This window comes from Leifsonia sp. 1010 (assembly GCF_031455295.1).
GTDB lineage: Bacteria > Actinomycetota > Actinomycetes > Actinomycetales > Microbacteriaceae > Leifsonia.
Map to the genome: position 1 here is coordinate 504,898 of NZ_JAVDSL010000001.1, position 57,671 is coordinate 562,568.

Here is a 57,671-nt window from a genome sequence, read left to right on the forward strand (position 1 = left end):
TGAGCGCTGAGACGTACCGAGCCCTCTTCCTGCACCCGGACGAGGATGAGGACGACTTCAGCGCTCAGCTCCCTGTGGTCAGTTCCGCTCCGCCCGCGCTGATCCGGGCCGCTACGACCTACGCGGGCGCCCAGGCGATCGCGGTCTACCGGCTGGCGGAGGCGAGCGCGTGGCCGGAGGCGGCGGCCTTCCTCTACGAGAAGACCGTGCCGGGCACGGTGCCGGACGGCGAGAAGCTCGAGCAGGTCCAGACCCCGGACGACTGAGTGTCGGATGGACGACTGAGTGTCGGAGAAACGGAAAGGTGAACGGAAATGACCGATCAACCGTATGTGGCGATCGCCGCCCAGTACGCGAGCGAGGACGAGGCGGTGGCGGACTTCGACCGCCTCCACGCCCACTACAAGGAGCGCGGACATCACGCCTCCTTCGACGCGGCGGTGGTGGTGCGCGACAAGGAGGGCAAGGTCTCCATCCCGAAGCGGGACGACGGCGGAAAGCACCACGGCGGCCGGAAGGGCCTGGCCATCGGGCTCGCCGGCGGCCTGGTCGTCGCGCTGTTCCCGGCCGTCGCGCTCGGGGGCGCGCTCCTCGTGGGCGGCGGTTCGGGGGCGGGCATCGGCGCGCTCGCCGGCCACATCTCCAAGAAGTCGTCCGCGCAAGACCTCAAGGCGATCAGCGAGACCCTGCACGCGGGGAGCTCCGGCATCGTGGTCGTCGTCGATCCCAGCGAGGCGGGTGAGATCGAACGACTGCTGACCAATGCGACCGGGATCACCAAGAGGGAGATCGCCGTCGACGAGGAGAAGCTGGAGAACGAGGTGCAGGACGCGGCGGACTGACGGTCCGCCTGCGCGCGGTCAGACGTTCCGGCGGCGGCGTCGCGCGACCCCGGCGAGAATACCCGACGCGATCAGACCGAGCGCGAGGGACAGCGGGCCCGTGACGCTGGCCGCGGTGAGGTCGCTGCCGGTGTCGGCCAGCGTGCTCTGCGCATCCATCACAGCGGAGCCGCTTGTCGATGTCGGCGGGGTGCTGGCGGCCGGGGTGCTGCCGACCGGCGTGGCGACGGCAGCGAACGTGACCTCGGCGACGTTGGACGGCGCGCTTGCTCCTGCGCTGTTGAGTGCGAACACGCGGTAGCGGTAGGTGTGGCCGGCGATGACCGCGGTGTCCGTGAAGGTGACGGCGGCCGACTGGGTGTCGCCGATGAGGGTGGTGAACGCGGCGCCGTCGGTGCTGCGCTCGATGCGGTAACCGCTGACAGCATCCCCGCCGTCGGACGTGGGTGCGGTCCAGCTGAGCTCGGCGGTGGCGCCGGCGGCCGTCGCGGTCAGGTCGAGGGGAGCGTCGGCCGGCAGCGCGGCGATGACGAGCGTGTACGACTGCGTGGCCGTCGCCGGTATGCCGCTGACGGTGCTGCTCGCGGCGAGGGTGAACGTGTACGAGCCCGCGGCGGTCGGCGTGCCGGTCACGGTGCCGCCGACCAGCGACAGTCCGGGCGGCAGCGCTCCCGCACTCACGGAGAGCGTCGGCGCCGGGGAGCCGGTCGTCGCGATCGCGGTGGAGTAGGCCGAACCGATCGTGCCGCCCGGGACGGTCGTCGTGGTGATCGCGGGGAACGTGTCGATTCCCATCACGGAGACGGTGTCCGATGTGGTGTTCGCGACGTAGGCGAAGGCGCCGTCCGGCGAGATGGTGAAACTGCGCGGCGTCACGCCGACCGGGATCGTGGAGACGACCGCGTTCGTCGCCGTGTCGATCACCGACACCGCGTTCGCGGTCGAGTCGGTCACGTAGAGCCGCGTTCCGTCGGGAGTGAGGGCGACGTCGTACGCGCCGGGACCGGCGGGGATGGCGGCCGTGACGGTCCCCGTGGCGGTGTCGACCACCCGGACGAGGCCCACGTTGGCGCTCGCCACGTAGAGGGTGCTGCCGTCGACCGAGATCGCGAAGCCGGTCGCGGCATCCGCGAACGCGCCGATCGCGACGGTTCCGGTCACCGTGTTCGTCGCCGCGCTGACGATGGAGATGTCGTGAGACGAGGGAGCGGTGTGCGAGACGTAGAGCCGGCTCCCGTCGGGCGACACGATCATCGACCGCGGCCCCGGCGCATCCACGATGCTGGTGACGAGCGTGTTGGTGGCGGTGTCGACGACCGACACCGCGGTCGACCCGTTTCCGCTGGAGTTGCTGACATACACGCGGGAGCCGTCCGGCGAGATCGCGATTCCCGCAGGCGACGACCCGACCGGGACGGACGCGACGGCCGCCCGCGTCGCCGTATCGACGACGACGAGGACGTTCGCGGGGTTCGTCGACACGACGTACAGGCGTGAGCCGTCGGGCGAGATCGCGAGCCCGATCGGACCAGCGACCGGAATCGTCCCGAGCACCGTCCGCGTGGCGGTGTCGACGACGGACACCGTCCCGGCGTTCGTGTCGGACACGTACAGCCGCGAGCCGTCGGGCGAGACGACCACGGTCGGTGTGGCCGACGACGTCGTCGAGGCGACCGGGATCGTGCTCACCACCGAGTCCGCCGCCGCTGCGATCGGCACGCCGACGCTCAACGTCACGGCGCCGACGACCACGGCGACAGTGGCGCCCCAGCGCGCAGACACGGCCCGACCATCCATCTTGCGAGAGCGCACGCTCTTCCCCTCCGCCACGGAGCCGCGACGTCGTTGCGGATGCGATTCGACGTGCCGGTCCCAGGCGAGTCTTTCGGATGCTGTCGTCAGAACGCAACGGCACGGCGGAGCTTTCACCCAACGGTCACCCTGCCCTCACCCCGGCTGTCGTCCGGGACCTGTCGATGGATCCGCCGTGGCATGATCCTCGTATGCCGGAACCGACCTTCGAGGAGCTCATCGCCCTCGGCGAGAGCGTCGACGTCACCGGATGGGACTTCTCGTGGCTCGACGGGCGTGCGACCGAGGAGCGGCCTCCCTGGGGTTACGCCCGCCGGCTCGCGGAACGGCTGGCCGACGCGCGGGCGTCCCTCGACATCCAGACCGGGGGCGGAGAAGTGCTGGCGCAGGCGGGTACGTTTCCGCCGACGGCCGTCGCCACGGAGTCGTGGCCGCCTAACGTCATCAAGGCGACGCGCCTGCTGCATCCCCTCGGCGTCGTCGTCGTGCACGACGCCGATGAGCCACCGCTTCCCTTCGCGGACGACGCGTTCGATCTGGTCACCAGCCGCCACCCCGCCACGATCTGGTGGGAGGAGATCGCCCGGGTGCTCGCGCCGGGCGGCACCTACTTCGCGCAACACGTCGGCCCGGCCAGCGCCTTCGAACTCATCGAGTTCTTCCTCGGCCCCCTGCCCGACGCGCGCCGCGGGCGTCACCCGGACGACGAGACGGCGGCCGCGCGGCGTGCCGGCCTCGAGATCATCGACCTGCAGACAGCGCGCACACGCATCGAAATCTTCGACATCGCCGCGGTCGTCTACCTGCTGCGGAAGGTCATCTGGTGGGTGCCCGGCTTCACCGTCGACGCCTATCGGGACCGATTGCGCGAGCTCGATGAGCTGATCCGGCGCGACGGCGTGTTCGTCACGTACTCGAGCCGGCACCTCATCGAGGCGCGCAAGGTGTGAGGCGACGCGGGAGGGGTTTGGCCGGGTTTGGCCAAAAACCGTCGACCGGGTAGTCTGGGCGGCAGCCTGACATCCCAGTGATTTACTGGGATTCGCGGGCCGCGCGAGTGTAGTTCAATGGTAGAACCTCAGCTTCTGCCACTCGAGATATCAGAGAGCCACACTCGGCCTCCTAAGCCCCGTTGATCGGGGCTTTTCCTACTATCGGCGTACCCGTGCGATCTCCGCGACACACCGTGGATCACGACCAAAGCGGTGAGTAAACGATGAGCTACGCGAGCGCGGGGCCGGAGTCGCCGCGAACGTTGAATCGTTCGAGAACCGCGGTCGAGTCGGGCACCTGCACTACCCGCGGGAGGTAGGACTGCTCCGTCGTCGCGTACGTCGAGTGGCCCAGCTGGTGCTGTGCGCGCTCGAGGCCGACGGCGTCACGAAGCGCGGTCGCCACGGTGGACCTGAACTCCTTCGGGACTCGCCCTTCAAATCGAGTTCCCTTCAAGGCGGTGTGCCACTGGAGACGGAAATTGTCCGGGATTCGTGGCGTGAGAGTTGAGGACGGGAAGACCAGTTCCGAATACGATTCGACCCTCCGGCGCAGGAGCATCTTGCCGACAAAGGGCGGGAGAAACAGCCGACGTCCGCCTCCGGTTTTGGTCTTGTTCTGAACGGTCCAGCGGCCTTCGCGGTTCTTCGCCATCGTCCGACGGATGTCGACCGTGAACGGCTGGATGGTGAAGTCGACGTCCTCCCACATCAGGGCGAATACCTCGCCTGGCCGGCAACCGGTGCCGAGGAAGAAGTCCACCGGATCCGCCAGGTCAGTGCCTCGGCGCCGGCCGGATGCATCAAGGCTTGAATCCCACCTGGCGAGGATCTCGCGCAGCTCGGCGACATCCTCGAGCGAGAAGGTAGCGACCTGGTGATCCGGCTCCTCGACGGGTGCGACCGATTTCATCGGGTTGGCTTCGATGGCATCGTGGCGAGCAGCCATCGCGAACATGCCCGTCAGCAGCACCACGGCAATACTGGCGTTTGAGTAGCCGTTAAGCCGGGTGGTCTGCTTGATAAACCGGTCGAGCTTAGAGACGGATGCCTCTCGGATCATCCAGCCGCCGAGATTCGGGATGACGTACTTGTCCAGCACGGTTTCGTATCGACGAAGCGTGCCGTTGGAGCGAGACGTGTGGCTGAACTCGTCCCACCACGCGATCGCGAGGTCTGCGAGCCGGGTGTCCGGTCCGAGTTCGCCGTCGCCGAGCGGCCTGATGCGATCGCGCATCGCCTCGCGGAGGAGCGCCTCCGCCTTCTGCTTGGTGCGGCCGATTCTTTCGATCTGCCGAGTGCGGCCGTCGACGTCACGGTAGCGGGCGCGGGCGGCCCAGCGGCCTTGCTCGAGCATGCGGGTGGAGACAGTTCCCCAGGTCTCGGAGACGAGCGGAGGGCGAGACATGATCATCGACCCCCGTTCTCGATGCGCGAGTCGGCGAGCGTCGCTCCGCTTGTGCGGGTCTCGGGCGCAAGTGTGGGAAATGGCGATCCGTCGGGGTCGGCGGAATCTCGCTCGGGACTGCGCGTGGCCCTCATGATACGCGTGGCGCGCTGTCCCAGGCGAGCGCCATCGAGTCGCATGAACGGCACGGCCGCCGCCTCGGCGGTCAGTGCGGCGAGCCGGCCGATGAGCGTGTGGGGGTCAGCAGCGATGGCCCACCCGTCCGCCGCGTACCGGGCCACGGTCTCTACGCATTCCTTCTTCTCCTCCGCCGTCGGGAACACGGACCCGACCACTCCCATCAATCCGCCCTGCAGTTCCGGACCCATGTTGCTCGCATCTATGACGAATACCCGCATCACAATCACTCCCCTGTCGATCGTTTTTGTTTGCCTTCCGGCGGAGAGATCGATTGCGAGTGGGAGGGGCGGGAGTGCCGGGACCGTGGAATACCGGAGGGAGCGCAGCGAGTGAGGATATGCCGCGAAAGCCCGGCACGGGAGCGCCGGGAACGAGCTACGATCGGCAGCCGGAAAGACAAACAAGACCGGCAAGGACTGCGCCGCCGCAGGCGGCTCCACCAACCAGCACGCGCCCACCTAAGCCCCCACGCCCACCGGATCAATTGATCGCACTGGTCTGGGCCTGTTGTGGTCCTGGTGCGCAGGGCAGTGCCTTCAACTGCGCTGTGGGCTGTCCGACCGTTCATCGTAGGTCGCTGACGCACCTTGCCGTTCCAACCGCGCTCTGACGCGCCCTCCGGGCTTATCTCGCCAGAGCGCGGTTGGCACTCACGGTGCTCCCGCTCCCACCGATTCCCTCTATCGAACAACCCACACCAAACAGGTTGACCACCAGGGAGCGAAGATCATGACCAAACCGGAGGGGCGCACCGCAGCACAGCGGAAAGCGCAGGCCGAAGACTTACACGCTTCGATCGTTGAGCAGGTTCAGCACCTCGCGGACAGCGGGCAATTGCGCCGATTCCTCGACATCGCGCGCTCCTTCCACACCCACAGCCTGAACAACCTCCTCCTGATCCTCGCGCAGAACCCGGAAGCGACCATGGTCGCCGGGTTCCGGCAATGGCAGGCCAAAGGGCGCCAAGTCCGCAAAGGCGAGCACGCGATCAAGATCTTCGGCTACAACTTCAAGGCGATCCGCAACACAGACCTCGAGAGTGACGCCGACCCGGAAGAGCACACCGTGCACTACTTCCCCGTGCTGTCGGTGTTCGACATCTCACAAACCGACACGGTGGAGGGCATGACGGTGCCAGAGAGCCCGGTCCAACAGCTCAACGGCAAGCATGACCACGGCGTTATCCCCCCACTCACCGTGCACCTCGAGGCGCTCGGATGGACTATCGCACGCGAGGCGCTTACCCACGCCAACGGGTTCACCGACCCCGAGCAGCAGACCGTTGCCCTGCGGTGCGATCTCGCGCCAGAGCAGGCAGCGAAGACCCTCATCCACGAGGCGGCACACATCGAACTCGGCCACATGGACGACCTCGAGGAGTACCGCCAGCACCGGGGCCGGATGGAAGTGGAAGCCGAATCCGTTGCGTACATCGTCGCCGGCCTGGCCGGCTTCGACACCAGCGCGTACAGCATCGGCTACATCACCGGATGGGCCGACGAAGACGTTCAGCTAATCCGCACCACCGCATCCCGCGTGCTTGAGGCCGCGCACGCCATCACAGAATTCATCTGCGCGTGAGGCTCGCCTGCGAGTGCGCCTAATACCCCTTCCCGTGTAGTTGAATGCACGACCCACGGCGCTGGACGCTCGATCGCCTGAGGTGTCGGTCCTTCGACGCCTGCTCGGGTGCGTGCGAGAGCCGGACCGAACTTCGCACATCATCAAGACGCAAGGGACCGCAAGGGATACCACGGTTGCGTACACGCAACTACCCGAGGGGATCAAGGCCGTTCACCAGAAGACCCCACAGACGTAGCGTGCGGACGTGGATTCGCGAGAGAGGACGCTCATGCACGACAAAGTGGGCGCTCGGTTCGATCGCGCGGTTGTCGCGGCGGTAGAGCGATGACCGGGTGGCCGATGTGGCTTCTGGTCCTGATTTTCGTGGTGGCGGCCGCGGTCGTTTGGGTGGCTGGCATCCAGCTTTCCCGGACCACCGACGTGCTGGACTCGCGCCTGCATATCGGCAGTGCACTCGGCGGCCTCATCATCCTAGCCGTCGCGACGAACCTGCCCGAGATCGCGATCACCGTCAGCGCCGCACTTTCCGGTGACCTCTCCGTAGCTCTCGGCAATATCCTCGGCGGGATCGCACTACAAACAGTGGTCCTCGTGATCCTCGACGCGTGGGGAAAGCGCGGCAAGAACGTCCCCCCACTCACGTATCGGGCGGCATCCCTAGTGCTGGTATTGGAAGCGGTAGTCGTCGTCGCTGTCCTCGCCATCGTGATGGCAGGCAGCCAACTGCCCGCCTTGGTGCTCCTGCGCCTGTCACCGGATGTTGTTCTGATCGCCGTCGTCTGGGTGATCGGACTTCTGCTGGTCAAGCATGCCGGGTCGTCCCTGCCCTGGGAAAGCAAGGGAAACGCGCCGGACGCGTCGCCACATGCGGCGGGGCATCGGCGCAGCAAACCGGAATCGCCCCACCAGCAGTGGAGCACAGGACGTGTGTGGCTAGTTTTCGGCATCTCCGCCCTCGCCACCCTTGCTGCCGGCGTCATTCTCGAAGTCAGCGGAGACGCCGCCTCCAAACAGATCGGCCTATCCGGGGTATTGTTCGGAGCCACCGTCCTGGCACTCGCAACCTCCCTTCCCGAAATCTCCACCGGCCTGCAAGCGGTCAAACAAGGTGACGATAACCTCGCCATGAGCGACATCTTTGGCGGCAACGCGTTCCTGCCGGTACTGTTCCTGGTCGCCACTCTCATCTCCGGGCGAGCGGTGCTCCCTCACGCGAACGCCAGCGACGTGTACCTGACTGCCCTCGCCGCACTGCTCACCCTGATCTACTGCGTCGGGTTGGTGTTCCAGCCGACTAAACGCGTGCTGGGCATGGGAATTGACTCGGCCACAGTTTTGCTGATCTACCTTCTCGGGGTCGCAGGACTCTTCGCGGTCACAGCAGCCTAGGCTCCCAAAAACGACGGACACGGCGACAAAAAACGTTGCGGAGACCCAGCCGCACAGACCGCTCACGTGCAACGGTGGACGCGCCCAGCCGCAGTCGGCGCCCTCCATCCCCACACCCCAGTAACGGAGCAATAGTCACCCGGCCCCAACGGTGGGACAATTGCGCTATCGCAAGTAAGGAGGCGGTGACCATGCTTCAGCATGAACGCGACGAACTCGAAGGCCACTACACACAGGCAGACCCTGAAGCACCGGAGCAGCGGCAGGTGCATGGGCAATACACGGAGCACGGCGGAATCGGACCAGACGCGGATGTAGCCGGAACATATGTCGGAGCTGACCACGACGGCGAGGAGCCCCTGGTCCGCAGCACCCACCAGCGCGGGGGCAACTACCCGAAAGCGGACCACAACAGACAAGGGAGAGCCCGCGGACGCGCAAACTCGGGATCACCCGATCCGCCTGAACAATGAGCTGGCGCCCGTAGCCGCCCGGCGCGGTCGCGACACCCCCCTCCGCAGTGCTAGTCGTGAGAGGCCGAAGGGTCGTTGTTGGGGGTTCGCCGTCGCTCCTCGAAGCTTGTTAAGGCCTGGGCAGGGATCCTCACCTCGCCCCGGTATACAACTGTCCGGAGTTCGCCATCTCTGATGGCGTGATGGATCTCCAGTTCAGGGATACCTAAGTGCAGCGCAGCAACGGCGGGCAAGAAGAAGTCCGGGTCTTCCACGGTTCGAAACCGTAGCAGCGCCGGACCTCCGGCAGGTGGCATGTGCTCCGCATCGCGCGTCGGTGTCGAGCGACTCCACCGGGCAACCGCAGCCATGAGGTCCCACCCGCGAGCTCACCGCCTGCCACGTCCACGCGCGGGCAAATGATTTTCGGGCTAGAACTGAGAGGGTGAATGCCCAGAATGTGGAAATGCAGGATGTGAATGCTGCGCTGATCGCGGCGGACGTGATGATGGGCGTCGCAGCGCGATCGGTGGCGGAGGTGGAGGATATCGTCACGTCGCCGCAATTGCGGGTGCTGGTGACGATCGCGACCCGGGGCTCACAGAATCTCGGCGAGATCGCCGCTGAGCTCGGCGTTCACGCTTCCAATGCCACGCGCACCAGCGAGAAGCTGGTTCACGCCGGACTGATCGCACGGGCCGAGGATCCGGCCGACCGGCGTTTCGTTCGCCTGACACTGACTCCTCAAGGCGCCGCACTTGTCGACCAGGTGATCGAGCACCGTCGCGCGGCGCTGGCGGAGGTCTTGGCAGCGATGGAACCCGAGGAGCGAGCGCGCGCGGCCGAGGGCTTTCGCGCCTTCGCCCGTGCCGCCGGGGGGCGACACGGCGACGACGGACGCTTTACTCTGATGCGTCCCGTCCTCAGCGGCGATGCGTAGCCCAGCCCGGCTGCCCCGCTCGTCTCCGGGCACCGCGTCTATGTGAACGGTTAGCTAGCCGCGCCACAGCGGCGACATCCGCCGGGCACCTCCCCCACCGCACCACAATCTGGGCAAATCAGGGCAAGCCAACATGCCGGGTCGCCGCCCTCCGACTCAACCGCGCCGACCATGTTGTTGCCCTCTTCTGCAGGATCCGGAACGACGGCGCCTCGTACGCCCACCGGTTCGCCGAGCTCGAAATAGGTCCGGAAGCTATAGACCATCGGCCGCCATGCCAGCGGGTCGATTCGGTCATCCTCACCGATAATGCTCCGGTCGGCGTGCACCCGGACAACCTCGGCCTCGGCGATCGCGTAGTCACCGCTCACCCCTGGCGTCACCCGCCGCACTTCCGCCTCAAGCTGCAGCAAACATTCACGCACCCGCGGCGGCTCGACAAGGTCAGAAGTTTGCGACGTCAGGCCAGCCGCCGCAAACTTGTCGGCACAGTATAAGTACCGCCCGAGCTTCCCCTCCGGCACCTCCGACCTCCCCGTCAGGTCAGCGATCCGCTCGACCGCAGACCATAGCGCCGGCGACGGGAAGTTCACCGTCAGCTGCGGACGATCGAGAATGTTGGCGAGAGTCTGACCGTCGGTCTCTAAACCCAGAGCTAGGATCCGTCCGAGCGCCCAGTACGAGGAAGCCGGGGCAAGGTTGGCGGTGCCGTCGCCGTTACTCGAAGCCAGAAGCAGCACGGGGGTGCCCGCGTAGAGATTCGCAGGCCTAACCACCTGATGCCCCCGACCCTGACCTCGGCCCCGTGGGCCGGTCGAATCAAGAACGTTCATCATCGGTCCATCCGCGTGCTCTTCATGTCCCACATCGCTTCCATTGCGCAATCGCAAACGTCGCGTAACAATCATCCTAGCGATAAGAACCACGCCGGTCCGCTCGGGGAGATGCCGAATGGCCGATGTCAGGATGCAGGCCCACTCGCCAGGGCAGCCCGGCACGCAGGAGTGGCTTGATTCCGGATAGGGCTAGTCGGCCGCCGCCGGCCGACGGGCTTCGTCTGCACAGAAACTCAGGCGCGTTCCCCCGGCTAAGCCACCGGCTGGGTGTACCCAACCGGTGCGGGCGGGGAGGGGAACCCCCCAACCCCCTCCCCGCACCGTCCGTCACGACGCGGTCGACGCAGCTGTCACGGCTAGGCGCGCCCGGAAGCGTCGACTGAGGGACACCGAGGGTTCAAACCGTCTCAGCCGTCGCTAATCGGCTCAATCTCCGTCGGGCCGGCGGGGACACTCTCCATCAGGTCACACCTCCTCATACCGGTTCCCCGTCGCCACTCGCCATCGGACCCGCGTCAGCGGCGGTCCGCTTTGTGCTGTCACAAAAACAGTTGCATTTGCGCAAACGAATGGTTCAATGGGCGGCGGACCAAGGAGGAACACTGTGGACTTGAGCGGCAAAAGCGTCGTCGTAACCGGCGGCAACAGCGGAATCGGCGCCGCAATCGTACGGTGCCTGGCCGCGGCGGGAGCCGCCGTGGTCATCGACTACGTGGCCCGCCCGGAGGACACCGCGGACCTGGTCACAGAAATCACCGCCGCGGGAGGACGCGCCGTCGGCGTCGAGGCCGACGTCAGCTCCCCGGCAGATATCGACAAGCTCATCCGGACCGCCGTCGACGAGTTCGGGAGCCTGGACGCATTCGTCAACAACGCCGGCATCGAAAAGCGGCACAGCCTTCTGGAGGTCACCGAGGATGCCTTCGAGGAGGTGATGGCCGTCGATCTCAAGAGCGCGGTCTTCGGCACCCAGCGGGCAGCGAAGCAGTTCATCGAGCAGGGCTCAGGCGGCATCGTCGTGAACGTGTCGTCGGTGCACGAGGACTGGCCGATGCCCGGCAACCTCAGCTACTGCGTGGCGAAAGGCGGGATGCGGATGCTGACCCGCACCGCTGGAGTGGAGCTCGGCCCGCACGGCGTGCGTGTGGTCAACGTGGCGCCCGGCGCGGTGAACACGCCGATCAACACCGCCACCATGAAGGACGACTCGCTCCGCCAGAAATTGGAGAACAGCATCCCGCTACGCACGGTGGCGGACCCCGCGCAGATCGGTGACGTCGTTGCCTTCGTGATCTCCGGCGGCGGCTCGTACCTCACGGCCACCACCGTTTTTGTGGATGGCGGCATCATGCACGGAAGTGTGGGCCTGTGAGCGCACCGCGCATCGAGGACTATGCGATGGTCGGCGACCTGCACACGGCGGCGATGGTGTCGGTTACCGGGTCGATCGATTGGCTGTGTCTGCCCCGTTTCGACTCCGCCGCCTGCTTCGCGGCCCTCCTTGACACCGAGGCTGCCGGACGGTGGCGAATCGCACCCGCCGGCAGCGGTCGTTGCACGCGTCGCCGCTACCGCGGCGACACCCTGGTCCTGGAGACCGAGTGGGAGACCGCCGACGGGGTCGCCCGCATCATCGATTTCATGCCGGTGCGTGACCGGGCGGCCGACCTCGTACGAATCGTCGAGGGCGTCTCCGGGACAGTGGCGATGCAGTTCGAGCTGATACTGCGGTTCGACTACGGGCATGTCGTTCCCTGGGTGACGAAAGCGGAACGCGGGGTCCGAGCGGTCGCCGGGCCGGACGCTGTGCTGATCTCCTCAGACGTGCCCCTGGGCGGCCGCGACTTCCGCACCGTCGCCGACTTCACCGTCAACCCGGGCGACCGCGTCGCATTCACGCTCACCTGGTACCCCAGCCACGAGGAGGAACCGGAGCCGACGGATGCCGAGACGGCGTTGGCCGCGACGGAGTTGTTCTGGACGCGCTGGAGCAGTGAGAGCAACGCGTACGGCGCGCATCGCGACGCCATCCAACGCTCGCTGATCACCCTCAAGGCGCTGACCTACCTCCCGACCGGCGGCATCGTGGCCGCGCCGACCACCTCCCTGCCGGAGCAGCCCGGCGGGCCACGCAACTGGGACTACCGTTTCTGCTGGCTGCGCGATGCGACCCTCGCCCTGCAGTCGCTTCTGACCGCCGGCTACACCGACGAGGCCAGTTCGTGGCGCAACTGGTTGGTCCGCGCCGTCGCCGGCGACCCGGCAGACCTGCGCATCATGTACGGACTCGACGGCCGGCGCCGTCTCCCAGAACAGACACTGGACTGGCTGGCCGGGTTCGATCATTCCGCGCCCGTCCGTGTCGGCAACGCCGCCGCGGAACAGCTGCAACTCGATGTCTGGGGCGAAGTTCTTGACGGCCTCTCCCTCACCCGCACCACCATCGGCGCAGGCGAGGACGCGTGGGACGTCCAGCGGGCCCTCGTCAGCCATCTGGCTGAGCACTGGCAAGAGCCGGACAACGGGCTGTGGGAGATGCGCGGCCCACGCCGCCATTTCACCCATTCCAAAGTCATGGCATGGGTCGCCGTCGACCGCATGATCGACGGCGCCCACCAATTCAACCTTCCCGGCCCGGTACGCCAGTGGGAGCGGCTGCGGGCGAAAATCCGCCGCGACATCCTGGAAAACGGCTTCGACCCGAAGCGGAACACGTTCGTACAGGCCTACGGGTCGAACGATCTGGATGCCTCCCTGCTGCTGATCCCCCGGGTCGGGTTCCTCCCACCCGACGACCCACGAGTCGTCGGCACAATCGAAGCCATCGAGAAAGACCTCACCGACGACGGGCTGGTGCTGCGCTACCGCCCCCAAGCCAGCGACGACGGTCTCCCGGGCGGGGAGGGTGTCTTCCTCGCCTGCTCATTCTGGCTGGTGGACGCGCTCATCGGAGCCGGCCGAAGAGACGACGCCGAAGCCTTGTTCCAGCGACTGCTGGATCTGCGCAACGACGTCGGTCTGCTCAGCGAGGAATGGGACCCGCACGCTGCCCGGCAACTGGGAAACATGCCCCAGGCGTACAGCCACTTCGCGCTCGTACGCAGCGCCTTCCACTTGCTCTCCGGAACCACGACCACCACCCAAGACCGCATCCCGATCGGCAAGGAGTGACCGATGACCCCACCCCACGTGCTCGTGCTCGGCGCCGGGTTCGCCGGCTTCACCCTGGCCAGGGCGCTGCAACGGGAGTCTGGCCGGAACCGGCTCCGCCTCACCGTGGTGGACCCGCAACCGTATCTGACCTACAAACCGCTGCTACCCGAGGTTGCCGGCGGCGAGACCCAGCCCCGCGACACCGTCGTCCCGCTCCGCCACCCGCTCAAACACACCGAGCTGGTGCCGGGGTCGGTCGCCTCCGTCGACACCAACAGGAAAGTCGCCGTCATCCGCACCCTCGACGGCACACAGCGACCGATCCACTACGACCATGTCGTGTTCGCGCTCGGCGCGGTGACGAAGACGCTGCCCATCCCCGGTCTGACCGAAAACGGAATCGGGTTCTCCAGCATCGAGGAGGCCGCCTTCCTCCGCGATCACGTCCTCGACCGCATCCAGTTCGCTGCCGCCACCAGCGACCCCGCAGAACGACGACGGGCGCTGACCTTCGTGTTCGTCGGCGGCGGCTACACCGGAGTCGAAGCGATCGCCGAACTCCAATCACTCGCGGTCACAGAATTCCGTCGCTACCCGGAACTGTACGGGGAGAGCATGGACTGGATGCTGGTCGAGGCAGCCGGACGCATCGCCTCCGAACTCACCGAAAAACTGTCCGCCTGGACGCTTGCCCTCCTCCGCCGCCGCGGCATCACAGTGCTGCTCCACACCGAAATGAAGAGCTGCCACAACGGCGAAGTCGTCCTCAGCGACGGCTCCACCCACGCATCGGACACCATCGTCTGGGTCGCCGGCGTCACCCCGAACCCGGTCCTCGATCACACCGACGTGCCACGCGGCCGAAAGGGCCACGTGCAATGCGATCGCTACCTGCGCGTCGTCCGCAACGACGGGACCCCCGTCGATGGAGCCTGGGGTCTCGGCGACGACGCGCAGGTGCCCGACCTCACCGTGCAGCAACAGCCCGCCTTCTACCCACCGAACGCGCAGAACGCCATCCGCCAAGCGCGGACACTCGCTCGCAGCCTCCGGAACGGCCTCGCTGGCGACCCGCCCGTCGCATACCGGCACCGATCCCTCGGGACCCTAGCCAGCTACGGCGGCATGCGCGGCGCCGCCGTCCTGCGCGGGCTGCCCCTGCACGGGCTGCCCGCCTGGGCCGTCGACAAGGTGTACCACGCCCTGGCACTCCCCAGCCCAGGACGCCGGCTTCGGCTCGTGCTCGGCTGGATCGGCAACGGACTCACCGCCAACCAGACCGCCCCGGTCAGCTCCTTCCCGGACCCGAAACACCGTTTCCGCCAGGCAGCAAACGAACAGGACAGCAAATGACCCCACGCATAACGACAACGAACGCGGTCCACGGCATCGACCGGATCGTACGCAATATCGAGACCGGGCGGTTCGAGCGGTCGCTGTCCGGGTTGACGGCGGCCGGATCGCTGGTGACCGCGGCGGAGATCTACTTCGAGCACGACAAGGCCAGCTTCGGGAACCCCTGGATGTGGGCACCCGTCCTCCTCGGGCCTGTCGGTGCGATCGCCGGTGTCGCGGGAGTGTTCAGCAAACGCGCCGCGAAGACCCTGCTGCCGATCGCCGCGGCGACCATCGTCGCGAACGGCCTCCAGGGCACGTGGTTGCACGCCCGCGGCATCGCCCAGAAGCCCGGAGGCTGGCGCAACGCCCTCTACAACCTGGAGATGGGTCCCCCGCTCCTCGCGCCCCTCCTCGTCACCGTCGTCGGCGGGATGGGGCTGCTCGCCGCGATCCTGAGGCGCGAGAAGTGAGCACCCCGCCGGTGCAGCGCGGGGACGACGTGCCCGAGCGCTTCCCCGGGTTCCGCGTGCTCGACCAGGCTCGGCACTGGGACGAGGAGACCCGGGCCGTCGTCCTCGCCCGGGTGGGCCGCCCCTCCGACATCCGCTTCTTCGACGTGGTGGAGCAGGCCGCCGCCACCGCCCTGTTCGACGAGATCCTCGGCCAGGAGGGCGACGACCGGGTGCCCGTGACGGCCATGGTGGATGCGCGTCTCGCCGAGAAGCAGACCGACGGCTGGCATTACGACACGATGCCGACCGACCAGGAGTCCTGGCACCGCACTCTCGCCGCCCTCGACGACGACGCGCGCGGCGCGCACGGGTGCACCTTCGCCGACTGCGACCACGAGCGCAGGCGCGCCCTGCTGGAGGCCGTCCACACCGGCGACGGCGACTGGCACGGGCTCCACCGCGGGCAGGCGTGGAGCCTGTGGACGCGCTACGCCTGCACCGCGTTCTACAGCCACCCCCGGGCCTGGGACGAGATCGGGTTCGACGGCCCCGCCTACCCGCGGGGGTACAAGAACCTCGGCATCGGCCGGCGGGAGCCCTTCGAGGTCGAGGACGCGCATCCCGCGCAGCTGCCCATCACGACGACCGGGGACGGATCGTGAGCGGGCTGCGCGGCGCCGCGGCGGCGGCACTCGCCGGGGTCCGCGACCGCAACGCCTCCGCCTGGTTGCTGACCCCCGACGGGTCGCGCACCCGCCCCGACCTGCGCGACGGGATGCGCCGCTACTCCGACACGGACGAGGTCGACATCGCCATCGTCGGCTGCGGCGCAGGAGGGTCGGTGCTGCTGCAGCGCCTCGCGCGCGCCGGATGGAGCGCGGTCGCCTTCGACGCCGGCCCGTTCTGGGACCCCGGCCGCGACTGGGTGAGCGACGAGGCCAGCTCCCACCACCTCTACTGGACGGAGCCGAGGCAGATCGGCGGCGGCGACCCCGTGCCCCTGGGGTCGAACAACTCCGGACGCGGCGTCGGCGGCTCCATGGTGCACTACGCGGGCTACGTGCCGCGCTTCCACCCCAGCGACTTCCGGACGCGCACCGACGACGGTGTTGGCGCGGACTGGCCGATCGCCTACGACGACCTGCGCCCCTTCTACGAGGCCATCGAGAGCGAGCTCCCCGTCGCCGGGGAGGACTGGCCGTGGGGCGACCCGCACACCTACCCGCACAGCGCGCATCCCGTCTCGGGCAACGGCGAAGCCTTCCTGCGGGGCGCCCGGGCAGCCGGGATCACGGCGAAGGTCGGGCCGGTCGCGATCGCCAACGGCCGCTTCGGCCACCGCCCGCACTGCATCTACCGCGGCTTCTGCCTCCAGGGCTGCAAGGTCAACGCGAAGGCGTCGCCGCTCATCACCCACATCCCGGACGCCCTCGACCACGGCGCCGAGGTCCGCGCCGACTGCATGGTCTCCTCCATCGCGGTGGATGAGCGCACCGGCCGCGCTGTCGGCGTCCACTACTTCCGGGACGGCGTCCCGCGGTTCCAGCGCGCACGGATGGTCGCGATCGCGGGGTACTCCATCGAGACGCCGCGACTCCTGCTCAACTCGGCGTCGAAGCGCTTCCCGGACGGCCTCTGCAACGACTTCGACCAGGTCGGCCGTTACCTGATGGTGCAGGGCGCCCCACAGACCGCCGGGCGGTTCCCGGAGGAGATCCGCATGTGGAAGGCGCCACCCCCCGAGGTCTCCACCGAGGAGTTCTACGAGACCGACCCGACCAAGCCCTACAAGCGCGGGTACTCCATCCAGACGGTCTCGCCCCTCCCGATCACCTGGGCGGAGCACGTGATGGCGCAGGGTCACTGGGGCGCGGACCTCAGACGGTACATGTCCGACTACGTGCACTGGGCCTGCCTCGGCGCGCTCTGCGAGTTCCTGCCCCAGCCGGACAACCGGGTGACCCTGGCCGACGAGACCGACCGGTACGGACTGCCCGTCGCCCACTTCTCGTACACGCAGTGCGACAACGATCGGGCATTGGCGAAGGCGGCGCAGGCGACCATGGAGCGCATCCTCGAGGCCGCCGGCGCACAGGAGACCATGACCGTGCAGCGCTACGCCCACCTCGTCGGCGGCGCGCGCATGGCCGCCGACGAAACGGAAGGGGTCGTCGACGCCGATTGCCGGACGTTCGCTGTCCCCAACCTGCTCATCACCGACGGGAGCGTGCTGCCCACCCAGGGCAGCGCCAACCCCGCCCTCACCATCATGGCGGTCGCCGCCCGCGCGGCCAACCGGCTCATCGAACGCCCGGAACCCTGAATCGGGCGACCTAAGGAGAGACACACATGGCACAGACGGTTAGCGAGTTCGTGATCGGGCGGCTCCGGGAGTGGGGTGTCCGGCGCGTGTTCGGGTTCCCGGGGGACGGGATCGGCGAGTTCGACGGGATGCTCGGCAAGGCGGAGCGGGCGGGGGAAGGGGTGGAGTACATCCGCCCAACGCACGAGGAGATCTGCGCCCTGATGGCAACCGCGCACGCGAAGTTCACGGGCGAGGTCGGCGTCTGCATCGCCACCTCCAGCCCCGGCGGCTTCCACATGATGAACGGCCTGTACGACGCCAAGATGGACAACCAGCCCGTCGTCGCGATTGTCGGCCAGCAGGGACTGAACTCGCTCGGAACGTTCAACCAGCAGGAGAGCAACCTCGAGCAGGCGTTCTCCGACGTCGCCGAGTACGTCCAGACGATAGTCTCGCCGGAGCAGGCGCAGGCGGTGATCGACATCGCCTTCCGCACCGCGATCACCCGCAAGCAACCGTGCGTCGTCATCCTGCCGCACGATGTGCAGGGCATGAAGATGGCCGAGCCGGGCGCGGAGATGTGGGTGTCGCGGTCGAGCGCCGTCGCGCCGTCCACCGCGATCGCACCGCCGGCTGCGCAGCTGCAGGCGGCGGCCGACATCGTCAACGCCGGCGAGCGCGTGACCTTCCTGGTCGGCGCCGGTGCGGACGGCGCCACCGAGGAGGTGCTGCAGGCGGCCCGCCTGGCCGGGGCGGGCGTCATCACGACGCTCCGCGGCAAGCAGGTCGTGTCCGGCGACATCCCGTTCCACACCCAGCAGGTCGGTCTGCTCGGGTCGCGGCCCAGCTACGACCAGATGCAGGACTGCGACACGCTCGTGCTGCTCGGCACCAACTACCCGTACGGCCAGTTCCTGCCGAAGACCGGGCAGGCCCGCGCGGTGCAGATCGACCTGCGGCCGGAGCAGCTGGGCCTCCGTTACCCGACGGAGGTGAGCATTTGGGCCGACGTGAAGACGGCGCTCACCGGCCTCCTCCCGCTCCTGCGTCAGAAGGAGGACCTGTCGTGGCAGGGGAAGGTGGCCGAGAAGATGCGCGACTGGGATGCCGAGCTCGCCGCGCAGGCCGAGAAGCACTACGACGACGGCGTCAACCCGCGCAAGGTGTACGCCGAGCTGAACAAGCGTCTCCCCGCGGGCGCGATCGTCACCTGCGACGCCGGGACCACCGCCGACTGGTACGGCCACTACATCCGGTTGCGCGACGGGATGCGCGGCGACCTCTCCGGCCGCCTCGCCACCATGCTCGCCGCGATGCCGTACGCGGAGGCCGCCAAGTTCGCCTACCCGGACCGGACCGTGGTCTGCACCATCGGCGACGGCGCCTTCCAGATGCTCGGGATGAACGAGCTGATCACGCTCAAGAAGTACATCTCGAAGTGGGACGACCCCACCTTCGTGGTGCTGGTGCTCCACAACGACGACCTCACCCAGGTCTCGTGGGAGATGCGCACCGAGGACGCCAACCCGGTCTGGTCGACGTCGCAGGACGTCGAGTCGGTCGACTACGCGGGGTGGGCGCGGCTGCTCGGCTTCCAGGGGATCACCGTCACCTCGGACGACCAGGTGGAGGCCGCCTGGGACACGGCGCTGGCGCACCGCGGGGTCACCGTCATCGACGCGCACACCGGCAAGAACATCCCCCCGCTCCCGCCGCACATCACCTACGAGTTCGCGAAGAACACCGGCCTCGCCCTACTGAAGGGCGACCCCGACGGGATCGGCGCCATCAAGGACTCGGCGACGTCGCTCATCACGGAGGGCGTGGAGCGGGTGAAGGACGCCCTCCACCTCGACCACGGCGACGACCATGGGAACTGAGGACGGGGCGCGGCTCCGCGCAATCACAATCGATGCGTTCAACATCCCCACCGCGACCTCCGGCAGAGAGCGGCCCGAAAGCGACGGCACCATCACCTGGAACTCAACCGGCCTGATCGTCGTACGCCTGACCGCCGGCGACACGACGGGGCTTGGTTTCAGCCACGCCCCCACCGCCGCCCTCGGAATCATCCGCGAGCTCCTCTGGCCAGTGATCGACGGGATGGACACCCGCGACACCGAGCGCCTCTTCTGGGCAATGGCACGCGCCGTCCGCAACACCGGGTGGGGAGGTCTCTGCGCCGCCGCGATCTCAGCCGTCGACATCGCCGTGCACGACCTCGCCGCGCGCCTCGCCGGAGTACCGCTCACCCAGTATCTGGGCGGGGCGCACGACACCATCCCCGCCTACGGCAGCGGCGGCTTCACCGACTACACAGACCACGAACTGACCGAACAGCTCAGCTCGTGGGCCGAGCACGGACTCCGCGCCGTGAAGATGAAGGTCGGATCCCAGCCGGACGACGACCCGCGCCGCGTCGCTCTCGCCCGCGAAGCCATCGGCCCTCACGTGGAACTCTTCGTCGACGCGAACGGCGCCTACGAGCGCAAACAAGCCCTCCACCTGGCTGATCGATTCGCCGACCTAGGCGTCACCTGGTTCGAAGAGCCGGTGTCTAGCGACGACCGCACCGGTCTGCGCCTGCTCCGCGACCGGATGCCCGCCCCGATCCGGGTCGCCGCGGGTGAATACGGGTACATGCCCGCCGACTTCCGCGACCTGGTCACGCCAGGTTGCGTCGACGTGCTGCAAGCCGACGCCACCCGCTGCGGCATCACCGGGTTCCGCATCGCCGCCTCGCTCGCGCGCGCACACGGCATCCCCCTCAGCGCCCACACTGCTCCCGCCTTGCACGCATCGGTGGCCGCCGCATTCGACGGCGCGATCAACGTCGAATACTTCCACGATCACGCCCGCATCGCCGGAGCTCTCTTCGACGGTGTCCCAGCGCTGCGCGGGGGCGAACTCGTACCGGACCGCTCAGCTCCCGGGCACGGGCTTGAGCTCAAGGAAGCGGACGCCCAACCGTACCGCGTCGCGTCCTTCACCCGGTCAACTAGTGACACGGCCGCCGGGAACGCGCCACACACCGAGTGAGAACGACCAGAGAGGAACACAATGACGTATCGGCTGGTTCGGCTTCCCAGCGGCCGAGAAGTAGGTATGACCGGGCTCGGAGATCCCACCGGCCAACGCCTTGCCGTACTCCTTCACCCGACCCCGGGCGCCTCCGGTTTCGACCCGGCACCCGATGTGACGGCGCGCTCCGGCCTTCACCTAATGACCTTCGAACGCCCAGGCTACGGGGCAACGGAACAAGAAATCATCAGCGTGGCCGGATGGGTCGACGACCTCGCCGGTTACCTGCGCGAAGCCGAAGCGAGCGCCCGAGAGCGCCCTGCGCACACCACCTACGGTGGAATCGGCGTCATTGGGTGGCGAGAAGGCGGAATCTACGCAGCCGCACTCGCAGCCCGCCACCCGCAACTCGTCGACAGGCTGGCCTTGGTGGCAGCGCCCGCGCCGTCACGAGCAGCCAACGGCCACCCAGTGGAAGGCACCCTCACCGCAACGGCGATGTCGGAGCAGCCCCTCGGCTACCCCGACCGAGTGCGGCGCATGCTGGACACGGCTTTCACGCAAGGGGACGCGGGAGCAATCGCTGACCAGCGGGCCTTCGAGGAACCCGGAGCGTCCGAGCTTCGGATCGAAGCCGACACGCTCATCCTCTATGGCACCAGTGACCCATACGCGACCGTACAGGACGCGCAGTGGTACGCCCACGCCGCGCCCCGAGCACAACTCCAGCGCGTGGACGGGGGTGCAGACATCATCGGGCGGCACTGGCAACGCATAATCGACTTCATCCACGCTGAGGCCACCCGCGCATGAGGGAGGACTCCGGCGAGCAGCTCTATCACCGGGCCCCGTGCGGTCTTCTGACGACCACCCGTGATGGTGTCATCGTGCACGCGAACCAGACCTTTGCGCAGTGGGTTCAAACGCCCGTAGATTCCCTGATCGGATCAGCACTGGCCGACCTGCTCAACGCCGACGGTCGGGCCTTCTACTCCGACCTGCTCCTTCCGCTGCTGGACGCCCACCGCGAACTCACCGATGTGCACGTCTCCTTCTGCTCCGGACAAGTCCGAAACGTGGCCACGACCATCAACGCGCGCCTCTACGAAACAAGCGAGATCCCGCTGATCGACCTGGCGGTGTTCCTCGCGCCCGAACGAGACCGCGACGACGGAAACCTGCTCGCGGCTCAACGCCGCGCCACAGAAGCCGAAAAGAGGACGCTCGTCCTCCAAAATGCGGCCGCCGCGTTCGGCACCAGCGACTCGATCGATGACGTGGCCAGCGCCCTGGCGCAGATCGCACGCGAAGACGTCGGCGCCGAAACAGCAGCAGTGTTCCTCAAGAATCGGCAGGTTCAGTTGCTCGCCGGTGCCATTCCGTTCGACCCTGAGTCGTTCCCGGTAGTGCCACCTGGTGGGTGGATCTCCGCCGAATCCCGAACCTGGTCGCGCAGCATTGCCACCACAGAGCCGGATGTGGTGGCGGCACTCGACAGCGCCGATCTCGAATCCCTGCTCATTGCGCCGCTTCTTCGCGGGCGCGAAGTCGTCGGTTCCTTGGCGTGCTTCTTCTCCCGCGAACAGGCAGCGGACCCCTACACCGTCGACCTGGTAAGCGCGCTATGTCGGCAGGCCGCGCAAGTCCTGGCGCGGCTCAAGCTGCAAGCCGAGCTCGCGGCACTGGCGTTGTACGACCCGCTCACCGGGCTCGCCAACCGGATCCTCCTGCGCACCCACATCAGCAGCAGCGTCCAAACGGTCGGCAGTGAGCTGGAGTCACTCGCGTTGATCTTCATCGACCTAGACGGGTTCAAATCGATCAATGACGAGTTCGGCCATAGTGCCGGCGACGCCGTCCTGGCCACCGTGGCATCCCGCATCACCGGCAGTGTCCGATCCGGAGACCTCGTGTGCCGTTTCGGAGGAGACGAATTCATCGTGGTCTGTCAGCACACCACCCAAGTGGAAGCACTCGCTGTCGCCGAGCGGATCCGCACCGAGATCAAACACCCAATCCATGGTGACGGGTGGACGACGTCCCTTACTGCGAGTGTCGGCGTCACCGTCCACCCCGCGGACACCAGCAACACCCTGACCGCAACGGACCTGCTTCGCACCGCGGACCAAGCCATGTACCGATCCAAGAACCGCGGCAAAGACCAGGTCAGCCTCATCACCCACCCATGAATTGGAGAACAGAAATCCGAATAGTGACGCCGGTCCCCACGGCGCGCGCTTGCCACGTGAGTATCTGCTAGATCCCCCACTCGTCGAATCCGTCCTCGTCGAACACCACGGTCTCCACCCCGACCGCACCGGCCGACTCCACCTCGTCCTGAGGATGGATCGTCTCAAAGCGCACTGGCACACCGCGCGTCACCAACACCCGAACTTCTCGCCCGTTCAATGGAAGCGCAACGAACTCGCCCCCGCGCGCAATGGCAGAACGGATCGCGACTTCTATCGCCTGCGGATCCGCCAACGGACCGTACCGAGTCCTGTGGACCCTCACATACGACCAACTCACGCCAACTCAGCTCACCCTCGGGATAGGCGAGACCGCCCACAAGGGCGACAACGCTTGCGCACACGCAACTTCGGTGAAGGTACCAACGCCGTGCTCTTTGCAAAAGCCGCGACACGAGGAACGCGCACACAGCTGCTACAAAGCAATATTTGCGTTTTCGCAATTACCATTACTAGGATGAAGTAGCCGCCGTCGGAGACCGCCGCGCTGCCCCTCGACGATCAGGGTCCACGCGCCCCGAATGCCTCGAAAGTAGACTCCCCGTGCTCCTTGCCGACTCCGGATTCTCCGGACCGTCCATCAACGAGTTCTTCCCACCCGCTCTCTTGTTCGAAGGAACTCCGTTCGAGGTCAACCGCGTTACACTCATCCGCCTGGTGGCCACCCTCGCGGTCATACTCGTGTTCGGTCTGGGCACCCGGCGGATGAAGCTCGTACCTGGCCGCTGGCAGAGCATCATCGAACTCGGCCTGGACTTCGTCCGCGTAAACATCGCTGAGGACCTCTTGGGGAAGAAAGACGGTAAACGGTTCCTCCCCCTTCTGACGACGATCTTCTTCATGGTGCTGTTCTTCAACCTCACGAGCATCATCCCCGGCCTCAACCTGGCCGGCTCGTCGGTGATCGGAGTGCCCCTGGTCCTCGCCATCGCCACCTATGTCGCGTTCATCTACGCGGGCATCCGGCACAGCCCGGCCGGCTTCTTCCGCAACGCACTCTTCCCACCCGGTGTGCCATGGCCCCTGTACATCATCGTCACACCCATCGAACTCATCTCGACGTTCCTGATCCGGCCCGTGACCTTGATCCTCCGGTTGATGATGAACATGGTCGTTGGTCACTTGCTGCTCGTGCTGTTCTTCTCCGGCACCGAATGGTTCCTGTTCGAGGCCCCAGGCCTGTTCAAACTGTTCGGCATCGGCACCATGGTCTTCGCGTTCGCGTTCACGCTGATGGAAATGCTCGTCGGCGTACTGCAGGCGTACATCTTCGCCTTGCTCACCGGTGTCTACATCCAGTTGGCGGTAGCCGACACGCACTGATTCCGCGGTCGTCCCTCTTCGAAGCGGCCCTGCTGATATGAGTGGCGCGACCCTCGGTAGGGTGGCCCCATGGCTCAGCTGAAACGGGACGGCTCGGATGCCGTGATCAACTTGTCGACGATCGAAAAGATCGAAGGGCTGCTTGGTTCCACACGCTTTCCGCTTGCTCAGGTCTCCTCGGTGGAGGTGCTCGAGGACGCCCACAAGCAGGTCGAAGGATGGGGTCGCGACTTCAAGCTCGCGGGGCGATATGTACCCCACACCACAGCGGTCGGAACGTTCAGAAATGGGGACGGCGGCGGCATCACCCTTGCGCTTGTTCATCCAGAGACCCCGCGTGGGCTACGACTAGAGTTGGTCGGCGAGCCATATCGCTGCGTGGTGATCGGCCTGCCGGACCCAGAGGCGACCAAGGCGGCGGTATTCGGCGAGTAAGCACTAGTCTTGCCCGGATAATGCGATCCACTTTCGGTTGCCACAGTTGCTCCAATCTTTCGCCGCGATAGTCAGTTGATGGCAGTAGCTCCTATCCGGCAAACGGGTCAGCTTCGCGCTCGACTGAACGCGACCAAACCCCATACACGGCACGGTATCGGCCTCGGCGACCAGGGCCGGTCGAGCTTCCCGTTTGCGCGCTTCTCGCGATCCTGCACTGGATGAGGTTCAACCGCCGGCGGCTTTCTGCGCTCCGCACGATTGACGTGCCAGCCTCGGAGGCGTGAAGTTGTCAGCACTGAGTGCTTGAGACACCGGTAGTCGCCCAATGCGGTTGCCTGCGCCGTAACTCCGCCAGCGACTCCCCCGCTCTGTCAGCAAGCGGTGCGAAATACGAAACGGTCGTCGGGTGCGAAGACGTACTCGTCGTCGCACCGGTATCCGCGCAGCCAGGGCTGATGGTCGATGACCCGCACGTAGAAGCCTTTCGGATACCTGACGTCGCCGCTTAACGGTCCCGCCGCGACCTTGACAGCGCCGGCGGGAGACCGCCCGGCGGACAACATCGAGTCTGGAGCGTTCGGCTGCGACATCCACGCCAAGCGAAGGTAGGGGCCAGTGTCTGGTGGGCACAGCGCAAGGGCGCGTTCGCGGGCGGCCTCGAACACCTCCGGCAGCGTACCGCCGCGTGCCAGTCCAATCTGGCCGACGGTCACCTCGACTAACCGAAGGTCTTCGGGGCCGCGCTGCTCGAAGACTTCATGCTCGAGCAGGGTGGAGGAGTGTGCGTTCAGCCGGACGCCGTGGTCGTTCAACAGTTGGATCAGCTCGCCGCGGGTGAACCCGCCGACTCGAATCACACTCGGTGGTGTATTGGGGACTAAACCGTCGAGGTGATGCACTCCACAACTATGCGCGGAGCCAGCCAGCGCCTCCGGGAGACAGGCCGTTGTCGGCCGCCGATGTCTCCCTTGCTTCGCCGTCAGCTGCCCCGTGAACGCGGTAGACACCGTCGCGCTTTGCCGGGGCTGTCAGAGCCCGCACCGCGGGACACCGCGCCAGCGCGAGACCCTGGGGTAATCGAGGCGGCGTCCGACGATAAGGTGAAGAATCGCTCCACCGGTCAGCGTTGCCAGTGTGAGCAGCCAGCCGAGTAGGAGAAGGAAGCCGATCCGGGCTGTTCGCTGCTCAAACGGGGTCAGCGACTGCCCGCAGCGATGAGCAGCTGTCCGTATCGTACAGTCGTGAGGGCGAACCGCAGCCCCGTGCGCGGCTCCCAGGTGAGGTGGTCGGAGCCGTTGACGACCGTGCTGCGCAACACGCCTTCGGGAATCCGAGCGCGCTTGCCGTCGAGGTACCCGTCGCCGGCGACGGCTCTGCCATCGCTTGTATAGACAAGGTAGAAAGTCATCCGGCTCTCACTCAGCTCGACTCGCGGAGCAGGCAGTGGCCCGGGAGTGTCTTTCCCTCCGGCGGAAACCAGCTCGGAGATGACGGCTCCCGGGGCGTCGTCGGCCGAGGCGCGGTTGTTCTGCTGGATCGCTCCGTAGATCGCGGCGAGCGCAATAGTCGCGACCAGAGTTCCCACGACCCAAGGGATCAACCGGTCGAGTGCCTTGCTGCCCATGCGCCTCAGCCTAGGAGTAGGGAATAGTGAGCGCGTCGCTCTCGCGACCGATGTTTCTCAACCTCAAAAGTATTGCGACGTCATGAGCGCTCAGCGAAGGCGGCGGCCGCGCGTGAACTCATATGCGCCACTCAAAATTCATCAACAGCCGCAGAAACGGTGTCGCGCTGCGCTGGCCCCGCCACGCCCCGCCCGTGCCGGCTCGCCTCAACCGCCGGAACGACGGTGGCGCGGATGGCCTCGGGTCACCAACACCTCGGTTGGCCCAGTGATCGTCCTAAACGCTACATACCGAGCCTGCCTTCGACGGCACGTCCTATTCCAAAACGAGCGATTTCGGCGTCCTCCGTCAGTTCCGCAACACGTCGACCAGCGATGGCGATGAAGTATCGGGTCACCGTCTCCCCCGAACACCACGTGCGAGACCACAAGCCGGCGCCCTTGCAGCTACGGGCGGCCTGATGTTCGACAACCGAATAGTGTCGGGCTCTGGCCCCCGGTTAGGGGATGGCTGGCGTGGGGAGACCGCCAATAGCGTGACCGACTGAACGCGGGCTGGATGACCCGATCCAGTCCAGCACCAGGGCAAACCGCTGTTTGCATCCGAGACCGCGAAAGAACCCACCCCCGGCAAAGCGGACGCTCCCCGACCATGTCTCCTACGTCACCTTCGACGCCCCTCGGCTACAACACATGGCGTGCCTCGTTTCGTCACCCGCAGCACCCGTGGCGCGACTTCGAGCACAGCTTCTACGACGACCGGGAGATCCCCCCAGCGAGTATCAGAAGACCGAGCTACCTTGCCGGGATGCCCGCTCACGACATCTACCTCCTGAGCGACTCAGCCCCCTGGCCCGACCACTGCGTGTACACCTACACCCAATCTGTGATCGGCGACCTCCGCTCACACGAGCCCCCAGAGTATTGCCTCGACCTCTACTTCTGATGCCATCCTGATGAGAGCCGTCGGAGAACCCGCAACCTCCGACGCCTGGATCCGAGAACACGCCGCCAAGGACCCAAGGACGGAATCGGCGACGCCTACTAGCAGGGCGACGCGCCCGAGTGCCGGGTCTCGGTCGCCCCGATGAAGGACCGCCGCTGCGACAGCTGCCAGTAACCGCCTCCGAGACCGCGCTGGGTCAAAGCGTTCTCTAAACAAAGACGAACGAGAAAGAGCGAGCCGAGGAAGACGAAGGAAGCGATCGAGAGAAGACCCACCGACAGGGACGGAACGACACAGAAGGAAGGCTTGACCAAGGCGACATACAAGGGGCAACAAGAGCGAATGCACGCAGGCACTTTCTGTGGAATGCGAGTAGCCTGAGCGGCATGCGCGGGGGCGTAGCGCGGTGGAAACGAGGGGTTGCCTCACAGGGGGTGAGGCAAGCGATCGCGTACGCCTTCGGCGGTGTCTGCGACTCCCACCTGACCGCGAAGAACGCGCAAGGGGTGCTCGCGGCGGCGGATTACGCGGGTGCGGTGATGACCCGGTACATCGTGGAGAACGGGTCCATTCGCGATGATCTGCTGACCCGGAAGCAGCTGCGCACCTGGGTCGATGGCGGCGACCCACTCACCGGTGAGCACCGCGGGTTCGAGATGTCCTCCCCGAACGCGGACCTGGTGTTGGATGCGACGATCAACGCGCCGAAGTCGTTCAGCATCGCGGCGATGCTGGACCCGGAGTTGAACGCGGCGTACGAGGACCTCCAGGACCGACTGAGGGACCGGATCATCCACCTCTGGCAGGAGGAACTCAACGCGCGGCGCGGGAAGGGCGGCTGCATCAGGGAAGACCTCGCTCGAGTCGAGGTGGTCGAACTCAAGCATGAACGCTCCCGCTCACTGGACCCGCACAAGCACCGGCACCTGTGGTTGAACGTGAAAGTCCAAGGCGTCGACGGGAAATGGTCGAACGTGGACACGAGGGTTGCGTTGCGGTTCCAGAACGTCATCAATGCCGAAGGCGACCTCGCCGCCCGCACCGACCCGGCCTGGATCACCGCTCTGGCCGCCAAAGGCTTCACTCTTAACGCGGACGGGGAGATCGCCGAGCTGCAGCATCTGGTGCGGCCGTTGTCGAAGCGGTCCGCGCAAATCGAAGGCAACAGGGTCGCCCGGACCGCCTGGTGGAAGGAGCAACACCCCGGCCAGGAGCCGTCCCACGATGTGTTGAACCAGATCGACCGATGGGCCTGGGCCGCCGGGCGACCGAACAAGCCCGGCGATCTGAACGAAGACGACTGGGCCGAGCTCGTCCGCGAAGAGCTCGCTGCCGCCGACCCCGCTGTCGCCCGGGAGCGATCGGCCATCGACACGTCTTCAGCATCGATCGCGGATCTCGACATCGAACTCCTCGCCGCCAAAGCCATCGTCGATGCTGACGCTCGATCGACCGGCACGGGTGGCCGGTTCAGCTTGATGGACGTCCGCGCCGGCGCGCTCCGCGCCCTCGCCGCCACCGGTATCATCGCCGAGCGCACAGAACTCGCGACCATCGCCGAGCAGGTCATCGCCGCAGCACGAGCACACACCGTCACGCTGCTCGACGAGCCCGACGTACCTGCACACATCAAGTCCAGAATGGCCACTTCCACAGCTGCGCTGAAGGCCACCATTGCCAACCGAATCGAAGCACTGTCCGCGCCCGGTGCCGCGGCCCCCGTGCGGGAGATCACCGCGATTGCTCACGCGCTCGACCCAGTGCGAGTCCTAGACACCGACCAAACCGACGGCGCATCCGCCATCGCCGGGACCGCCTCCGTCGTCGCCATCACCGGCGCAGCTGGCACCGGCAAAACGACCATGCTCAAAGTCGCCGGCGCCACCCTGCGCCGCCACGGGCGAAACATGATCATCATCGCTCCCACCAAGAAGGCCTCCACCGTCGCCGGACGCGAAACCGACAGCGCCGCCTCCAGCCTCCACCAACTCCTTCACGACTACGGCTGGCGATGGAGCATCGGCATTGCCGGAAACACGGAATGGACCCGGCTCCAACTCGGCGAGACCGACCCCGCGACTGGGCAGCAATATCAAGGTCCGCGAATCCGAATCCGACCCAGGGACCGGATCGTCGTCGACGAGGCCGGCATGCTCGACCTCGAAGCCGCCAACGCCCTCATCGACGTCATACACCGCACCGGTGCCACCGTCGCCGTCGTCGGCGACGACTACCAAGCCCTCCCCGTCGGACATTCTGGCGCAATGGCCCTCTTCCGCCGGTCCGCGTACGAGAAGATCGAACTCACCGAGATCCACCGGTTCCGCGACCCAGAATGGGCCGACCTCTCCGCGCGTGTTCGTTTTGCTAACGGTGCTGTTGAGACTCAGGACCTCGCCAGCGAGCTTGTCCGGACGGGACACGTTCGCACAGCCAACAGCGAACTAGACGCGCAACAGACGATGGTTGATGAATGGTTCGGGGCGTCTCGCCGAGGCGAGTCGATTGCGCTTGTGACCGCAACGCATTCGGAAGCGCAGGCAATTTGCGAAGTAATACAAGCTCGGAGAATCGAATCCGGTGTACTGGACGTCGGTCGCTCTGCGACCGGTCAAGCGGGGCAGCGAGTTTTTATTGGGGACGTGGTTCAGACGCGGCGCAACGACCGCGAATCCGGGGTCGAGAACCGACAGGGGTGGGTCATCCGCAGTATCTCTGAGACGCACCTGACCCTGGTCTCCACGTCAGACTCCTCGAACCTGCGAAAAGTCACGACAGACTATGCGAGCGCACATATACATCTTGGCTACGCGTCCACCGTCCACGGCGTCCAGGGAGAGACCACCGACCGATCCATAGTCGGGCCGGGCGTTGATGCCGCTGGCCTCTACGTCGGCCTCACGCGTGGGAGAACAAGGAACGAGGTCGTGGTGGTGGCTGGCACTGCCCAGGGCGCCGTCTCGGAACTCGCTGCGACCATGCAGCGACAGCCGACCGAAGAAACCATTCAAGAGTCTCGAGCGGCAGCGCGTCAGGAATGGTTGCGAGCAGCGCTGATTGACCCCACGCAGGCGGTCGTAGCTAGTCCGGATGTGGCGTCGCCGTTGACACGCTGAGCAGCCGTTTCGGTCAGCGTTGAGCAAGCCCTGACTGCAGTGCTTCGCGCCCTAGCCTGCTACGACCTGCGAGGGAGCCATCGCGTGCGTGATAGTTGAGCAGAGCCACGCCGAGATCATCCGCCCGCTGCTGTGCCGTTGGTCGGACGCCGCCTTGGATGAATATCAACGGGCGGCGTCCATCGGACGCGGCAAGTGTCGCTGCGGCTTCGATCGGGCCAACGTCGAGATTGCCCCGACCGTTATCTACCCAAGCCAAGTAGCGTGTGCTGAACAAGTCGCAGAGATCCTTCGCCTGCCCTGACGACGCGACGGTGTCCGTCGCCCCGAGGAAGACCATCCACTCGCGACACAATTCGATTGCTTCCTCCGCGGAAACTCCAAAGGGCCTCGGCGCGGGTTCTACAGCATCCACGACCACAGTCTCCACCAGGCGACCGACGACAGCGAGGTTGGTCGAGGGATAATGCGCTACGCGCCCGCGCTCCGCAGCTGGGCGGCATCCCGCTTGCAGACTATGCCGCGGACCTGCGCGACGCAGCTAGGGAAACCGAACGGACAATCCTTCATTCAGTTGACGCCGCTAGATGACCGCGAACCTTCTCGTGTCAGTCCAGCGCCTAACTCGCGGCCACGTCTTCAGTTCCTGGCGCTCTTGCCCCGACCATTAGTTGTTGGGCGGTGAGATGGTCGGGGATCCGCGCCGCGGCCCGCACTCGCATCACCACAGCCGAGGGCTGGCGGAATTCTCGGACTGCTACGAGCATCTCGTCCCACGGCCCACCCGCGTGGTATTCGCCGCGTGCGTTATCCCAGGACAAGGGCACCACAACCTCGAAGTTTCTATAGTCCTTTCCGCCCACGGCGGGTCTCACCTCCACTCCCGCGTCCTTAAGAAGCTTCTCCATGCGCCCGGAATTGAACACGGCCATGATCACTAAGCGATGACGAATTACGTCGCGAATTGCGTTGCGCGGGACCTTCCAGAGAAAGAAGGGCAGGGTCAGTGTCGCTGGATCGTTGTGGTCCAACGCCGGAATCTGATTGATCGTGAGACTGTTTCGAGACCCTAACTCTTCATGCATCACCGTTCGAGTGATGTCCTCAGAGAGGCGCACCGACTGAATATCCTCGTCGGTGATCCCATTGCGGTTGTAAAAGAGCGCGTAGCCCACGAACCCGTCGAGCGAGAAGTACGAGTATCCGTCGCGTCGCGCAGCACGAATGGCTGCGCGAACTTTCCCCCACTCCGGTTCTGGTTCTCGCTCAAGCTTCAGGGTGAAGATCCGTTCGGTTCCGATCTGCGCGAGCTCGTGGAAGGGGGCGTACTTTCGGTCGCGGGCAACGTCCATCCTCGCCATCTGGCGATCGATACGACGGTCGGGTCGCCGAGCGGCGGGTTCGGCCGGCGCGGATTCGTCAGGCATAGTTGCAACTTGGCCCGCAAGGTTCGGGAACGGTTCATTGCTCACTGCCATCACGTGCAGCTCGACGTCCTGCTTTCCACTTGCATCGACTTCGCCCGCCCCCGCGCGCGATACCTTGAGTTCAAATGTTCGGTACTCGGCCAGGGGCTCGCGTCCGCCCGTCGGGCGCATGAAAGTGACGTCTCCGACTCGGAGGATGTCGGTGATGTCGTGGACGATGGGCAGCCCCCATTCGGCTCTGGTGTTCGCACGCGCGAAGGCAAGCGTTCCGTGATGGCTGTCGGTCATCCCCGAGGAAATCGGAACCGGCGATTCCTGGTAAAGCGAGTGAATGACTTGCCGATCGAACAACAACGTCACCCAAGCGAGGGAATCGCCGAGAGTTCTGCTGAGGTGACGAACGTGACGAAGCTGCTCTAGAAATAGATGAGTGTCGGCGTCTCGTGGTCGACGTTGTTTAGCTGCAGCGATGTCCTTCTGAATCTCAATCTGCAGCCGGAGGATGGACTCTTGTAAGTCAAGTAGCGCAGGGATGCCGTTGTTCACGAACTCGTCCTGCCTCACGTTCGGAGCAAGAATCTCGAGCCGTCGGAGGTACCTGCGAACCCTTCGGTCGTCGCGCGCGGACAGACTCGGTTGCACCCCGGAATCCTGTCCCATGCCGACAGGCTAGTGCTGACATCCGACACCGAACTTCCACTGGATCGGCCAGACGATAGACCACCTGTTTCAGCGCGCGAGCCGTGAGACCAAACCGATTCGAAATCCCCGCGAGCAACAAGCCGTCACGGACTGGATCGGCAATGCGCGTCGCATGCGGCGGTTCGACGCCGTGCAGCTCAGCGCAAACCAAGACATCGCTTCGACTTGAGCAGCTATTTTCCGGCCGCTAGCGCGATCAAAATTCCAAAGCGGTGAGTAAACGGTGAGTTTGGCCAAAAACCATTGACCGGGTAGTCTGGGCGGCAGCCCTACTTCCCAGTGTTTTACTGGGATTCCGGGCCGCGCGAGTGTAGTTCAATGGTAGAACCTCAGCTTCCCAAGCTGATAGCGCGGGTTCGATTCCCGTCACTCGCTCCAGTTCCTCAGACCGCCGGTGCCAGCGTCCGACCGTAGAAGTCGGCCAGGCGTTCCACGGCGGTCGCGACGTACGGGTCGCGGTCGTACAGGTCGACGTGGCTCGCGCCGTCCACCCAGACGAGCTTCTTCGGGCCGACCGCGCGCTGGAAGGCGTCGATCCCCATCCAGGCGGTGACCGCCCGCGAGCCCATGACCATGAGGAGGGGGCGGTCGCCGATCAGCGGCACCTGGGTGAAGGCGTCGAAAGTGGCGAGCTTGTCGACGCTCGACCAGTCGAACGTCCGGGCGGCGCGGTCGTGTGCGGCCCGCGGAGTGCAGTAGTAGTCGAAGCTCTCGGCGCCGTGCTCGCCGCCGGCGGCGCGCGCCTGCTCGATCGTCTCCGGGAACAGCGGGATGCCGGCGACATCCTCGCCCGCGGCCTGCGCCGTGCGTGCGGCGGCCGCCGCATCCAGCATGCCCTGGAACACCGCCGGATCCTGGGCGCCGTCGGCGCCGTACCGGAACTGGCGCGCGACGTCGGCGGGGGAGACGGTGGCGAGCGCCCGGATGCGGTGGTCGCTGGCGGTCGCCGCGAGTGAGTATCCGCCCGAGGCGCAGATGCCGAGCAGACCGATGCGCCGGGGATCGACCAGGTCGAGGGTGGTCAGGTAGGACACCGCCGCCTTCATGTCCTCGATGCGCTGGCCGGGATCCTCCAGACCGCGCGGGGTTCCGCCGCTCGCACCCTGGTAGGCGGCATCGTAGGCGATCGTCGCGAAGCCGGCGTCCGCCAGCCGCGATGCGTACAGGCCCGCGGCCTGCTCCTTCACCCCGGAACCGGGATGCCCGACGACGAGAGCCGGCGAACCGGCGACGGCTCCGTCCGGAACATAGAGGTGAGCGGCGAGGGGGATGCCTGCGCTCTCGAAGGTGACGTCGGTTCGTGTCGTCATGGTGGGTCCGTTCTCGATGGGGTTCTGCGCGGCGGCTGCCGCGACGGATCCCATGCTGTTGCGCCGCCGAGTCAGGGGTAAGCAGCAGGAATCTGCCGGGGAAGAATCCTTCCCTCCCACACGATCGCTCCGGACGGGAGACTGAATCCATGAGTGATTCGGCGGAACTCCACGAGCTCGGGGCGTTCTTGAAGGCGTGCCGCGCGCGGCTGCGGCCCGAGGACGTCGGCCTTCCGGAGACGGGAAATAATCGACGCGTCGCGGGACTCCGGCGGGAGGAGGCGGCTGCGCTCGCGTCGATCAGCGTCGATTACTACACGCGACTGGAACAGGGACGCGTCCAAGCCTCCGCGGCGGTGCTCGGCGTGCTGGCACGCGCACTCCGAATGGATGACGATCAGCGCGCCTACCTCTACGAGGTCGCGCACAAGGCCGACGCAGCCCCTCGGCGGCGAAGGACCCGCCAGACAGTGCGACCGGCGATGCGGCGACTGCTCGAGCAACTGACCGACACCCCGGCACTCGTACTCGGACGCCGCCTCGACGTGCTGCAGTGGAACCGTGCGGCCGCAGCGCTGTTCACGGACTTCGGCGCCGTACCCGCGCCCCAGCGCAACTACCTGCGGCTGCTCTTCCTGCATCCCGGTGTCCGCGGCATGCACCTCGACTGGGACCACGACGCTCGGGATGCGGTCGCCGCCCTGCGGATGGAGGCGGCGACAGATCCCGACGACCCGGCGCTCGCCGCGCTGGTCGGGGAGCTGTCCCTCCGCGACGCCGACTTCCGCACCTGGTGGGCCGAACGGCACGTCAACTCGGCGACCTACGGTACGAAGCACTACCGGCATCCCACGGTCGGCGAGCTCACCCTCGACTGCGACACGTGGCAGAGTCCCGACGGCAGCGGCCAGCGCCTGATGGTGCTGACTGCAGAGAACGGCAGCCCGTCCAGCGACGGGCTGCGCATCCTGACGTCGTGGAGTGAGCCGGCCCGCGCCGAGCTGACCGCCGAGGAAGAGTCCCGGCGGTGACATCCGACTGCTCAAAATAACTGGTTTGACAGGTTATGCGACTGCATGAGAAGGTCATAACCGTTCTAAACAGTTATTTACCGAAAGGCACCGCTCATGGAACTCAAGCTCGAGATCGTGGTCATCCCCGTTTCGGATGTCGACCGCGCGAAGGACTTCTACGAGGGGATCGGCTTCCGCCTCGACGCGGACTTCTCCACCGACAAGGGGGTGCGCGTCGTCCAGGTCACTCCCCCCGGCTCCGCGGCATCCGTCATCTTCGGCGACCACCTGACCACGGCCGAGCCCGGTACGGCGCAGGGCCTGCACTTGATCACTCCGGACATCGTCGAGGCGCGCAACACGCTCGTCGAGCGCGGGGTCGCGGTCAGCGAGCTCTGGCACGACGCGGACGGGATCTTCCACTGGGCCGGCGAGGCGAACCGGGTGCCCGGCCCCCACCCCGCGACAGACAGCTACGGCACGTACGCGTCGTTCAGCGACCCCGACGGCAACAGCTGGACCATTCAGCAGATCGTCACGCGAGCCCCTGGCCGCTGAGGCACGGAGGCCAGAGGCCGGGCAGGCGGGCTTTGGTAGCATGCCATGGTGCTGATTGACGAGATCGACAGAGCGTAGCCACCGGTCACCGGTGGCTTCTGGAAACGCCACCGCGCGGCCGACTGCGTTCCGATCGTCCGCTTTCTCTCGTCAAGGTCTTCACATGTCTACTGGCACGTCTGCCATCGTTCTTTCCAACGTCTCCTTCTCCTGGCCGGACGGCCAGGCCGCGCTCTCGGGCGTCTCCGGCTCATTCACCACCGGTCGCACCGGGCTCGTCGGTGACAACGGCGCCGGGAAGTCCACCCTGCTGCGCCTCATCGCGGGCGAGCTCACCCCATCCACCGGCAGCATCACCACGGCGGGGGATGTCGGCTACCTTCGGCAGTCGCTGACCTGGCACGACACAGCTACGGTGGCCGACCTCCTCGGCATCGGGCCGGTGCTGGATGCGATCCGGGCCGTCGAGGGCGGCGACGCCTCTGTGGAGCATTTCGACACCATCGGCGACGACTGGGACATCGAGTCGCGCGCGGAGGTGCAGCTGCGGGCGATCGGCTTCTCGGCGGCCGACCTCGACCGCCCGGTGAGAACCCTCTCGGGCGGCGAGGTCATGCTGATCGCGATCTCCGGCCTGCGGGTGCGGGAGCTTCCGATCACCCTGTTGGATGAGCCGACGAACAACCTGGACCGTCCGACGAAGGCGCTTCTCGCCGGGATGCTCGACGACTGGCCGGGGGCCCTCGTGGTCGTCAGCCACGATCTGGACCTCCTCGAGCGGATGGATCAGACGGCCGAGCTGTGCGGCGGCCGTCTGACGACCTTCGGCGGCCCGTACAGCGAATGGAAGGCGGCACTCGACCAGCAGCAGGCGAACGCCGTGCAGGCGGCCGCGGCAGCACAGCACGCCGTCAAAGCGGAGCAGCGGCAGCGCGCCGAAGCGGAGAGCCGGCTGGCGAAGCGGGCCCGGAATGCGAAGACGGCCAATGAGAACAAGAAGGGCTCGAAGATCCTGATGAACGGGCTCGCCTCGCGCGCGGAGGCCTCCGCCGGCAAGCTGCGTTCGGGACTGGACGATCGAGTGGATGCGGCCAAAGCGGCCCGCGAACAGGCCGCAGCGCGCATCCGCCCGGATCAGCGGATCACCCTGCAGCTCCCGGACCCCGACGTACCCGCCGGTCGCCGCATCGCGGAGCTGCGCGGGAGCAACCGCACCTACCTTCTTCAGGGCCCGGAGCGCGTGGCCGTCGTCGGTGCGAACGGCGTGGGCAAGACCACCCTGCTCGAGTCGCTGATCCACCGCCGTGACGCGGAGCCCGGGCAGGCCGGTGGAGTGCTGCACACCGACCGAGTGGGCTATCTGACGCAGCGGCTCGACGGCGTCGACGAAAGCGTGGGCGCCTTGGAGAATGTGCGCCGGGTCGCACCGGATGTCCCCGACTCGCTCATCCGGAACCGGCTCGGCCGCCTGCTGATCAAGGGCGACGCGGTCGACCGACCGGTGGGGACGCTGAGCGGCGGCGAGCGCTTCCGCGTCCTGCTCGCGCGCCTGCTCCTCGCCGACCCGCCCGCGCAGCTCCTCCTCCTCGATGAGCCGACGAACAACCTCGATGTCAGCAGCGTGGATCAGCTCGTGGATGCGCTGGCCGACTACCGGGGCGCGCTCCTCGTCGTCAGCCACGACGACCGATTCCTCGCCCGACTCGGTCTCACGATGACCCTCGAGCTCGGCCCGGGCGGTGAGCTCACCGAAGCCTAGGCGTCACGCCGTCGCGGCGGGCTGCTTCTGCCGTGCGCGGAACGCGGTCGCCTTCATCCGGTTGCCGCAGGTCTTCATCGAGCACCACTCCCGGCGGTGACCGCGGGAGTGGTCGAGGTAGACCTGCGTGCACTCGGGGCGGCCGCACTCGCGGAGCACGTCCCCCTCGGTACCGCCGACGATCTCGACAGTCTGCCGCGCGATCTGCGACAGCCCCTCGGCGATCTCCGCCGCTCGATCGATCGTGCCGCTCTCGTCGAGCCGGAGCGTGATCGGGCGTCCGGCGGCGTGGGAGTTGAGCACGCGAAGGTCGCCCTCCGCAAAAGGCGCGCCCATCATGCGGGCGTGCACGACACGGTAGACGGCTTCGCGGAGCTCGACCGCCGCCTCGAGGTCGGCGGTGGTGGCGCGGGGGGACCGATCCATCAGGCCGGCCTCGAGGAACCATGCGTCGAGCGCCTCCGGCGATCCCAGCTTCTCCGTCGGTACGTCGTTGCGTCGAGCACGCAGCGTGCCGACGAAATCGAGGGCGGACGTGCCGCAGGGGAAAGCGTGCATGTAACCACCCTAACTGGTGACGGGGGGCGCTGCAACCGATTTGAGTGGTTACGAACCGGCCGGCGCACGCGGGGTGATCTGACTGTCCGATGGGCCCGACCGGCCGCGACAGACGCAGCCGTGTCAGGATGGGACGCGTGCCGCCGGGAGGGCCAGCGGCCGACGCGAACCGCCGGGGGCGGAGGACGGCGAGGGAGATGAGGGTCCGCGCTCGAAGCCGACGGCCGCTGGGATGGGCCGGGCGACTCATGGCGACGATGCTCGCCGCGGCAGTGAGCTCACTCATCCTCGCGGGGAGTCCCGTGAGCGCGAGCGCCGACTCCCGAACGGCCGTCGGCGCCATCGCCCCCACCGGGGTCGACGACTTCACCTTCGCGAGCTTCGACGGCGACTACCGGCTCGGCCGCGACGCGGAGGGGCACTCGACCCTCACCACGGCGGAGACGCTGGTGGCCCGGTTCCCCGACACCGACCAGAACCACGGCATCCGCCGCCAGCTGGTCGAGGACTACGACGGCCACCCGACCGACCTGGAGGTCGTGTCGGTCACCGACCAGAACGGCACGCCGCGTCCGTACACGAGCGATTCCGAAGACGGCATCCTGTCGCTGACGATCGCGGCGAAAGACTACGTGCACGGCGATCAGACCTACGTCATCACCTACCGGCAGACGAACGTCACGCGCTACTTCGGCGACACCGGCGACGACGAGCTGTACTGGGACACCAACGGCACGGCGTGGGCGCAGCCGTTCGACCGCGTGACGGCGACCGTGCACCTCGCGCCCGACCTGGTCGAGGCGCTGAAGGGCGACCCGTCCGCGTACCGCGGCGCCCAGGGGTCAACGGATGCCGCAACGGTCGAGCGCATCGACGACGGCTTCCGCTTCACCGCCGACACGCTCGGTCCGCGAGAGAACCTGACGTTCGCCATCGGGTTCGCGGCGGGCACGTTCACGGCGCGCGCCGACGGACTGTTCGACACCGGCTGGGGGTTCGCCGCCATGGCCGGCCTGGTGCTCGGCGTCCTCGCCCTCATCGGGGCGATCGTCGTGCGCGTGCGGCTGTTGCGCGACGCTCCCGGGCGCGGCACGATCATCCCGGAGTACGTTCCGCCGAAGGAAGGGCTCCTCCTCGCGGCGGACATCGCCGGAGGCGGCAAGAAGGTGGTCGCGGCCCAGACGCTCGACCTCGCTGTATCGGGTCGGGTGCGCGTGCTGCAGAGCACGGGATTCCTCGGCCGCTCCTCGTACACGCTGGAGTTCGTCTCGACCCAGGCGACCGGTCGCCAGGCATTGCGCCAACCGGACCCGACGACGGACGAGCTCCAGTTCCTCCAGGCCCTCTTCGGCACGTCGGCCGCGCCCGGGACGACGCTCGAACTCGGCTCGTCCAACTCGCGTGTCGCGCGCGCCACCGCCGCGCTGCTGAAGCGCGTGCACAAGGACGCCACCCGCTACGGCTACCGGAGGACGGGACCACGCGGAGCGGTCCTCGCAGTGCTCCTCACCGCCGTGGCCGCCACCGCCCTCGCCGTCGTGAGCTCGGTGCTGTGTCTCGCGGGCGTCTTCGGAGGCGCGCTGCCCGTCGGCATCATGATCGGCGCCATCCTGCTTCTCATCGTCAGCGCCATCCTGCTGTCGCACTCGCCCCTGAGCACCACGGGCAGCACCCTCCGCGAGTACGTGGAGGGCCTCAAGATGTACGTGCACCTCGCCGAGGCCGACCGCATCCGCTACCTGCAGTCACCGCTGGGGGCGGAGCGCGTGCCCGTCGCCGTGAACGACCCGCGGGAGATGCTGAGCCTCACCGAGCGCCTGCTCCCCTGGGCTGTGCTGTTCGGCGAGGAGAAGAAGTGGCTGGCCGAGCTCGGACGGTTCTACGAGGAGACCGGAGAGAGCCCGACCTGGTACTCCGGGCAGACGGCATTCAACGCCGCCGTGCTCTCCCACATGGTCAGCGGGATCTCGTCCAGCACGACCATGACGAGCAGCTCATCGTCCGGCGGAACCGGCGGCGGCGGGTTCTCCGGTGGCGGTGGGGGCGGCGGAGGCGGCGGGGGCGTGTAAAGCATTTCGCCTCGACCGGACGACATCGAGCGGTGTGCGACACTGCTTCAACGGCGACGCGTGACGGGATCGGCACACCGGCTGTTGCGTGCGACAGGAAGGCGACTCGATGGACGAGCAGCGCATCGGCATCATCGGCATCGGCCGGATGGGCACAGGCATCGTCGGTCGGCTCACGGCGCTGGGTCCCGTGGCAGCGTTCGACATCGATCCCAGCCGGCGCGAAGCCATAGAGCATGCGGGTGCCACCTGGATGGAGTCGGTGACGGCGATCGCCAGGTCGAGCGACGTGCTCGTCACCGTGCTCCCGGGACCCGGCGAGACGGACGCGGTGATGCGCGAGGCGCTCCCGGAACTCCGCGCCGGAGCGGTCTGGATCGATCTCACGTCGGGGGATCCGGGCAGGACGTCGGCTCTCGCAGAGACGGCGGCCGAGCGGGGCATCGAGGTCATCGCCGCCCCGATGGGCGGAGGCCCCGAAGATGCCGCCGCGGGGACTCTGACGTTCTACGTCGGCGGGGCGCCCGACGCGGTTGACCGTGCCACGCCCATCCTGAACCGGCTGTCGGCGGACGGCGGGATTCGCCGGTGCGGCCCGCGCCCCAGTGACGGGGTCGTCGTGAAGCTTCTCGCGAACGCCCTGTGGTTCGCCAACGCGGTGGCGGCCGCAGAAGCCTTGCTGATCGGCGCAGCGCAGGGCCTGGCGCCTCAGCACCTACACGCGCTCCTCGCCGACAGTGCGGGCAGCAGCACGGCGCTGTCGGAGCACCTGCCTGCTGTGTTCCGGGACGATTACCTGGCCACCTTCAGCGTCGACCGTGTCGTCGAAGAGCTGGACACGGTGGCGGCGCTCGCCGGGGCGGCCTCGGTCTCCTCGCCCGTGCTGGACGCGTCGGCGGATGTTCATCGCCGTGCGCTCGCCCGCTTCGGGCCGGTCCTCGGCGAGCTCCTCGGCGTGCGGCTCGCCGAAGAGACGGCCGGGCGCGACCTCCGCTGAGCAGCGACGCAATCCGCCCTCCACGAAGCGGACGCGCGGCGGTACCCTTCGACCGTGGACGACGACGCCGCGCGGTTCCAGGGGTCCCTTCCCGAGTTCTACGACTCGGGGCTCGGACCGGTGCTCTTCCGCCACTACGCCGATGTGCTCGGTGAAGCGGTGGCGTCGACGGCGCCCGGACGCATCCTCGAGGTGGCGGCCGGGACCGGGATCTCGTCGGCCGGGATCGTCGCGCACAATGCCGGGGCGGAGATCGTCCTCACGGACCTGAACGAGGCGATGCTGCAGCGGGCGGCTGACAAGGTGCCGGCCGGAACCCGCATGCAGGTAGCGGATGCTCAGGCGCTGCCGTTCAAGGACGCGAGCTTCGACGCGGTGGCGTGCCAGTTCGGCATCATGTTCCTGCCGGATGTCGGCGCCGGATTCCGCGAGGCGCGGCGCGTGCTCACCGACGGCGGCGTGTACGTGTTCAGCGTCTGGGACAGTCACGACCGCAACCGGTTCGCCGCGGTCGTCGACGGGCTGCTGACGGAGACGTTCCCCGACGATCCTCCGCCCTTCTATCGAGTGCCGTTCGGGATGAGCGACGTGGAGCGGCTGCGGAGGCTGGCGCAGGACAGCGGGTTCGGCACACTCCGCATCGACGTGCTGCCGCACGACGCACCGGTCGCCTCGTGGCCCGAGTTCGCGGACGGCCTGATCCGCGGCAACCCGGTCTCCGATCAGGTGCGGGCGCGCTCCGGCGATCTGGATGCGCTCGTCCGGACAGTGGGCGAGCGGCTCGCCGCGGAATACGGCCCGGCGCCGACGACCATCCCGGTGCAGACGATCCTGTTCCGCGCCTGGGCGGCCTGAGCACATCCCGGAATCGACCACCGCGCAGCACGAAGGCCGCCGAGCGACGTCCGGCGGCCTTCGTGGTGGTGCGTGCTAGGTGTTACTGATGCGGCGTCGGCGCAGGAAGAGCAGCGCTCCCCCGGCGGCGAGCAGGATGCCCGCCAGGCCGCCGACACCCCAGCCGATCGTCGAACCGGTGGAGGCGAGGCCCGCCGTCACCGCCGGGTCGTCGACGCGGTGGCTGGTGGCGCAGTCCGGGTTCTTGTCCGGCGCGGGGACGCAGAACGCGTCGCCGTCCGGGCTGGTGACGACGTTGGCGATCTGCTTGTCACCGTTCCCGGTGACCACCACCGAGTAGGTCACGGTGACGACCTGCCCGACGGCGAGGTCACCGGTCCAGGTGAGCGTCGAGCCCGCGCGGGTCACGGTGCCCGAGGTCGCCTTCTGGTCGCCGGCCCACGTCGCATCGTCGAGCACCTTGCTGAGGTCATCGACGACGTTGCCGCCGGTCACCGGCGCCGCGCCGAACTGGGCGATGGTGAGGGTGTAGGTGATGCGGTCACCGGTCTTCACGGCGTGGCCGGACGCGGGGTTCGACGTCTTGGCGAACGTGTAGCTGCCGAACCGGTGCACCGTCTCGCAGTCGGAGGCGGAAGCGCACCCGTCGGAGGTCACGACGTTGTCGAGCGTGCCGTCGCCCATCGAGCGCGCATCCTTCACGGTCACCGAGTAGGTGATCTTCGCCACCGCACCGACGCCCAGCGTTCCGGACCAGGCGAGCGAACTGCCGGTCACCGTCGCCGTCCCCGCATCCGCCGCGACGTCGCCGTTGTAGGTGGCGTCGTCGACGACCTTGCTGAGGTCATCGGCGAAGGACGCCGCCGACGGGACCGGCCCGCGCTGCGTGACGGTCACCGTGTAGTGGATGACGTCACCCGAGTGCACGACCGAACCGGGAGCCGGGTCGGCGGTCTTCACGACGGAGTAGCCCGCGATGTCGATGCCGGCCGGGTCGCAGGGGATGGTCGGAGCGATACCCGAGTCCGCCGGGGTGTCGGCGGTGGCGCAGGCCGTGTTGACGAACGCGCCGCCCGGGAGGGTCTCGTCGAGCACCAGGTCGTACTCGTGCGACTCGGAGGCGCCCGGCGCGAGCGAGGCGATGTGGAAGGCACCGGCCGTCGGGCTCTTGTCATCCGTCAGGTCGACGTTCGTGAGCGTGCCCTGACCCGTGTTCGTCACGGTGACGCGGTAGTGGACCGTGTCGCCGTAGTGGAACGCGGGGTAGTCGACTGAGCTGTTGGCGTCGTGCCAGGTGCCGTCGGCCGCCTGCACCTCCTTGAGGATGCTCGCGGAGTAGTAGTTCGCGACACTGATGGCGGCGGACGTGCGCATCACGAGTGCGGTGTGGCCCGCGATCGCCTGCGCCCGGTTCACGAGCGTGTCGCCGCCCTTCACGCCGTTCGTCGTGATGTGGACGCCGAACTGCTGGGTCGCGCCCGGCGCCAGGCTGCCGCCGATCACGCGGACCGCGGTCGGATTCGCCGGCATGGTCGTCGTCCAGCCCGCGGTGTTGCCGGTCGGGTCGCCCGGGGCCGCGCCGTTCTGCGCGTTCGACGGGTCGTCGGACAGGGTCGTCGGGTCGGCGGTCGTGTAGTACACGGTCGCTCCGAGCGGGGCGTTCACCGAGGTGAGCGAGTACGAGCCGGAGTACGCGGTGCCGCGTCCATCGCCGTTGTACGGGAGGATGTCGATCGTGTCCGTGAACGGCTGCGTGATCGGGTCGTAGGACTTCACGGTGACCGTCCACGAACCCGTGCCCATGCCGTCGCCGTTCACGTTCGGGATGAACGGAGCGTCGGCGGTCTTCACCACGGTGGTGTAGCCGTCCGTGGCGACCGTGACCTGGGCGGCGGCGGACTTCGTGATGCCGCCGTAGCTGGCGCTGACCGAGTTGACGAGGGCGGACCCCGGAGTCACGGTGCTGTCGGCGACCGCCTGGTAGGTGAGCGCGTGGTCGGCGTTCGTGGTGACGCCGTTCAGGGTCCACGTCAGCACCTGCTGGCCGGAGCCGTTCGTCGACACCGCCGGCTCGGGGGATGCGGTGCCGGGCACGTAGGTGACGCCCGCCGGCAGCGTGTCGACCAGCTGGTAGCCGTCGACCGTGGCCGGGATGGCGCCCGCGCCGTTCGCCGAGTAGGTCAGCGTGTAGACGGCCGGGTCGCCCGGGCTGACGACCGAGCGGTCGGCCGACTTGGAGATGGCGGGAGTGGCGGTCACGATGCGGACCACGTCACGGAAGCCGGTGGTGCAGGGGTAGCGGGAGCCCGCGGTCGGGGTGATGCAGCTCTGTCCGTTCCACCACGCGCTCGTGGCGCCGAAGTCGATGACCCCGGAGAAGAACGACCAGATGTCGGTGCCCGCGGGGACATTCGGGTTGATCTTCTGATACACGACGGCGGTGATGTTCGACTGCGCCGACAGCTGCTCGAACTGGCCCTGCGTACCGGTGATGCGCATCGCCTTGACCGTGGTGAGGTCGGCCGGTTGAACGGTTGTCCATCCGGTCGTCGAGCCACAGTCGAAGGCGTTCGGGTCGTAGCCGGCGCTCGCCGGGTCGACGGTGGGGTCATTGCCGACGTAGTACTCGGCCGTGGCGCCGATGGTGTTGTCGGTCACGGGCTGAGCCCATCCCCAGCCGGCGTAGGTGACATACCTCGTATCGAGGGCGGAGCACATTCCGACGATTCGATCGTCCGGACGGTCCGTGTGCAGCTGGTACGCGGTGTCCATGTACTGCCCGACAGTCGTCCCCGCGGAGACCCGGTAGGTGTCGTCCCATGTGGTGCCGCCGCTGTTCGTGTAGCCGCGGCCCCAGCCGGAGGAATAGACACCCGGCGTCGTCCACGCCTTCGACTCCGCGTTGTTGGACGGGTCGTCCTGGGCCGTCTGCCCGCTGACCGATGTGTAGGTCGGAGCGTCGGAGTTCAGGACGGCAGAGCCGGAGGATGTCGTGTTGACGCGGATCCAAATCGAGCCAGACGCGAGTGCGACCTGGTCGACAGGAAGGCGGTTCCCGGCCGAGTCCAGCGTCGGCGGGTTCGCCGGCGCGTAGTCGATACCCGAGATGGTCAATCGGAACGTGGTCGGGCCGGTCTGTGTGATCGTGCAGTTGCCTGCCGGGGCGGTCATCTGCGAAGCCGGATGCGTGCCGCCAGACCACGGGTGACCGTTGGCGATCGCCGGGCCGGCGAACGGGGTGCACCCCTGGGCGTCGACGGAGGTCGCTCCCTGGGCAGACGCGATGTCGAGGTTGTAGATGACGGTCGCCGGCCCGGCCTCGCTTCCCAGCGCCTTGCTCAGCGTCCACTCGTAATCGATCAGGAATCCACCGTTGCCCACTGAGTAGGTCGGCGTACCGACACCCCAGCGGATGTCCATCCCGAACGGATTCGTGATGGCGATCGGGCTCAGTGACGCGGTCGCGCCGCCGATGCTGCCGTCCGAGGTGATCTGGTCGCCGGTCGCGCCGTCGGCGACGATGGGCGCCTGGATCACCACGGCGGTGCCCTGGTCGCGCGTCCCGACGTTGCAGACGAGGGTGTGCCCGTCGGCGGAGATACTCGACGCCGGCGTGACGCCGGTGGTCAGACACAGGGAGGGGAGCGCCGTGAAGCGGCCGTTCTGCGCGGTGATCGTGACCGTCACATTGTCGACCGGCGCATTCGACGGGGCCGGTGCGTCGTCGTTGACGTTGATACGCCACACGCCGGTGACCACGTCGCCGCTCTTCACGGTCGTCGGGGTTCCTGGCGCCCAGGAGGCTTCGATCTGGTAGACCGGCGCCGCCATCGCCGGAGCTCCGACAAGGGCCGCGGCGAGCGCCAGCGTTCCGGCGACCAATGCGGCCAGCCAGCGCCACGGCGAAGCCAGCGCAATTCTTCCCTCGCGGCGGCGGCCGCGCCCATCCTGGTGTGCAGACACAGCAGCATCCCCTTCGTCCTGCGTCATGGAGCGGCGGAGCACCACCGAGACCGGTGCCCGCCGCGCCAAACGCTAGCGGCGGCCCAGCGGGCTGCGGCCGGATTTCACCCCGGCTTCACCCCCAGAAAGGACAGATGACCCCCGAACGAGTGACACCTCCACTCGCCCGCTGCGGCACGAGTCGTCAGCGGTGCAGCGGCGGGAGCGAGTGGAGCGGCGACCCGAGAAGGGAGGCGCCCCACAGCGCCGCTGCCACCGTGACGATGAAGCACACCCAGTAGACGGCGGGAACGGCTCGACCGCGCGATGCCCGCCGGGCGAGCGACAGGACGAGGAAGCCGCCAACGGCACCGGACGTGTTGAGGATGACGTCGGTGACGTCCGAGCTCCCCGAGGCGAGCACATACTGGGCCGCCTCGAGAGCGCAGCTCGTCAGCGCCGCGACGAGCGCGACCGGCCAGACGCGCCAGCGCGGCGCGAGTACTCCGAGATAGACGCCGAAGGGAACGAACAGGGCGACGTTCGCCAGCATCTCGGAAGGCCGGTTGACGCCGAAGCCCTCGCTCGCGACGAACGGCACGAGCTTGACGGCGCGCACGCCGTCTCCACTGAAGTCGGGCACGTGGAACTTCCACAGCACGGCCCACACCAGGAGGACGACATACACGACGAACAGCACGGCCGGGAGGGATCGCGGAGCGGTGCGCGTCGGACGCGCCGGGCGGAGGGAGAGGGATGCGGTCACCTTCTCGACGCTACGGACCGCTGCCTCGAGGCGAATCAGTCGCTGGTCGCGACGGTCTACGACCTCCGAGTGATGGTGAGCAGTGACCTCAGGGGGCGACCCGCACCCCGTGACCGGCGAAGGTCACCACATCCCCGACCTGCAGTTGGCGCCCACGCCGGAGCTCGACCTCGCCGTTGACGTCGACATCCCCGTCGGCGATGGCCTCCTTGACGCTCCCGCCGGAGTCGAGGAGTCCGGCGAACTTCACGAACTGCCCGAGCCGGATGGCGTCGCCGCCGATCGACACGTCCTCGATGGGAGCTGGCTTCTTCATCCCCGAATAGTAGGCACGGCGGCCCGGATGGGGGAAATGGGGAGGCAGAGGAACCGGTCGGGATGGATACGGTATGGCCAGGAGGTGGGTTCGATGGGGTACCTGGCGTACGACGGCTCAGCGCGGGTGTCTTTCGACGACGTCGTCCTCGCACACCTGGAGGTCGCCATCTTCGCCAAGCTCCAGCGCAAAGAGTCCTTCGCGCTCACCTGGCGGGAGTCGAGGGCCAATGGGAGCGGCCGGAGCACGATCTGGCTCGATTCCACGCTCCCCATCCGCTTCCGCTACGACAGCCCGCGGCCTCCGGCGATCAACCGCGAATGGCTGCGCCGCCTGACCGACGCGGCCAACTCGAACGGAGGCCTCATCGTGCTGGATGAGGACGGCGACCTCTGCGCCGGGACCTCGCACGACCGGGGCATCTAAGACCGGGCCGCCGCAGCGGCTTCACACGGGCAGGACGGCATTGCCGCGTCGCAGCACCGTGCCGCCGAGCCGCACCCAGACGACGCTGACCATCCCCGCGGTGACGTCGACGGCGATCGTCGCGGTCGGCTTGCCATCTCGTCGCAGCAGCAGGCCGGGGCGGCCGTTCACGGGCCGCTCGACCACCTCCCGTCCCCGTCGGTCGCCGAGGCCGTAGGCGAGCAGGAGCGCGGCGTCCTCCACTCCACGCACCACGCGGACCTTCGCCCGATCCCCCTCCCCGGCGTCGACCACGACGGCGACGTCCGGGTCGAGGAGTCGTCGCAGACGTCGGGCATCGCGGGCAGCGGTGGCGGCGCGCAACTCGCTGACGAGCTGCCGCCTCCGGGTGTGCACCGTGTGCAGCCACGGCAGCCGCGCTGTCATCGACATGGGAACGCCTTTCTCTCGCAACGGGTGTGATGGTCCGGCGGCGGGAGGGACCAGCCGTGGTCTGCTTGGCGCATACCCGGGGAGCGGGCCGCCTGAAACCCGGTGTTCCCGCTCTTACCTCACGGCTCGACCGGACCGGCGGCCATGTGCAGCCGTCACCCAGTACGACCGGACAGGGGGCGCGAATGTGACAGGTGGCACCTCCTCCCCTTCGTCACAGAACGGCGGGCCGACCGGTCAGAGCCGGTGCCGGGACCTTCCCGGGATCACGACGAATGGACGACGGACGATGACCGGATGGATGACGGCGCCACAGCGAACGGTATTGGCGGTGGCCGTCGTGGCGACGTTCATCGCGTTTCTCGACGGCAGCGTCGTGACGGTCGCCCTCCCCGCGATCGGGCGGGAGCTGGGAGGCGGCCTTGCCGTCCAGCAGTGGGTGGTGGATGCGTACCTCCTAACGCTCGGGTCGGTCATCCTGCTCGCCGGGTCGCTCTCCGACCTGTTCGGGCGCCGGCGGGTACTGCTCTGGGGCCTCCTCGGCTTCGCCATCGCCTCGGTCCTGTGCGCTCTCGCGCCCACCTCGGCGATCCTCGTGATCGCTCGGGGACTCCAAGGCGTCGCCGGCGCCCTGCTCGTGCCGAGTTCCCTCGCCCTGATCCTCGGCGCGTTCAGCAGCGCAGCGCAGAGTCGGGCGATCGGCGTCTGGACGGCGATCACCTCGCTCGCCAGCATCGCGGGGCCCGTGCTCGGCGGTGTGCTGGTCGACCTCCTCTCGTGGCGGTGGGTCTTCGCCATCAACCTCCTGCCGATCGCCGTGGCGCTGCTGCTGGTCCGCGCCCTTCCCGCGGTCGCTCCACACCGGCCCGGCGCCCGGGTGGACTGGGCGGGTGCGGGCCTCGGCGTGCTCGGGCTCGGTCTGCCGGTGTTCGCCCTGATCGAGCATCCGCGATACGGCTGGGGCTCGCCGCTGATCCTCGGTTCGCTCGCGGTCGGCGCGGCAGCCCTCGTCGCCTTCCTCCTGCGCGAACGGAGGGCGGCGCAGCCGATGCTGCCCCTCACCATCTTCCGGGCACGCGACTTCACCGTGGGGAATGTCGCGACGGCCTTCATCTACGGGGGTGTGGCTGTCGGCACCTTCGCGCTCGCGCTGTTCCTCCAGCAGGGAGCCGGATATTCGGCGACCCTCGCCGGATTCGCGATGGTCCCGTCCAGCATCGTGCTGATCGCCCTGTCGGCGTACTTCGGCCGCCTCAGCGGCCGGGTGGGGCCACGACTGATGATGACCGTCGGGCCGTTGGTCGCGGCCGGCGGGTTCGCTCTGATGCTGCGCATCTCGCGCGACGCCGACTACCTGACCGAGGTGCTGCCTGCCGTCGTCGTCTTCGGGCTGGGCATGGCGATCACGGTCGCTCCGTTGACGGCGACCATCCTGGGTGCCGTCGATCCGGCACGGTCCGGGATCGCGTCGGCCGTGAACAACGCGGTGTCTCGTGTCGCCGGCCTCGTCGCGGTGGCCCTCGCCGGTTCGGCGGGCGCGGCGATGTCGGCCGTCACCGGGTTCCACGAGCTTGCCGGGGCAGCGGCGGTCGCGCTCGCGGCGGGCGGGCTGATCTCGGCGGCCGGTATCCGGAATCCCCGCGGGGTGAGCAGCGAGCCGGTCGAGACGGAGGTGTCCGGTCACCACGCCCTGCTCCGGTGAGCCGACTTCGCGCGCGGCTGTCACATCCCGAGCACCTGTCCGGTCAGAGCTGGTGACGCGCGGAGCGTCCGCGCAGAAACGGAGCAGCACATGAAGATCGTCGCCATCGGCGGAACCGGCCTGATCGGCCGCGGAGTCGTCTCTCGTCTGCAGGAGGCGGGCCACGACGTCGTCGCCGCATCGCCCTCGACGGGCGTGGACACGGTCACCGGCGAAGGGCTCGCCGCGGTCCTCGAGGGTGCGGACGTCGTCGTCGACACGCCCAACGCGCCGTCGTTCGAGGACGGCCCGGTGCACGAGTTCTTCGAGCGGTCCGCCACCAACCTCGTCGCAGCCGAGAAGGCCGCGGGCGTCCGCCACCACGTCGTCCTGTCGATCGTGGGCGCCGACCGCATGCCCGACATCGGCTACATGCGCGCGAAGGTGATGCAGGAGCGCATCGTGCGCGAGAGCGGCGTGCCGTTCACGATCGTGCGCGCGACGCAGTTCTTCGAGTTCATCGGCGCCCTCGCCGACGGAGCGACGAAGGATGGCACGGCCGTGCTGTCGGACGTGCTGATGCAGCCGATCGCCGCGGCGGACGTGTCGGCCGCCCTGGCCGAGGTGGCCGTCGCCGCGCCCCTGAACGGGATCGTGGAGGTGGCCGGTCCGGAGCCGCTGCGGCTGGACGAACTGGCGCGTCGGCTGTTCTCCGCTACGGGCGATCCGCGGACCGTTTCGACGGATCCCGACGCCGGATACTACGGCGGCCGGGTCGACGACCGCTCGCTCACGCCGGGCAACGACCCCGCGATCACCGACCACCGGTTCGGCGGGACGACGTTCTCCCGCTGGCTGGAGGACCGCCACTAGCATTCGACCATGACGGGGCCAGTGGAGCAGGACGACCTCGACACCGCCGCGGCGACGTTCGCGGCGGTGCGGCCGCGCCTGTTCGGCATCGCCTACCGGATGCTCGGGACCGTCGCGGACGCGGAGGACATCGTCCAGGACACCTGGGAGCGCTGGCAGCGCACCGACCGCTCGGCGGTGCGCGAGCCGGCGGCGTTCCTCGCGACCGCGGCGACCCGGCTGGCCATCAACCAGGCCCAGTCGGCGCGGGTGAAGCGCGAGACGTACATCGGGCCGTGGCTGCCCGAACCCGTGGACACCAGTGCCGACCCCTCCCTCGGCGCCGAGCGCGGTGAAGCGCTCGAGTTCGCCGTGCTCGTGCTGCTCGAGAAGCTCACGCCGACCGAACGCGCCGCGTACGTGCTGCGGGAGGCCTTCGACTACCCGTACGCGCAGATCGCGGACATCATCCAGGGCTCCGAGGCCTCCGCGCGGCAGCTCGTCAGCCGGGCGCGGAAGCACCTCGCGGAGGAACGGCACGTGCGCGAGGTCGACCACGCCCAGCAGAAGCGGATGCTGGAGGCCTTCCTCGACGCCGCACAGTCCGGCGACATCGCCGAGCTGGAGCGCATCTTCACCGCCGACATCGTCAGCTACTCCGACGGCGGCGGTCTCGCCCGCGCGTCGCGCATCCCCGTCTTCACCCGCGAGACGGTGGCGAAGTACGTCCACGCCTTCGCCGACCGGTTCTGGGAGGGCACCGTGCGCCTTATCGAGGCCAACGGCGGCCCCGCGGCCGTGCTCGTCCGCGACGGCGCTGTGGTCGCCTTCATCGCGCTCGACGTCACGGCCGACGGCATCCGCCGCCTCCAGTGGGTGCTCAACCCGCAGAAGCTGGAACGCCTCCCCGTTCCGGCGTGAGATCCCGCCCCGATGTCACAAATCGGGATGCTGTCCGGTCATAGCGGGTGAAGGCACATTCATCGGCCGGACAGGAGGCACTCATGCGCCGGATCCTCGTGGTGGGCGGCGGTTACGCCGGTTTCTACACCGCATGGAAGCTAGAGAAGAAGCTGCGGAGGGACGAGGCCGAGATCGTCGTGATCGACCCCCGGCCGTACATGACGTACCAGCCGTTCCTCCCGGAGGTCGCAGCGGGGTCGATCGAAGCGCGGCATGCGGCCATCTCACTGCGCAGCCACCTGAAGCGCGCGCGCCTCATCCCCGCGTCGGTGACCCGGATCGATCACGCGTCGAAGACGGTCACCGTGCTCCCGAAGGACGGCGAGCCGTTCCCGCTGGGCTACGACATCATCGTGGTCACCGCCGGCGCCGTCACCCGTACCTTCCCCATCCCGGGCATCACCGAGCAGGCGATCGGCATGAAGCACGTCGAGGAGGCCGTCGCCATCCGCGACCGGCTGCTCGACGCCTTCGACCGCGCCTCGGTGCTGCCGCCCGGACCGGAGCGCAGCCGTCTGCTGACGGTCGCGTTCATCGGCGGCGGGTTCTCGGGCGTCGAAGGGTTCGGCGAGACGCTCTCGCTGGCCACGGCGCTTCTGAAGTCGTATCCCGAGCTGACCTTCTCGGACCTCTCGTTCCACCTGATCGAGGCGCGCAACCGCATCCTCCCCGAGGTGACCGACGAGCCGGGACGCTGGGTGGTGCGGGCTCTGGAACGCCGTGGGGCCCACATACACCTGGATGCGCAGCTCGTCTCGGCGGAGGGCGGCCACCTGGTGCTCTCCACCGGTGCGGAGTTCGACGCGCACACCATCGTGTGGACGGCCGGCAACGGCGCGAACCCGGTCGTCGCGAACCACACCGACCTGCCGGTCACGGCGCGCGGATCGGTGATGGTCCGCGCCGACCTGCGGGTGGGCACGGCCGAGAAGATCGTGCCGGACGCCTGGGCGGCCGGCGACGACGCGGCGGTGCCGGACCTGGCGTCGCCGATCGACGGCGCCGTCACGGTTCCCAACGCCCAGCACGCCGTGCGGCAGGCCAAACGGCTGGCGAAGAACATCGTCGCGACCCTGCGCGGCGAGCAGCCGAAGGACTACGTGCACCACAGCCTCGGCGTCGTCGCGACCCTGGGCCTCGGAACGGGCATCTTCCAGTGGCGCGGGATCGTCATCACCGGCTTCCTCGCCTGGGTGATGCACCGCGGGTATCACGTGCTCGCGATCCCGACCTGGGAGCGCAAGGTGCGGGTGCTGCTGATCTGGGCGAGCGCCGCCTTCTTCGGCCGCGACATCGTGTCGCTCCTCTCGGTGCAGCATCCCCGCCGGGCGTTCGTCGGGGGCGGCGTGCCGGAGGCGTCCGACGCGCGCGAGCTCGCCGGGAGGGCCGCCTGATGCCCGTCGACCGTCGACACCGGCCGTCCGCGACGGCACGGCTCGCCGGAGTCGTCTCGAACAGTGCTGCAGGACGCCATGTCGCCGCACTGCGCGACGAGCTTCGGACCCGGCGCGTGCCGCTGCACTGGACGAACATGTTCGGGGTCATCGCGTTCGCGTGCGTCGTGGTGCTGTTCGTGACCGGCTTCATCCTGATGTTCGTCTACACGCCGTCGGGCACGCGCGCGACCTATGACGGCCCCTACACGCCCCTCGCGGGCGCCGAGATGTCGAAGGCGCTGCAGTCGACGCTGGCGATCACGTTCGAGGTGCCCGGCGGCCTGCTCATGCGCCAGGCGCACCACTGGGCGGGCCTCCTGCTCCCGGCCGCGATCATGCTGCAGCTCGCGGTGTCGTTCTTCACCGGCGCGTTCCGCCGTCCGCGCCGGCTCTCCTGGGTGCTGCTGTTCGGCCTGCTGATCACCGCCCTGCTCGGCGGGTGGAGCGGCTATGCGCTCCCGGACGACATGCTGTCCGGCACGGGACTGCGGATCGTGGAGGGCATCGTCCTCGGCATCCCTGTCGTCGGCACCTGGCTGTCCGCGCTGCTGTTCGGGGGCGAGTTCCCGGGGCGGATCATCGAGAACCTCTACCCGATCCACGTCGCCGTGGTGCCCGCGCTGCTCGTGCTGCTGCTCGCGGCGCGGGCGCGGCGGGCGTACCTCGACAAGCCGGCGCAGTTCGCCGGCCCGGGCCGCACGGAGGAGCGGATCGTCGGGGTCCCGGTTCTGCCGAACCTGGCGGCGCGTGCGGGCGGCCTCCTCGCCATCGCGACCGGCGCGATCGTCCTCATCGCCGCGACGGTCACGATCAGCCCGATCTGGCTCTACGGACCCTCCTCGCCCGGCGACGCCTCGGCGGGCAGCCAGCCGGACTGGTACACGGGCTTCCTCGACGGAGCGCTCCGCCTCGTCCCGCCCGGCTGGGAGTTCGAGTGGCTCGGCCGCACCTGGACGCTCGCCATCCTCATCCCCCTCGCAGTGGTCGGGCTCTACCTGCTCGCGATCGCCGTGTACCCGTTCGTCGAGGAGTGGGTGACCGGCGACCACCGCGACCACCACCTCCTCGACCGCCCGCGCAACGAGCCGACGCGCACCGGCCTCGGCGTCTCCGGCATCGTCTTCTACGCCGCCCTCTGGGGCGCGGGGAGCGCCGACCTCGTGGCCACACATTTCCACCTCACCGTGGAGTCGGTGGTCGCCGGGTACCAGGCGCTCGTGGTGCTCGGCCCGACCGTGGCGTTCGTCGTCACCCGGCGGGTGTGCCTCGCGCTGCAGAAGCGCGACCGCGACATCCTGCTGCACGGCTACGAGACCGGGCGCATCGTCCGGCTGCCCGGCGGCGAGTACGTGGAGGTCCACGGCTCGGTGGATGCGGCCGAGCGGTACCGCCTGGCCGGCCCGGTCGCCGCGCACCCGGCCGACGCCAGGCCGGACGAGGACGGGCGGCTCCGGCCCACCGAACGGCTCCGGGCGGCTCTCGCCCGGGTGTTCTTCGAGGACCGCCTGGAGCCGGTGGGCCCGCTGACTCGCGACGAGGTCGTCGCCGGAGGACGAACGGATGAGGCGATCGCAGAGAGCGAGGAGACCCCGGTGGCTGCAACGCGGGCGGGTGCGGCGTGAGGCGGACGCGACCGCTGCGGCGGCCGCTCTGACGACGGCGCTGCGAGACGCCTATCTCGCCGGCGACGCCTCGGCCTTGGCCGGGGTACTCGGCCTGGAGGTCCACCTGGTGGTCGACCATGGCGGCACGGCGTCACCCCCGGTGGCGGTGGGCATCGCATCCTGCCTGCCGCTCCTGCACGGCCTGCTCGGCGACGCCGCATCCCTCCGGCTGGACGTCCGGCCGATGAACGGCCGATCAGGACTCGTCGCCTCGCGTGACGGACGCGTCTTCGCCGTCATGGTGCCGCACGGTGCCGTCGGGGCCGTCGACCATCTGTGGATCGTGGCCGATCCGGAGAAGCTCCGGCGCTGGGGGTGACGCCGTCGACGAACGTCAGTCGGGCAGCCGCACCAGGTGCCGGTCGAGCGCGACGGCGATCGCCTCGTCCCGGTTAGACACATCCAGCTTCCGGTAGATGCTGCGGATCTGGCTCTTGACCGTGTTCACGGAGACGCCGAGCTCCTCCGCCACCTGGGGCACGCGCGGGGTGCGCAGGTAGGCCTCGAGGACGGCGAGTTCGCGCTTGCTCAGCGGCTCGCCCTCCGGCAGCGGCAGCAGGAGGGAGCGGACGGGGATGTCGGCGAGCACCTCCCCGAATCCCGCACTCTCCAGGGCGCCGAGCAGGTGCGGGAAGTCCTCGACCGGCACCAGCGCGACGGCGAGCCGCTGGCCGGTCGCGCGGAGAAGCTCGCCCAGCTGGTCGACGACGGATGTGCGGCGAGGTCCGCTCGAGAAGCGCAGCAGCGCGGCGGCCTCGAGGGCCAGCGCCTCCGCGTGCGTGCGGGCATCGAGCGGTGCTCCGGCGACCCGGCGCACCTGCTGGAGCGCGGCGCCGGTGCGGCCGAGGGCCAGTTCGACGCGCGCGAGACCCACGTGGCGCTGGGCGCTGCCCGGCTCGAGCTGCCGCAGGACGGTCGACGCGGAGGTGAGGTCGCCCAGCGCGATGTGCAGCAGCGCCCGGTGCGGTGCGAGCTCACGGCGGGCGGCCGTCCCGCGACCCTCCGCACCTCGCAGGGCGGCGTAGGCGTCGATCCCCGCCAGACCAGCGGAGGGTCGGCCCGCGACCAGATCGACGAGCGCCTCGGTCGCGGCGATGGCGCGCCAGTGCTCGATCGTCCGGCGATCGTGGACCATCGCCGCCAGCTGCGTGCGAGCCCCCTCGGCGTCGAACCGCTCCAGCGCCACGACCGCCTCGGCGACGCGGTAGAACGTACCCGGATACCAGGAGCGCTGCTGGTCGGTCCACTGCTCGTCCTGAGCCAGTTCGATGTACGCCATCGCCTCGTGGATGTCGCCCCTCAACGCGTGGATGCCGGCCGACATCGCGATGTTGGCGAAGCCGGAGGAGTAGCCGGTGGGCGGCGATTCGGCCATGCCCTTCTCGAACGTCTCCAGCGCCAGCTCGACCTGCCCCGCGTAGTACTGGGTGGTGCCGACGTGAGCGTAGATGCGTGACAGCGCCTGCACGGCGGAGCGCTGATCCAGCGTGAGTCCGTCCAGGGCGGCCACGGCCTTGCGCGCCGGCGCGATACCGAGGCGCGGGCGCCCGATCAGGCGGTAGGCGGCACTCTCGCTGGCGAGGATGAGCGCCCGGTCGACCGGTCCCACCCGCTCGATGCCGTGACGGGCGGCCCGGGCGGCTCCGACGAAGTAACGCAGTCCCTTCATCCTCCGGTTCGGCTGGAGGTTGTAGGCGATGCCGAGCATCATCATGAGCAGCGGACGCGTGTGAAGCTCGCCCGCCGGGATGCGCTCGGCGACCTGCGCGAAACCCTGCCGGATCCCGATGGCGACATCGAACCAGTGGTCCCGGACCACGGCCGTCGCCGCGTCGTAGTCGCCCGCGTCGACGGCCTCCTGGAACTGCCGGAGCACATCCCGGTCGATCGTCAGCCGGATGTCGTCGGCGCTCTCGGGCTCGGGGTCAGCACCCGCGGAGAACGAGTGCGCGGACTCATCCGAGAACGTGCTCATAGGAGGACTCCAGGGTCGACGGGAGGGCAGGGGGTCGTCTTCATCGTAATGACGCGTCGGCGCGTCTAGCGTGGAAGGCGACGAGGAGGCGAGAGATGGCGAGGATTCTGGTGACCGGCGCAGGGAGCGGGCTCGGGCTCGGTGCCGCACGCGAGCTGGCGGAGCACGGCCACACCGTGGTCGGGCACGTCCGCAGCCTGGACCGGGCGGGCGAGCTCCGGGATGCGCTGGGCGACGATGGGGTGATCCTGGCGGCGGAGCTCTCCGACGAGGAGCAGGTGCAGGCGCTCGCCGATCAGGTGGCGGATGCCGGCGGCGTGGACGCGGTCATCAACAACGCCGGAGTGATCGACGGCGCCGGCATCCTCCCGGTCAACGTCGTCGCCCCCTACCTCCTGACCGCGCTGGTCCCGGCCGAACGCTACGTCTATCTCAGCAGCGGGATGCACCGGGGTGGCCACGCGACGCTCGACAGACTCGATTGGTCCGGGCGGACGCGCACGGCGTCGTACTCGGACAGCAAGCTGATCGTGACGGCGCTCGCCGCGGCGCTCCCCCGCCTCCGTCCCGGCGTGTTCAGCAACGCGGTCGACCCGGGCTGGGTGCCCACGCGGATGGGCGGCCGCAACGCGCCCGACGACCTCGAGCTCGGCCACCGCACGCAGGTCTGGCTCGCCGAGGGCGAAGACCCGGAGACCCGCACCTCGGCGTACTGGCACCACCAGCGGCAGCAGCGACCGCATCCCGCCGCCACCGATCGGGCGTTCCAGGATGCGGTCGTTGCCGCACTGAAGGAGCACACCGGCACCGACCTGTGACCGCTGGGCCGCAGCGAGTTCCCTTCGGGTTCCCAGAACTCTGCCAGGACGATTCCCGGTAGGCTGGACGACAACAAGGGGAGTACTCCCGTCGGCAGTGAGCCCGTCATTACGGATGCGCCATCGCATCCCGGGCCACTGGTCCCGAACCGAGATCGTCGATCCGGTCGGGGCGGAGGAGACCTTGGCGAGACGTTCCGCCTACCCCTTGGGAGTTCCCGGTGCAGGTCACCCCGCTCATCTGGATCATCACGATCGCCGTCACGATCGCGTTCTTCGTCTACGAGTTCTTCGCGCACGTGCGCAAGCCGCACGAGCCGACCATCGGCGAGTCGGCCCGGTGGTCCGCGTTCTACATCGGTCTGGCGCTGCTGTTCGGCGTCGGCATCGGGATGGTCTCCGGCTGGACTTACGGCGGCGAGTACTTCGCGGGCTACCTGACCGAGAAGGTGCTCTCGGTCGACAACCTGTTTGTCTTCCTGCTGCTGATGTCGGCGTTCGCCGTGCCTAAGGCATACCAGCAGAAGGTGCTGATGATCGGCATCATCATCGCGCTGATCCTCCGTGGCGCGTTCATCGCCGTCGGAGCCGGGCTCATCGAGAACTACTCGTGGGTCTTCTACCTCTTCGGCGCCCTCCTGCTCTTCCTGGCGTGGCGTCAGGCGTTCGGCTCCCACGACTCCGACCCGACCGACAACCGGGTGATGCGGTTCATCCGGCGGCACCTGCCCGTCACCGACGAGTACAACCGC

General features: G+C 68.0%; 48 protein-coding genes and 1 tRNA gene (2 of these 49 only partly in view). 35 read left to right on the forward strand and 14 right to left on the reverse strand.

All coding sequences use genetic code 11. From position 1 onward, the window contains the following. Together J2Y42_RS02460 and J2Y42_RS02465 are read left to right on the forward strand one after the other, a co-directional pair. Nucleotides 1-266: the 3' portion of a hypothetical protein gene (locus J2Y42_RS02460; RefSeq protein ID WP_309854698.1), read on the forward strand. Its footprint begins 1 nt before the window's first position; 266 of the gene's 267 nt are visible here — the last part of the coding sequence; the start codon is cut by the window's left edge — 2 of its three bases fall inside, at nucleotides 1-2; it ends in the stop codon at nucleotides 264-266. A 48-nt stretch (nucleotides 267-314) separates the two neighbouring features. Continuing rightward, entirely contained in the window at nucleotides 315-842 is a 528-nt protein-coding gene (locus J2Y42_RS02465; RefSeq protein WP_018192467.1) for a DUF1269 domain-containing protein, read from the forward strand. 18 nt (nucleotides 843-860) lie between these two features. Here the strand turns inward: J2Y42_RS02465 and J2Y42_RS02470 are convergent, their stop codons facing one another. Continuing rightward, a complete protein-coding gene (locus tag J2Y42_RS02470) occupies nucleotides 861-2,624 on the reverse strand; it encodes a beta-propeller fold lactonase family protein (RefSeq protein ID WP_309854700.1) in 1,764 nt (587 codons plus the stop codon). A 221-nt stretch (nucleotides 2,625-2,845) separates the two neighbouring features. On the opposite strand from J2Y42_RS02470, the gene J2Y42_RS02475 reads away from it, so the two are divergent. Continuing rightward, entirely contained in the window at nucleotides 2,846-3,604 is a 759-nt protein-coding gene (locus J2Y42_RS02475) for a methyltransferase domain-containing protein (RefSeq protein WP_309854702.1), read from the forward strand. A 271-nt stretch (nucleotides 3,605-3,875) separates the two neighbouring features. Here the strand turns inward: J2Y42_RS02475 and J2Y42_RS02480 are convergent, their stop codons facing one another. Next, the gene (locus J2Y42_RS02480; RefSeq protein ID WP_309854704.1) at nucleotides 3,876-5,003 is read right to left on the reverse strand and encodes a site-specific integrase; all 1,128 of its coding nucleotides are present in this window, start codon (nucleotides 5,001-5,003) and stop codon (nucleotides 3,876-3,878) included. Nucleotides 5,004-5,056: 53 nt separating this feature from the next. Next, the gene (locus tag J2Y42_RS02485) at nucleotides 5,057-5,422 is read right to left on the reverse strand and encodes a hypothetical protein (RefSeq protein WP_309854706.1); all 366 of its coding nucleotides are present in this window, start codon (nucleotides 5,420-5,422) and stop codon (nucleotides 5,057-5,059) included. Between the two features lie 541 nt (nucleotides 5,423-5,963). On the opposite strand from J2Y42_RS02485, the gene J2Y42_RS02490 reads away from it, so the two are divergent. The 3 genes from J2Y42_RS02490 (at nucleotide 5,964) to J2Y42_RS02500 (ending at nucleotide 9,599) form a co-directional block, all read left to right on the forward strand. Continuing rightward, nucleotides 5,964-6,815 (forward strand): ArdC family protein, encoded by an 852-nt coding sequence (locus tag J2Y42_RS02490; protein WP_309854709.1) that lies wholly within the window; start codon nucleotides 5,964-5,966, stop codon nucleotides 6,813-6,815. Between the two features lie 327 nt (nucleotides 6,816-7,142). After that, nucleotides 7,143-8,207 (forward strand): sodium:calcium antiporter, encoded by a 1,065-nt coding sequence (locus tag J2Y42_RS02495; RefSeq protein WP_309854711.1) that lies wholly within the window; start codon nucleotides 7,143-7,145, stop codon nucleotides 8,205-8,207. Between the two features lie 897 nt (nucleotides 8,208-9,104). After that, nucleotides 9,105-9,599: a MarR family transcriptional regulator gene (locus J2Y42_RS02500; RefSeq protein ID WP_309854713.1), complete on the forward strand. Its 495-nt coding sequence runs from the start codon at nucleotides 9,105-9,107 to the stop codon at nucleotides 9,597-9,599. Between the two features lie 50 nt (nucleotides 9,600-9,649). Here the strand turns inward: J2Y42_RS02500 and J2Y42_RS02505 are convergent, their stop codons facing one another. After that, nucleotides 9,650-10,339 (reverse strand): flavin reductase family protein, encoded by a 690-nt coding sequence (locus J2Y42_RS02505; RefSeq protein ID WP_309854715.1) that lies wholly within the window; start codon nucleotides 10,337-10,339, stop codon nucleotides 9,650-9,652. A 700-nt stretch (nucleotides 10,340-11,039) separates the two neighbouring features. Between J2Y42_RS02505 and J2Y42_RS02510 the strand changes: the two genes are divergently transcribed. From J2Y42_RS02510 to J2Y42_RS02565, 12 genes are all read left to right on the forward strand, one after another. After that, nucleotides 11,040-11,807: a glucose 1-dehydrogenase gene (locus tag J2Y42_RS02510; RefSeq protein ID WP_309854716.1), complete on the forward strand. Its 768-nt coding sequence runs from the start codon at nucleotides 11,040-11,042 to the stop codon at nucleotides 11,805-11,807. Further along, nucleotides 11,804-13,606, forward strand: a complete 1,803-nt coding sequence (locus J2Y42_RS02515) for a glycoside hydrolase family 15 protein (RefSeq protein ID WP_309854718.1) — start codon at nucleotides 11,804-11,806, stop codon at nucleotides 13,604-13,606. The genes J2Y42_RS02510 and J2Y42_RS02515 overlap by 4 nt, the downstream gene beginning before the upstream one ends. 3 nt (nucleotides 13,607-13,609) lie before the next feature. Then, nucleotides 13,610-14,941: an FAD-dependent oxidoreductase gene (locus J2Y42_RS02520; RefSeq protein ID WP_309854720.1), complete on the forward strand. Its 1,332-nt coding sequence runs from the start codon at nucleotides 13,610-13,612 to the stop codon at nucleotides 14,939-14,941. Then, complete coding sequence (locus J2Y42_RS02525; RefSeq protein ID WP_309854722.1) at nucleotides 14,938-15,396, forward strand: hypothetical protein; 459 nt, start codon at nucleotides 14,938-14,940, stop codon at nucleotides 15,394-15,396. Before J2Y42_RS02520 ends, J2Y42_RS02525 begins: the two co-directional genes overlap by 4 nt. Beyond that, nucleotides 15,393-16,040, forward strand: a complete 648-nt coding sequence (locus J2Y42_RS02530; protein ID WP_309854724.1) for a gluconate 2-dehydrogenase subunit 3 family protein — start codon at nucleotides 15,393-15,395, stop codon at nucleotides 16,038-16,040. Before J2Y42_RS02525 ends, J2Y42_RS02530 begins: the two co-directional genes overlap by 4 nt. Continuing rightward, entirely contained in the window at nucleotides 16,037-17,701 is a 1,665-nt protein-coding gene (locus J2Y42_RS02535; protein ID WP_309854726.1) for a GMC family oxidoreductase, read from the forward strand. Before J2Y42_RS02530 ends, J2Y42_RS02535 begins: the two co-directional genes overlap by 4 nt. Nucleotides 17,702-17,727: 26 nt before the next feature. Further along, a complete protein-coding gene (locus tag J2Y42_RS02540; RefSeq protein ID WP_309854727.1) occupies nucleotides 17,728-19,563 on the forward strand; it encodes a thiamine pyrophosphate-requiring protein in 1,836 nt (611 codons plus the stop codon). After that, nucleotides 19,553-20,722, forward strand: a complete 1,170-nt coding sequence (locus J2Y42_RS02545) for an enolase C-terminal domain-like protein (RefSeq protein WP_309854729.1) — start codon at nucleotides 19,553-19,555, stop codon at nucleotides 20,720-20,722. The genes J2Y42_RS02540 and J2Y42_RS02545 overlap by 11 nt, the downstream gene beginning before the upstream one ends. A gap of 66 nt (nucleotides 20,723-20,788) precedes the next feature. Continuing rightward, the gene (locus J2Y42_RS02550) at nucleotides 20,789-21,517 is read left to right on the forward strand and encodes a hypothetical protein (RefSeq protein WP_309854731.1); all 729 of its coding nucleotides are present in this window, start codon (nucleotides 20,789-20,791) and stop codon (nucleotides 21,515-21,517) included. After that, on the forward strand, nucleotides 21,514-22,893 hold the full coding sequence (locus tag J2Y42_RS02555; protein ID WP_309854733.1) for a diguanylate cyclase: 1,380 nt from the start codon (nucleotides 21,514-21,516) through the stop codon (nucleotides 22,891-22,893). The genes J2Y42_RS02550 and J2Y42_RS02555 overlap by 4 nt, the downstream gene beginning before the upstream one ends. Nucleotides 22,894-23,496: 603 nt before the next feature. Next, nucleotides 23,497-24,276: a F0F1 ATP synthase subunit A gene (atpB, locus tag J2Y42_RS02560; protein WP_309854735.1), complete on the forward strand. Its 780-nt coding sequence runs from the start codon at nucleotides 23,497-23,499 to the stop codon at nucleotides 24,274-24,276. Between the two features lie 69 nt (nucleotides 24,277-24,345). Next, complete coding sequence (locus J2Y42_RS02565) at nucleotides 24,346-24,711, forward strand: hypothetical protein (protein WP_309854737.1); 366 nt, start codon at nucleotides 24,346-24,348, stop codon at nucleotides 24,709-24,711. Between the two features lie 374 nt (nucleotides 24,712-25,085). Here J2Y42_RS02565 and J2Y42_RS02570 read toward each other — a convergent pair whose 3' ends face one another. Continuing rightward, nucleotides 25,086-25,613: a hypothetical protein gene (locus J2Y42_RS02570; protein ID WP_309854739.1), complete on the reverse strand. Its 528-nt coding sequence runs from the start codon at nucleotides 25,611-25,613 to the stop codon at nucleotides 25,086-25,088. A gap of 296 nt (nucleotides 25,614-25,909) precedes the next feature. Next, nucleotides 25,910-26,338 (reverse strand): hypothetical protein, encoded by a 429-nt coding sequence (locus J2Y42_RS02575; RefSeq protein WP_309854740.1) that lies wholly within the window; start codon nucleotides 26,336-26,338, stop codon nucleotides 25,910-25,912. A gap of 1,380 nt (nucleotides 26,339-27,718) precedes the next feature. Between J2Y42_RS02575 and J2Y42_RS02580 the strand changes: the two genes are divergently transcribed. Then, nucleotides 27,719-30,400 carry an AAA family ATPase gene (locus J2Y42_RS02580; RefSeq protein ID WP_309854742.1) on the forward strand — a complete coding sequence of 894 codons (2,682 nt, stop codon included), beginning with the start codon at nucleotides 27,719-27,721 and terminating at the stop codon, nucleotides 30,398-30,400. A gap of 620 nt (nucleotides 30,401-31,020) precedes the next feature. Here J2Y42_RS02580 and J2Y42_RS02585 read toward each other — a convergent pair. Next, a complete protein-coding gene (locus tag J2Y42_RS02585) occupies nucleotides 31,021-32,373 on the reverse strand; it encodes a hypothetical protein (RefSeq protein ID WP_309854744.1) in 1,353 nt (450 codons plus the stop codon). A gap of 460 nt (nucleotides 32,374-32,833) precedes the next feature. Here J2Y42_RS02585 and J2Y42_RS02590 point away from each other — a divergent pair. Next, nucleotides 32,834-32,907, forward strand: a tRNA-Gly gene (locus J2Y42_RS02590). A gap of 5 nt (nucleotides 32,908-32,912) precedes the next feature. On the opposite strand, the gene J2Y42_RS02595 is transcribed toward J2Y42_RS02590, so the two are convergent. Further along, nucleotides 32,913-33,839: an alpha/beta hydrolase gene (locus J2Y42_RS02595; RefSeq protein WP_309854746.1), complete on the reverse strand. Its 927-nt coding sequence runs from the start codon at nucleotides 33,837-33,839 to the stop codon at nucleotides 32,913-32,915. Between the two features lie 149 nt (nucleotides 33,840-33,988). On the opposite strand from J2Y42_RS02595, the gene J2Y42_RS02600 reads away from it, so the two are divergent. The 3 genes from J2Y42_RS02600 to J2Y42_RS02610 all read left to right on the forward strand — a co-directional run bounded on the left by J2Y42_RS02600 (nucleotide 33,989) and on the right by J2Y42_RS02610 (nucleotide 37,169). After that, nucleotides 33,989-34,870 (forward strand): helix-turn-helix transcriptional regulator, encoded by an 882-nt coding sequence (locus J2Y42_RS02600; protein WP_309854748.1) that lies wholly within the window; start codon nucleotides 33,989-33,991, stop codon nucleotides 34,868-34,870. A gap of 96 nt (nucleotides 34,871-34,966) precedes the next feature. Then, entirely contained in the window at nucleotides 34,967-35,410 is a 444-nt protein-coding gene (locus J2Y42_RS02605; RefSeq protein ID WP_309854750.1) for a VOC family protein, read from the forward strand. 163 nt (nucleotides 35,411-35,573) lie between these two features. Further along, nucleotides 35,574-37,169: an ATP-binding cassette domain-containing protein gene (locus tag J2Y42_RS02610; protein WP_309854752.1), complete on the forward strand. Its 1,596-nt coding sequence runs from the start codon at nucleotides 35,574-35,576 to the stop codon at nucleotides 37,167-37,169. 3 nt (nucleotides 37,170-37,172) lie between these two features. Here the strand turns inward: J2Y42_RS02610 and J2Y42_RS02615 are convergent, their stop codons facing one another. Next, the gene (locus J2Y42_RS02615) at nucleotides 37,173-37,727 is read right to left on the reverse strand and encodes an ABATE domain-containing protein (RefSeq protein WP_309854754.1); all 555 of its coding nucleotides are present in this window, start codon (nucleotides 37,725-37,727) and stop codon (nucleotides 37,173-37,175) included. Between the two features lie 272 nt (nucleotides 37,728-37,999). Here J2Y42_RS02615 and J2Y42_RS02620 point away from each other — a divergent pair, with 272 nt between their 5' ends. The 3 genes from J2Y42_RS02620 (at nucleotide 38,000) to J2Y42_RS02630 (ending at nucleotide 41,648) form a co-directional block, all read left to right on the forward strand. Continuing rightward, nucleotides 38,000-39,796 (forward strand): DUF2207 domain-containing protein, encoded by a 1,797-nt coding sequence (locus J2Y42_RS02620; RefSeq protein ID WP_309854756.1) that lies wholly within the window; start codon nucleotides 38,000-38,002, stop codon nucleotides 39,794-39,796. Nucleotides 39,797-39,905: 109 nt separating this feature from the next. Beyond that, nucleotides 39,906-40,793, forward strand: a complete 888-nt coding sequence (locus tag J2Y42_RS02625; RefSeq protein WP_309854758.1) for an NAD(P)-binding domain-containing protein — start codon at nucleotides 39,906-39,908, stop codon at nucleotides 40,791-40,793. A 54-nt stretch (nucleotides 40,794-40,847) separates the two neighbouring features. Further along, a complete protein-coding gene (locus J2Y42_RS02630; RefSeq protein WP_309854760.1) occupies nucleotides 40,848-41,648 on the forward strand; it encodes a methyltransferase domain-containing protein in 801 nt (266 codons plus the stop codon). 75 nt (nucleotides 41,649-41,723) lie between these two features. Here J2Y42_RS02630 and J2Y42_RS02635 read toward each other — a convergent pair whose 3' ends face one another. The 3 genes from J2Y42_RS02635 to J2Y42_RS02645 all read right to left on the reverse strand — a co-directional run bounded on the left by J2Y42_RS02635 (nucleotide 41,724) and on the right by J2Y42_RS02645 (nucleotide 46,672). Further along, entirely contained in the window at nucleotides 41,724-45,611 is a 3,888-nt protein-coding gene (locus J2Y42_RS02635; protein ID WP_309854762.1) for a hypothetical protein, read from the reverse strand. 184 nt (nucleotides 45,612-45,795) lie between these two features. Then, on the reverse strand, nucleotides 45,796-46,356 hold the full coding sequence (locus tag J2Y42_RS02640) for a VanZ family protein (RefSeq protein WP_309854764.1): 561 nt from the start codon (nucleotides 46,354-46,356) through the stop codon (nucleotides 45,796-45,798). 88 nt (nucleotides 46,357-46,444) lie between these two features. Continuing rightward, a complete protein-coding gene (locus tag J2Y42_RS02645; protein WP_309854766.1) occupies nucleotides 46,445-46,672 on the reverse strand; it encodes an RNA-binding S4 domain-containing protein in 228 nt (75 codons plus the stop codon). Nucleotides 46,673-46,765: 93 nt separating this feature from the next. On the opposite strand from J2Y42_RS02645, the gene J2Y42_RS02650 reads away from it, so the two are divergent. Then, on the forward strand, nucleotides 46,766-47,098 hold the full coding sequence (locus tag J2Y42_RS02650) for an ATP-dependent DNA ligase (RefSeq protein ID WP_309854768.1): 333 nt from the start codon (nucleotides 46,766-46,768) through the stop codon (nucleotides 47,096-47,098). Nucleotides 47,099-47,119: 21 nt separating this feature from the next. Here the strand turns inward: J2Y42_RS02650 and J2Y42_RS02655 are convergent, their stop codons facing one another. Further along, nucleotides 47,120-47,530, reverse strand: a complete 411-nt coding sequence (locus J2Y42_RS02655; protein ID WP_309854770.1) for a hypothetical protein — start codon at nucleotides 47,528-47,530, stop codon at nucleotides 47,120-47,122. A 331-nt stretch (nucleotides 47,531-47,861) separates the two neighbouring features. Between J2Y42_RS02655 and J2Y42_RS02660 the strand changes: the two genes are divergently transcribed. From J2Y42_RS02660 to J2Y42_RS02685, 6 genes are all read left to right on the forward strand, one after another. After that, complete coding sequence (locus tag J2Y42_RS02660; protein ID WP_309854772.1) at nucleotides 47,862-49,232, forward strand: MFS transporter; 1,371 nt, start codon at nucleotides 47,862-47,864, stop codon at nucleotides 49,230-49,232. A 90-nt stretch (nucleotides 49,233-49,322) separates the two neighbouring features. Continuing rightward, nucleotides 49,323-50,084 (forward strand): SDR family oxidoreductase, encoded by a 762-nt coding sequence (locus J2Y42_RS02665; protein ID WP_309854774.1) that lies wholly within the window; start codon nucleotides 49,323-49,325, stop codon nucleotides 50,082-50,084. A 9-nt stretch (nucleotides 50,085-50,093) separates the two neighbouring features. Beyond that, nucleotides 50,094-50,984 carry an RNA polymerase sigma-70 factor gene (locus tag J2Y42_RS02670; RefSeq protein WP_309854776.1) on the forward strand — a complete coding sequence of 297 codons (891 nt, stop codon included), beginning with the start codon at nucleotides 50,094-50,096 and terminating at the stop codon, nucleotides 50,982-50,984. 83 nt (nucleotides 50,985-51,067) lie between these two features. Beyond that, the gene (locus tag J2Y42_RS02675) at nucleotides 51,068-52,420 is read left to right on the forward strand and encodes an NAD(P)/FAD-dependent oxidoreductase (RefSeq protein WP_309854778.1); all 1,353 of its coding nucleotides are present in this window, start codon (nucleotides 51,068-51,070) and stop codon (nucleotides 52,418-52,420) included. Then, complete coding sequence (locus tag J2Y42_RS02680) at nucleotides 52,420-54,084, forward strand: cytochrome b N-terminal domain-containing protein (RefSeq protein WP_309854780.1); 1,665 nt, start codon at nucleotides 52,420-52,422, stop codon at nucleotides 54,082-54,084. The genes J2Y42_RS02675 and J2Y42_RS02680 overlap by 1 nt, the downstream gene beginning before the upstream one ends. Then, on the forward strand, nucleotides 54,074-54,445 hold the full coding sequence (locus J2Y42_RS02685; protein ID WP_309854783.1) for a hypothetical protein: 372 nt from the start codon (nucleotides 54,074-54,076) through the stop codon (nucleotides 54,443-54,445). The genes J2Y42_RS02680 and J2Y42_RS02685 overlap by 11 nt, the downstream gene beginning before the upstream one ends. A 15-nt stretch (nucleotides 54,446-54,460) precedes the next feature. Here the strand turns inward: J2Y42_RS02685 and J2Y42_RS02690 are convergent, their stop codons facing one another. After that, nucleotides 54,461-56,101 (reverse strand): LuxR C-terminal-related transcriptional regulator, encoded by a 1,641-nt coding sequence (locus J2Y42_RS02690; RefSeq protein WP_309854785.1) that lies wholly within the window; start codon nucleotides 56,099-56,101, stop codon nucleotides 54,461-54,463. 95 nt (nucleotides 56,102-56,196) lie between these two features. Here J2Y42_RS02690 and J2Y42_RS02695 point away from each other — a divergent pair, with 95 nt between their 5' ends. Both J2Y42_RS02695 and J2Y42_RS02700 read left to right on the forward strand, forming a co-directional pair. Beyond that, nucleotides 56,197-56,919 (forward strand): SDR family NAD(P)-dependent oxidoreductase, encoded by a 723-nt coding sequence (locus J2Y42_RS02695; protein WP_309854787.1) that lies wholly within the window; start codon nucleotides 56,197-56,199, stop codon nucleotides 56,917-56,919. Between the two features lie 221 nt (nucleotides 56,920-57,140). Beyond that, nucleotides 57,141-57,671 carry the 5' portion of a TerC family protein gene (locus J2Y42_RS02700; protein ID WP_309854789.1) on the forward strand. 489 nt of this gene lie beyond the right edge of the window, so 531 of the gene's 1,020 nt are visible here — the first part of the coding sequence; its start codon is at nucleotides 57,141-57,143; its stop codon lies off the right edge, out of view.

Bases quoted from the DNA above. Each gene is read 5' to 3' on its own strand.
- J2Y42_RS02465 (WP_018192467.1), top strand. From the start codon at position 315: ATGACCGATCAACCGTATGTGGCGATCGCCGCCCAGTACGCGAGCGAG.
- J2Y42_RS02475 (WP_309854702.1), top strand. From the start codon at position 2,846: ATGCCGGAACCGACCTTCGAGGAGCTCATCGCCCTCGGCGAGAGCGTC.
- J2Y42_RS02480 (WP_309854704.1), bottom strand. From the start codon at position 5,003: ATGCTCGAGCAAGGCCGCTGGGCCGCCCGCGCCCGCTACCGTGACGTC.
- J2Y42_RS02485 (WP_309854706.1), bottom strand. From the start codon at position 5,422: ATGGGTCCGGAACTGCAGGGCGGATTGATGGGAGTGGTCGGGTCCGTG.
- J2Y42_RS02490 (WP_309854709.1), top strand. From the start codon at position 5,964: ATGACCAAACCGGAGGGGCGCACCGCAGCACAGCGGAAAGCGCAGGCC.
- J2Y42_RS02495 (WP_309854711.1), top strand. From the start codon at position 7,143: ATGACCGGGTGGCCGATGTGGCTTCTGGTCCTGATTTTCGTGGTGGCG.
- J2Y42_RS02520 (WP_309854720.1), top strand. From the start codon at position 13,610: ATGACCCCACCCCACGTGCTCGTGCTCGGCGCCGGGTTCGCCGGCTTC.
- J2Y42_RS02525 (WP_309854722.1), top strand. From the start codon at position 14,938: ATGACCCCACGCATAACGACAACGAACGCGGTCCACGGCATCGACCGG.
- J2Y42_RS02540 (WP_309854727.1), top strand. From the start codon at position 17,728: ATGGCACAGACGGTTAGCGAGTTCGTGATCGGGCGGCTCCGGGAGTGG.
- J2Y42_RS02545 (WP_309854729.1), top strand. From the start codon at position 19,553: ATGGGAACTGAGGACGGGGCGCGGCTCCGCGCAATCACAATCGATGCG.
- J2Y42_RS02550 (WP_309854731.1), top strand. From the start codon at position 20,789: ATGACCGGGCTCGGAGATCCCACCGGCCAACGCCTTGCCGTACTCCTT.
- J2Y42_RS02555 (WP_309854733.1), top strand. From the start codon at position 21,514: ATGAGGGAGGACTCCGGCGAGCAGCTCTATCACCGGGCCCCGTGCGGT.
- J2Y42_RS02565 (WP_309854737.1), top strand. From the start codon at position 24,346: ATGGCTCAGCTGAAACGGGACGGCTCGGATGCCGTGATCAACTTGTCG.
- J2Y42_RS02575 (WP_309854740.1), bottom strand. From the start codon at position 26,338: ATGGGCAGCAAGGCACTCGACCGGTTGATCCCTTGGGTCGTGGGAACT.
- J2Y42_RS02595 (WP_309854746.1), bottom strand. From the start codon at position 33,839: ATGACGACACGAACCGACGTCACCTTCGAGAGCGCAGGCATCCCCCTC.
- J2Y42_RS02600 (WP_309854748.1), top strand. From the start codon at position 33,989: ATGAGTGATTCGGCGGAACTCCACGAGCTCGGGGCGTTCTTGAAGGCG.
- J2Y42_RS02605 (WP_309854750.1), top strand. From the start codon at position 34,967: ATGGAACTCAAGCTCGAGATCGTGGTCATCCCCGTTTCGGATGTCGAC.
- J2Y42_RS02610 (WP_309854752.1), top strand. From the start codon at position 35,574: ATGTCTACTGGCACGTCTGCCATCGTTCTTTCCAACGTCTCCTTCTCC.
- J2Y42_RS02615 (WP_309854754.1), bottom strand. From the start codon at position 37,727: ATGCACGCTTTCCCCTGCGGCACGTCCGCCCTCGATTTCGTCGGCACG.
- J2Y42_RS02625 (WP_309854758.1), top strand. From the start codon at position 39,906: ATGGACGAGCAGCGCATCGGCATCATCGGCATCGGCCGGATGGGCACA.
- J2Y42_RS02645 (WP_309854766.1), bottom strand. From the start codon at position 46,672: ATGAAGAAGCCAGCTCCCATCGAGGACGTGTCGATCGGCGGCGACGCC.
- J2Y42_RS02650 (WP_309854768.1), top strand. From the start codon at position 46,766: ATGGGGTACCTGGCGTACGACGGCTCAGCGCGGGTGTCTTTCGACGAC.
- J2Y42_RS02655 (WP_309854770.1), bottom strand. From the start codon at position 47,530: ATGTCGATGACAGCGCGGCTGCCGTGGCTGCACACGGTGCACACCCGG.
- J2Y42_RS02665 (WP_309854774.1), top strand. From the start codon at position 49,323: ATGAAGATCGTCGCCATCGGCGGAACCGGCCTGATCGGCCGCGGAGTC.
- J2Y42_RS02670 (WP_309854776.1), top strand. From the start codon at position 50,094: ATGACGGGGCCAGTGGAGCAGGACGACCTCGACACCGCCGCGGCGACG.
- J2Y42_RS02675 (WP_309854778.1), top strand. From the start codon at position 51,068: ATGCGCCGGATCCTCGTGGTGGGCGGCGGTTACGCCGGTTTCTACACC.
- J2Y42_RS02680 (WP_309854780.1), top strand. From the start codon at position 52,420: ATGCCCGTCGACCGTCGACACCGGCCGTCCGCGACGGCACGGCTCGCC.
- J2Y42_RS02690 (WP_309854785.1), bottom strand. From the start codon at position 56,101: ATGAGCACGTTCTCGGATGAGTCCGCGCACTCGTTCTCCGCGGGTGCT.
- J2Y42_RS02695 (WP_309854787.1), top strand. From the start codon at position 56,197: ATGGCGAGGATTCTGGTGACCGGCGCAGGGAGCGGGCTCGGGCTCGGT.